Origin of the sequence: Tessaracoccus lapidicaptus (assembly GCF_001693815.1) — a bacterium.
GTDB lineage: Bacteria > Actinomycetota > Actinomycetes > Propionibacteriales > Propionibacteriaceae > Arachnia > Arachnia lapidicapta.
The window spans coordinates 113164-170834 of sequence record NZ_MBQD01000023.1; the positions used below are offsets into that span (position 1 = coordinate 113164).

General features: G+C 70.9%; 51 protein-coding genes and 1 pseudogene (2 of these 52 only partly in view). 9 read left to right on the forward strand and 43 right to left on the reverse strand.

Going from position 1 to position 57671, the window contains the following annotated elements:
- The 11 genes from dnaG to BCR15_RS10350 form a co-directional block, all read right to left on the reverse strand.
- Positions 1–1170: the 5' portion of a DNA primase gene (gene dnaG / locus BCR15_RS10300; RefSeq protein WP_068752109.1), read on the reverse strand. It extends 654 nt beyond the left edge of the window; only the first 1170 of its 1824 coding nucleotides appear in the window; its start codon is at positions 1168–1170; its stop codon lies beyond the left edge, outside the window.
- Between the two features lie 20 nt (positions 1171–1190).
- Complete coding sequence (locus BCR15_RS10305) at positions 1191–2255, reverse strand: HD domain-containing protein (protein WP_141680111.1); 1065 nt, start codon at positions 2253–2255, stop codon at positions 1191–1193.
- 63 nt (positions 2256–2318) lie between these two features.
- Complete coding sequence (locus BCR15_RS10310) at positions 2319–3605, reverse strand: citrate synthase (RefSeq protein WP_068752111.1); 1287 nt, start codon at positions 3603–3605, stop codon at positions 2319–2321.
- A gap of 85 nt (positions 3606–3690) precedes the next feature.
- Positions 3691–3903, reverse strand: coding sequence for a hypothetical protein (locus tag BCR15_RS10315; protein ID WP_068752112.1), 213 nt, complete (start codon positions 3901–3903; stop codon positions 3691–3693).
- A gap of 2 nt (positions 3904–3905) precedes the next feature.
- Positions 3906–5057, reverse strand: a complete 1152-nt coding sequence (dusB, locus tag BCR15_RS10320) for a tRNA dihydrouridine synthase DusB (RefSeq protein WP_068752113.1) — start codon at positions 5055–5057, stop codon at positions 3906–3908.
- 38 nt (positions 5058–5095) lie between these two features.
- Complete coding sequence (locus BCR15_RS10325) at positions 5096–6172, reverse strand: ROK family transcriptional regulator (RefSeq protein WP_068752114.1); 1077 nt, start codon at positions 6170–6172, stop codon at positions 5096–5098.
- A 1-nt stretch (position 6173) separates the two neighbouring features.
- Positions 6174–8318 carry an alpha-galactosidase gene (locus tag BCR15_RS10330; protein ID WP_068752115.1) on the reverse strand — a complete coding sequence of 715 codons (2145 nt, stop codon included), beginning with the start codon at positions 8316–8318 and terminating at the stop codon, positions 6174–6176.
- Between the two features lie 13 nt (positions 8319–8331).
- Positions 8332–8634 carry an antibiotic biosynthesis monooxygenase gene (locus BCR15_RS10335; protein WP_068752116.1) on the reverse strand — a complete coding sequence of 101 codons (303 nt, stop codon included), beginning with the start codon at positions 8632–8634 and terminating at the stop codon, positions 8332–8334.
- Between the two features lie 56 nt (positions 8635–8690).
- The gene (locus BCR15_RS10340) at positions 8691–9596 is read right to left on the reverse strand and encodes a carbohydrate ABC transporter permease (RefSeq protein ID WP_078920298.1); all 906 of its coding nucleotides are present in this window, start codon (positions 9594–9596) and stop codon (positions 8691–8693) included.
- Complete coding sequence (locus BCR15_RS10345; RefSeq protein WP_068752117.1) at positions 9593–10585, reverse strand: carbohydrate ABC transporter permease; 993 nt, start codon at positions 10583–10585, stop codon at positions 9593–9595. Before BCR15_RS10345 ends, BCR15_RS10340 begins: the two co-directional genes overlap by 4 nt.
- A gap of 72 nt (positions 10586–10657) precedes the next feature.
- Complete coding sequence (locus tag BCR15_RS10350) at positions 10658–11974, reverse strand: ABC transporter substrate-binding protein (RefSeq protein WP_068752118.1); 1317 nt, start codon at positions 11972–11974, stop codon at positions 10658–10660.
- 180 nt (positions 11975–12154) lie between these two features.
- On the opposite strand from BCR15_RS10350, the gene BCR15_RS10355 reads away from it, so the two are divergent.
- Genes BCR15_RS10355 through BCR15_RS10370 form a run of 4 tightly spaced genes read left to right on the forward strand, consistent with a single transcriptional unit; the run spans position 12155 to position 15245 of the window.
- On the forward strand, positions 12155–13129 hold the full coding sequence (locus tag BCR15_RS10355) for a metal ABC transporter substrate-binding protein (protein ID WP_228383396.1): 975 nt from the start codon (positions 12155–12157) through the stop codon (positions 13127–13129).
- The gene (locus BCR15_RS10360) at positions 13116–13868 is read left to right on the forward strand and encodes a metal ABC transporter ATP-binding protein (protein ID WP_068752120.1); all 753 of its coding nucleotides are present in this window, start codon (positions 13116–13118) and stop codon (positions 13866–13868) included. The genes BCR15_RS10355 and BCR15_RS10360 overlap by 14 nt, the downstream gene beginning before the upstream one ends.
- A 23-nt stretch (positions 13869–13891) precedes the next feature.
- Positions 13892–14851, forward strand: a complete 960-nt coding sequence (locus tag BCR15_RS10365; protein ID WP_068752238.1) for a metal ABC transporter permease — start codon at positions 13892–13894, stop codon at positions 14849–14851.
- Complete coding sequence (locus BCR15_RS10370; RefSeq protein WP_068752121.1) at positions 14838–15245, forward strand: Fur family transcriptional regulator; 408 nt, start codon at positions 14838–14840, stop codon at positions 15243–15245. The genes BCR15_RS10365 and BCR15_RS10370 overlap by 14 nt, the downstream gene beginning before the upstream one ends.
- Here the strand turns inward: BCR15_RS10370 and recO are convergent.
- Entirely contained in the window at positions 15242–15964 is a 723-nt protein-coding gene (gene recO / locus BCR15_RS10375) for a DNA repair protein RecO (protein WP_068752122.1), read from the reverse strand. The two genes, BCR15_RS10370 and recO, sit on opposite strands and share 4 nt — an antisense overlap.
- Positions 15965–15990: 26 nt before the next feature.
- On the opposite strand from recO, the gene BCR15_RS10380 reads away from it, so the two are divergent.
- Positions 15991–16761 carry an isoprenyl transferase gene (locus BCR15_RS10380; RefSeq protein ID WP_078920297.1) on the forward strand — a complete coding sequence of 257 codons (771 nt, stop codon included), beginning with the start codon at positions 15991–15993 and terminating at the stop codon, positions 16759–16761.
- Here BCR15_RS10380 and BCR15_RS10385 read toward each other — a convergent pair whose 3' ends face one another.
- The 12 genes from BCR15_RS10385 to BCR15_RS10440 all read right to left on the reverse strand — a co-directional run bounded on the left by BCR15_RS10385 (position 16762) and on the right by BCR15_RS10440 (position 30974).
- Positions 16762–17721 (reverse strand): acyl-CoA thioesterase, encoded by a 960-nt coding sequence (locus BCR15_RS10385; RefSeq protein ID WP_197971763.1) that lies wholly within the window; start codon positions 17719–17721, stop codon positions 16762–16764.
- A gap of 16 nt (positions 17722–17737) precedes the next feature.
- Positions 17738–20287: a DEAD/DEAH box helicase gene (locus BCR15_RS14680; RefSeq protein ID WP_068752124.1), complete on the reverse strand. Its 2550-nt coding sequence runs from the start codon at positions 20285–20287 to the stop codon at positions 17738–17740.
- A gap of 3 nt (positions 20288–20290) precedes the next feature.
- Positions 20291–21994, reverse strand: coding sequence for a 2-isopropylmalate synthase (gene leuA, locus BCR15_RS14685; RefSeq protein WP_197971832.1), 1704 nt, complete (start codon positions 21992–21994; stop codon positions 20291–20293).
- Between the two features lie 206 nt (positions 21995–22200).
- Positions 22201–23058: a carbohydrate ABC transporter permease gene (locus tag BCR15_RS10400; RefSeq protein ID WP_078920296.1), complete on the reverse strand. Its 858-nt coding sequence runs from the start codon at positions 23056–23058 to the stop codon at positions 22201–22203.
- A 3-nt stretch (positions 23059–23061) separates the two neighbouring features.
- On the reverse strand, positions 23062–24015 hold the full coding sequence (locus BCR15_RS10405) for a carbohydrate ABC transporter permease (RefSeq protein ID WP_197971762.1): 954 nt from the start codon (positions 24013–24015) through the stop codon (positions 23062–23064).
- Positions 24016–24090: 75 nt separating this feature from the next.
- Complete coding sequence (locus BCR15_RS10410; RefSeq protein ID WP_068752126.1) at positions 24091–25356, reverse strand: extracellular solute-binding protein; 1266 nt, start codon at positions 25354–25356, stop codon at positions 24091–24093.
- A 152-nt stretch (positions 25357–25508) separates the two neighbouring features.
- Positions 25509–26456, reverse strand: a complete 948-nt coding sequence (era, locus tag BCR15_RS10415; RefSeq protein WP_078920294.1) for a GTPase Era — start codon at positions 26454–26456, stop codon at positions 25509–25511.
- A complete protein-coding gene (locus BCR15_RS10420) occupies positions 26428–27738 on the reverse strand; it encodes a hemolysin family protein (RefSeq protein ID WP_068752127.1) in 1311 nt (436 codons plus the stop codon). Before BCR15_RS10420 ends, era begins: the two co-directional genes overlap by 29 nt.
- Positions 27739–27785: 47 nt before the next feature.
- Positions 27786–29027 (reverse strand): APC family permease, encoded by a 1242-nt coding sequence (locus BCR15_RS10425; protein ID WP_068752128.1) that lies wholly within the window; start codon positions 29025–29027, stop codon positions 27786–27788.
- The gene (gene ybeY, locus BCR15_RS10430; protein WP_068752129.1) at positions 29012–29470 is read right to left on the reverse strand and encodes an rRNA maturation RNase YbeY; all 459 of its coding nucleotides are present in this window, start codon (positions 29468–29470) and stop codon (positions 29012–29014) included. The genes BCR15_RS10425 and ybeY overlap by 16 nt, the downstream gene beginning before the upstream one ends.
- Positions 29467–30402, reverse strand: coding sequence for a PhoH family protein (locus BCR15_RS10435; protein WP_078920510.1), 936 nt, complete (start codon positions 30400–30402; stop codon positions 29467–29469). The genes ybeY and BCR15_RS10435 overlap by 4 nt, the downstream gene beginning before the upstream one ends.
- Positions 30403–30536: 134 nt before the next feature.
- On the reverse strand, positions 30537–30974 hold the full coding sequence (locus BCR15_RS10440; protein WP_068752131.1) for a DUF5709 domain-containing protein: 438 nt from the start codon (positions 30972–30974) through the stop codon (positions 30537–30539).
- 117 nt (positions 30975–31091) lie between these two features.
- Here BCR15_RS10440 and BCR15_RS10445 point away from each other — a divergent pair, with 117 nt between their 5' ends.
- A complete protein-coding gene (locus tag BCR15_RS10445) occupies positions 31092–31820 on the forward strand; it encodes a queuosine precursor transporter (RefSeq protein ID WP_228383395.1) in 729 nt (242 codons plus the stop codon).
- Here BCR15_RS10445 and tgt read toward each other — a convergent pair.
- From tgt to hrcA, 4 genes are read right to left on the reverse strand one after another with little or no spacing between them, the layout of a single operon-like run.
- Complete coding sequence (gene tgt / locus BCR15_RS10450; RefSeq protein WP_068752132.1) at positions 31796–33031, reverse strand: tRNA guanosine(34) transglycosylase Tgt; 1236 nt, start codon at positions 33029–33031, stop codon at positions 31796–31798. The two genes, BCR15_RS10445 and tgt, sit on opposite strands and share 25 nt — an antisense overlap.
- Positions 33028–33771, reverse strand: a complete 744-nt coding sequence (locus tag BCR15_RS10455; RefSeq protein ID WP_228383394.1) for a 16S rRNA (uracil(1498)-N(3))-methyltransferase — start codon at positions 33769–33771, stop codon at positions 33028–33030. The genes tgt and BCR15_RS10455 overlap by 4 nt, the downstream gene beginning before the upstream one ends.
- Complete coding sequence (gene dnaJ, locus BCR15_RS10460; protein ID WP_068752134.1) at positions 33759–34922, reverse strand: molecular chaperone DnaJ; 1164 nt, start codon at positions 34920–34922, stop codon at positions 33759–33761. The genes BCR15_RS10455 and dnaJ overlap by 13 nt, the downstream gene beginning before the upstream one ends.
- A gap of 16 nt (positions 34923–34938) precedes the next feature.
- Positions 34939–35943: a heat-inducible transcriptional repressor HrcA gene (gene hrcA / locus BCR15_RS10465; protein ID WP_068752135.1), complete on the reverse strand. Its 1005-nt coding sequence runs from the start codon at positions 35941–35943 to the stop codon at positions 34939–34941.
- 64 nt (positions 35944–36007) lie between these two features.
- Between hrcA and BCR15_RS10470 the strand changes: the two genes are divergently transcribed.
- Entirely contained in the window at positions 36008–36778 is a 771-nt protein-coding gene (locus BCR15_RS10470) for an MBL fold metallo-hydrolase (RefSeq protein ID WP_176715227.1), read from the forward strand.
- A gap of 3 nt (positions 36779–36781) precedes the next feature.
- On the opposite strand, the gene BCR15_RS10475 is transcribed toward BCR15_RS10470, so the two are convergent.
- The 5 genes and pseudogenes from BCR15_RS10475 to lepA form a co-directional block, all read right to left on the reverse strand.
- Entirely contained in the window at positions 36782–37555 is a 774-nt protein-coding gene (locus BCR15_RS10475; RefSeq protein ID WP_068752137.1) for an inositol monophosphatase family protein, read from the reverse strand.
- Positions 37556–37578: 23 nt separating this feature from the next.
- Complete coding sequence (locus BCR15_RS10480; RefSeq protein ID WP_068752138.1) at positions 37579–38457, reverse strand: DUF3097 domain-containing protein; 879 nt, start codon at positions 38455–38457, stop codon at positions 37579–37581.
- A gap of 183 nt (positions 38458–38640) precedes the next feature.
- Positions 38641–39870 (reverse strand): radical SAM family heme chaperone HemW, encoded by a 1230-nt coding sequence (gene hemW / locus BCR15_RS10485; RefSeq protein ID WP_068752139.1) that lies wholly within the window; start codon positions 39868–39870, stop codon positions 38641–38643.
- Between the two features lie 191 nt (positions 39871–40061).
- Positions 40062–40319, reverse strand: a pseudogene (locus tag BCR15_RS15315) (hypothetical protein); the annotation flags it as partial.
- 293 nt (positions 40320–40612) lie between these two features.
- The gene (gene lepA / locus BCR15_RS10490) at positions 40613–42445 is read right to left on the reverse strand and encodes a translation elongation factor 4 (protein WP_068752140.1); all 1833 of its coding nucleotides are present in this window, start codon (positions 42443–42445) and stop codon (positions 40613–40615) included.
- 194 nt (positions 42446–42639) lie between these two features.
- Between lepA and rpsT the strand changes: the two genes are divergently transcribed.
- Positions 42640–42900, forward strand: a complete 261-nt coding sequence (gene rpsT, locus BCR15_RS10495; protein ID WP_068752141.1) for a 30S ribosomal protein S20 — start codon at positions 42640–42642, stop codon at positions 42898–42900.
- A 77-nt stretch (positions 42901–42977) separates the two neighbouring features.
- Here the strand turns inward: rpsT and holA are convergent, their stop codons facing one another.
- From holA to BCR15_RS10525, 6 genes are all read right to left on the reverse strand, one after another.
- On the reverse strand, positions 42978–43946 hold the full coding sequence (holA, locus tag BCR15_RS10500) for a DNA polymerase III subunit delta (RefSeq protein ID WP_078920290.1): 969 nt from the start codon (positions 43944–43946) through the stop codon (positions 42978–42980).
- A gap of 35 nt (positions 43947–43981) precedes the next feature.
- Positions 43982–46294 carry a ComEC/Rec2 family competence protein gene (locus BCR15_RS10505; protein WP_078920289.1) on the reverse strand — a complete coding sequence of 771 codons (2313 nt, stop codon included), beginning with the start codon at positions 46292–46294 and terminating at the stop codon, positions 43982–43984.
- On the reverse strand, positions 46294–47058 hold the full coding sequence (locus BCR15_RS10510) for a helix-hairpin-helix domain-containing protein (RefSeq protein ID WP_068752143.1): 765 nt from the start codon (positions 47056–47058) through the stop codon (positions 46294–46296). Before BCR15_RS10510 ends, BCR15_RS10505 begins: the two co-directional genes overlap by 1 nt.
- A gap of 61 nt (positions 47059–47119) precedes the next feature.
- Entirely contained in the window at positions 47120–49591 is a 2472-nt protein-coding gene (leuS, locus tag BCR15_RS10515; RefSeq protein WP_068752144.1) for a leucine--tRNA ligase, read from the reverse strand.
- 80 nt (positions 49592–49671) lie between these two features.
- Positions 49672–50592 carry a carbohydrate kinase family protein gene (locus tag BCR15_RS10520; protein WP_068752145.1) on the reverse strand — a complete coding sequence of 307 codons (921 nt, stop codon included), beginning with the start codon at positions 50590–50592 and terminating at the stop codon, positions 49672–49674.
- 45 nt (positions 50593–50637) lie between these two features.
- Entirely contained in the window at positions 50638–51531 is an 894-nt protein-coding gene (locus BCR15_RS10525) for a DUF4192 family protein (RefSeq protein WP_078920288.1), read from the reverse strand.
- A gap of 86 nt (positions 51532–51617) precedes the next feature.
- Between BCR15_RS10525 and BCR15_RS10530 the strand changes: the two genes are divergently transcribed.
- Positions 51618–52253 carry a hypothetical protein gene (locus tag BCR15_RS10530; RefSeq protein ID WP_078920287.1) on the forward strand — a complete coding sequence of 212 codons (636 nt, stop codon included), beginning with the start codon at positions 51618–51620 and terminating at the stop codon, positions 52251–52253.
- Here BCR15_RS10530 and BCR15_RS10535 read toward each other — a convergent pair.
- The 4 genes in view from BCR15_RS10535 to BCR15_RS10550 are tightly spaced (each overlapping or abutting the next) and all read right to left on the reverse strand, a layout consistent with a single transcriptional unit that may run on beyond the window.
- Positions 52250–52915, reverse strand: a complete 666-nt coding sequence (locus BCR15_RS10535; RefSeq protein WP_068752148.1) for an ABC transporter ATP-binding protein — start codon at positions 52913–52915, stop codon at positions 52250–52252. The two genes, BCR15_RS10530 and BCR15_RS10535, sit on opposite strands and share 4 nt — an antisense overlap.
- Positions 52912–53832 carry an ABC transporter ATP-binding protein gene (locus tag BCR15_RS10540; protein WP_068752149.1) on the reverse strand — a complete coding sequence of 307 codons (921 nt, stop codon included), beginning with the start codon at positions 53830–53832 and terminating at the stop codon, positions 52912–52914. The genes BCR15_RS10535 and BCR15_RS10540 overlap by 4 nt, the downstream gene beginning before the upstream one ends.
- Positions 53829–56243, reverse strand: a complete 2415-nt coding sequence (locus BCR15_RS10545) for an ABC transporter permease (RefSeq protein ID WP_068752150.1) — start codon at positions 56241–56243, stop codon at positions 53829–53831. The genes BCR15_RS10540 and BCR15_RS10545 overlap by 4 nt, the downstream gene beginning before the upstream one ends.
- Positions 56240–57671 carry the final stretch of an ABC transporter permease gene (locus tag BCR15_RS10550; protein WP_068752151.1) on the reverse strand. The gene runs 1724 nt beyond the window's last position, so the window shows 1432 of its 3156 coding nt (coding positions 1725–3156); its start codon lies off the right edge, out of view — the gene reads right to left on this strand; the stop codon is at positions 56240–56242. The genes BCR15_RS10545 and BCR15_RS10550 overlap by 4 nt, the downstream gene beginning before the upstream one ends.

The window sequence follows — 57671 nt, forward strand, 5'->3', positions numbered from 1 at the left end:
TCCGTCCGCCCGATCGAGGTCGTAGCTCTTGGCGATGTTGGCCATGACGAAGCGGTACAGCGGGATGCGGCGCGCCACGAGCTCCCGGACCGCCGCGTCGCCGTGCTGGAGGCGCAGGTCGCAGGGATCCAGCCCGGAGGGTTCCACCGCCACGTAGGTCTGGGCGATGAAGTTCTGGTCGCCCTTGAACACCTTGAGGGCGGCCGCCTGCCCCGCCTTGTCGCCGTCGAAGGTGAAGATGACCTCGCCGTGCAGGCCGTCGTGGGTCCCCATGAGGCGCTGGAGCAGGCGGGCGTGATCGTCTCCGAACGCCGTGCCGCACGAGGCGACGGCGGTCTCCACGCCCGCCAGGTGCGCGGCCATGACGTCGGTGTAGCCCTCCACGATCACGGCCTGCGCCTTGCGGCCGATCTCGCGGCGGGCCAGGTCCAGACCGTAGAGCACCTGCGACTTCTTGTAGACCGGGGTCTCGGGGGTGTTGAGGTACTTGGCCGGCATGCGGTCGTCGTCGTAGAGGCGCCGCGCCCCGAAACCGAGGACGGCCTGCGCCGAATCGCGGATGGGCCACAGGACGCGTCCGACGAAGAAGTCCCGCCCGCCCTGACGGGTCAGCCCGGCGGTCTGGAGGACCTCATCGGAGAAGCCCTGGGCGCGCAGCGTCTGCCGCAGCGCACCCCCGTGCCGGGGCGCGTACCCGATGCCGAAGCGCAGCGAGATCTCGCGGTCGAAACCGCGGCCGTGGAGGAAGCGCCTCGCCTCGACCGCCTCCGCCGACTCCAGCTGCGCGGCGAAGAACGCCTGCGCCGCCTCGTTGGCCTCCATGACGCGGCGGCGCATCCCGGGTGCCTGCGTCGGTCCTCCGTCGTCCTCGACGCGCAACACGATCCCGCTGCGGTCGGCCAGCACCTGCACCGCCTCGGTGAAGGACAGGTTCTGCTGCTTCTGCAGGAAGGTGATGACGTCCCCGCCCTCGCCGCAGCCGAAGCAGTAGAAGAACCCGCGCGCGGGCGTCACCGTGAAGGAGGGGGTCTTCTCGTCGTGGAAGGGGCACAACCCCTTCAGCGATCCGCCGCCGGCGTTGCGCAGCGCCACATAGCTGCCGACCACGTCGTCGATCCGGCTGCGTTCCCTGACCGCCGCGATGTCCTCGTCGTTGATCCGGCCCGCCACGGTGCCACTCTACCCGCTGCTCAGGCGCCGCGGCCGATGCCCTTCGGGAGTCGCTTCGGGTCCCAGCCCAGGAGGTGTCGGGCCTGATCGAACGCGAACCGGTCGGTCATGCCGCCGACGTACGTGACGGCGCCCCGGACGAGGTCGTCGCCCCGGTACTCGGCGGGCAGCGCCGCGGGCGACGCCAGGTAGAACTCGACCAGATCGGTGAGCACCCGCACCACCGTGTGCGACTGCGCGACGGATTCGGCGCGGGTATAGATGCGCTCGTAGTTGAACCGGCGCAGCTCGCCGAGTGCCTCGGCGGTCACGGGGTCCATGCCGACGACGCCGGTGGCCGAGGTGGTGTTGATGACGGCGTTGATGAACGTCGCCAGCTGCTGCCGGCGGGTCACGCCCGCCACCTCTCGCACGACGACGGGCACGTCGGCCGTGGCGACGATGCCGGCGGACACCGCGTCCTCCAGGTCGTGGGCGCAGTAGGCGATCCGGTCCGCCCACGAGACGATCTCGCCCTCGAGGGTCGCCGGCGCGGGGCGCGACCAGGAGTGGTTGCGGATCCCGTCGAGCGTCTCCGACGTCAGGTTGAGGTCGCGCAACACCACGTCGGCCCCCCACGGCCCGTGGTCGTAGCCGCCGGCAATGAACCGGTCGAACGCGTCCTCCGACGCGTGCCCCCCGGGCCCGTGGCCGCAGTCGTGGCCGAGCGCGATCGCGTCGGCCAGCGTGACGTTGGCGCCAACCCCGCGGGCGATCGCGACCGCCGCCTGGGCGACCTCGACGGCGTGCGTCAACCGGGTCCGCTGATGGTCCGTCGGATACACGACGACCTGGGTCTTCCCGGCCAATCGCCGGAAGGCCGCCGAGTGGACGATGCGGTCACGGTCGCGTTCGAAGCAGGTGCGGAACGGGTCCGGTTCCTCGGGTCGTTCCCGGGTACCGGCACCGACGGCGAAGCTCGCCTCCGGCGCGAGCGTCAGCCGCTCGATCTCCTCGCGCTGCTCCCTGCGCCGCGGCTCCCGGGCGCCGACCCGCGCGGTCGACGAGGCGTGCGCGGTGACGACGTCGTCGCCATGTCCGTGCATGGTCGACGCCCAGAGCCGGGTGCGCGGGAGCGGTGTGTCCATCGCCCCCAACCGTAGCCGAGGTCAGCGCTCCGACCGCGGCACCCACTGCGACAAGGGGTTGCCGACATAGACCTGGCGCGGCCGGTAGATGCGCTGGCGAGGGTTGTCGGTGACCTCCTTCCAGTGCGCGATCCAGCCGGGGGTGCGCCCGATCGCAAACATCACGGTGAACATGTCCAGCGGGATTCCGATCGCGCGCAGGATGATGCCGGAGTAGAAGTCGACGTTCGGGTAGAGGCGTCGCGACGCGAAGTAGTCGTCGGCCAGCGCCGCCTGCTCGACCTCGCGTGCGATGTCAAGCAGGGGGTCCGTGACGTGCATGGCGTCGAGCAGCTTGTCCGCCGCGTCCTTGAGGATGCGGGCACGGGGATCGAAGTTGCGGTAGACGCGGTGCCCGAACCCCATGAGCTTGACACCCGACGAGCGGTCCTTGACGCGGGCCAGGTAGGCCTCGGGCGTGATGCCGGTGGTACGGATGTGCTCGAGCATCTCGATGACCGCCATGTTCGCGCCGCCGTGCAGCCGGCCCCACAGGGCGTTGACGCCCGCGGAGACCGACGAGTACATGTTCGCGCCCGACGAGGCGACCATCCGCACCGTCGACGTCGAGCAGTTCTGCTCGTGGTCGGCGTGCAGGACCAGGAACATGTTGAGCGCGTGCGCCACCTCGGGTGTGGGCTCGTAGTCCCGGTACGGCACGGAGAACATCATGTGCAGGAAGTTCTCGGCGTAGTTGAGGTCGTAGCGCGGATACGCGATGGGCTGGCCGATGTGCGACTTGTAGGACGCCGCCGCGATCGTGCGGGTCTTGGCGATGAGGCCCGCGGCCGCGTACTTGAAGTGCGCCGCGTCGGTGGTCTCGATGTCGTGCAGCTCGTGCGTCTGCAGCGCGTTGATCATGGCCGACAGGATGGCCATGGGATGGGCGTCGGCGGGGAAGCCGTCGAAGTGCTTGCGCATGTCGCGGTGCAGGGCGGCGTTCTCGCTGAGCAGGTGGCGGAACTCGGTCCGCTCCTCCTCGTCGGGCAGCTCACCGAAGATGAGCAGCTCCGCGGTCTCGATGAAGCTGGACCGCTCCGCGAGATCCTCGATCGGAATGCCGCGATAGCGGAGGATGCCCTTCTCGCCGTCGATGAACGTGATCGCCGACTGGCAGGACCCCGTGTTGCCGTAGCCGTCGTCGAGTGTGATGAGCCCGGTGGTCGAGCGCAACGACGAGATGTCGATGGCGCGCTCCCCCTCGGTGCCGGTGACGACGGGCAGTTCGTAGCTGGTGCCGTCGATGATGATGGTTGCCGTCTCGCCCATGGAACCTCCTGGGACAGGGCCGGCCCCGGCCGGGCCGGCGCTGCGCTCAGAATAACGACGGCACGCCGCCGCCCCCGGGCGGCCCCTACTTACGCGTCTGGGCGCGGCCCATGAACAGCAGGGCGACCCCCATCACCGCGATGCCGAAGGCGCTGCTGCCGATCCGCTCCCAGGTGAGGACCTCCTGGGGTGTCCCGGTCGAGACGAAGTAGGCACTCACGAACAGGACGAGCACCGCAAGGAGCGCGACCGCGCGCCCCGCCTGGGCCCAGATCGGCAACTTCTTGCGTTCCGCCATCGTCATCCTCCGCTCACGCCAATCTCGGCGTCCGACAGGTCAAGTTCACACCCGGAGGTGTCGTCGTACCAACCGTAGGGCAGGACCACGCGCCCGCGGGGCGACCCCTGCCGACCGCGCGGCGTGCCGAGTTCCGCCACGGGGAACTGCGCCTCCGTGTCGAGAAGAGACACCAGCTCGCGCAGCTCAGCCAGGGACGAGACCATGGCGAAGCGGCGCCGCAGCTCGCCCACCGGATAGCCCTTGAAGTACCACGCCATGTGTTTGCGCAGATCCGTCAGCCCGTGCCGCTCCCCCATGAGGTCGGTGAGCAGTTCGGCGTGCCTGATCAGCATGCGACCGACCTCCCCCAGCGCAGGCCGGTGCCGGAGCTCCTCGCCCGCGAACGCGGCCGCGAGGTCCCCGAAGAGCCACGGGCGGCCGAGGCAGCCGCGACCGATCACGACACCGGCGCAGCCCGTCTCGTCCATCATCCGCAGCGCGTCCTCCGCCTCCCAGATGTCGCCGTTGCCCAGGACGGGGATGTCGACGGCGGCGACCAGCTCGGCGATCCGGGACCAGTCGGCCTCACCCGAGTAGGCCTGCTGGACGGTGCGGCCGTGCAACGCGACGGCGGCGGCGCCCTCCTCCTGCGCGATGCGACCGGCGTCGAGGAAGGTCTCGTGCTCGTCGTCGATCCCGATGCGGGTCTTGATGGTGACGGGAACGCCGAACTCGTCGGCAGCCTGCACGGTGGCCCGGACGATGGCCCGGAGCCGGTCTCGCTTGTAGGGCAGCACCCCGCCCCCGCCCTTGCGGGTGACCTTCGGCACCGGGCAGCCGAAGTTCAGATCGATGTGGTCGACGTCGAAATCGCGGATGAGGATGCGCGCCGCGTCGGCCATCACATCGGCGTCGACGCCGTAGAGCTGCACCGAACGAACGGTCTCGCCCGGGTCGAACCGGAGCATGTCGCGCGTCTTCGGGTCGCCGACGACGAGGCCCCGCGACGTGATCATCTCGCACACGTAGAGTCCGGCGCCCTGCTCCCTGCACAGCTGCCGGTAGGCCGCGTTCGTGACCCCAGCCATCGGCGCCAGCACCACGGGCAGGTCGACGACGACGGCGTCGGGACGGCTGGGGGCGTGCAGGCGCAGCGGCTGGACGGTGGGCATCGGGCTCCTGGGGGTGATGGGCGGCCCCCCAGCCTACGTCACGCCCCCGACGTCAGCCGAAGCCTGATCGCGGCGACGGCCGCTCCCCTGGCGAAGTCGCGGAAGTCCAGCGGCTGCAGCGCCAGGTCGGGCAGGTTCAGGTCCTCGCGCCAGTCCTCCGCCATCACCTCGCGGACGGCGTCCAGGGAGCCGCCGAGCAGGTCGATGCCCTCGCCGGTCAGGAGGATCCGGGCGGGGGCGAAGGCGATGGCGGCGGCCGCGGCCAGGTGGCCCATGGCCCGCACCGCGTCGTCGACAGCCCCGGCCGCCCGCGGCTCCGCCAGCGCCTCGCGGAATCCGAGCCGTCGCCCGACCGCCTCCGATGCCGCCGCGGCGACTGCGGACTCCGACAACACGTCGCCGAAGATGCGGCCGTCGGGCAGCCACAACCGGCCGAGGATCGCCGCCGCCCCCTGGCAGCCGAGCAGGAGGTTGTCGTCAACGACGGCGCCGCACCCGACGCCCAGCCCGAACGTCACCACGACGAAGTCGGTCAGCCCCCTGCCCGCCCCGAACCAGTGGTGGTACAGCGTCAGGCCGTCGATGTCGTTCGCGGTGGCGCACGGCAGCCCGGTGAGGGCGCTGATCCGGCCGGCGAGGTTGCCACCGCCGGGCCAGCCAAGCATGCGGGTGGCGTGCAGCACCCCGTCGGGCTCGACCGACGCGGGGAGACACACCCCCACCCCCGCGGGGGTCGGGAACCGGGCGATCACCTCGACGAGTCCCTGCGCCGTGGACTCCAGCGTGTCGGTGTCCAGGCCGATCTCCTCGGAGTGCCGCACCTGGCCGGCGAGGCCGGTCTGCACCACCCACGCGTGGCCAGGCACGATCTTGACGCCCAGGAACTGCGCGGCCTCGTCGACGATCCGCAGCGGCACCGGTGGCCGGCCGATCTCCAGCGCCGACGGCGGCCCCTGCTCCAGCAGGCCCTGCTCGATGAGCGGCTTGGTGATGCGGGTCAGCGACCCCGAGGAGAGCCCGAGCATGCGGGCCACCTCGGCGCGGGAGATTGGCCCGTAGCGGAGCACGGCCAGGGCCACGCTCCTGGTGGTGGGGTCCATCGGGATCGGGTGCATCTCAGATCCGGTCGAGTTCGAAGATCACCGCGGTGTCGGGCAGCATCTGGGGGGCCCTGAGGCCGGTGTGCATCAGGACGTGGCCCGGCAACTCGAGCGGTCCGGGGGCCGCCTCCCACGGAACCAGGTGGATCGCCGGGATCCTCTGGTGGTCGATCACGGTGACCCGGTAGGTGGCGTCGGGGTCGAGGCCGGGGAAGCGCAGCATCCCGAGGCTGACCGCCGGGGACACACTCAGCATGGAGAGGGAGAAGATGGCCTTGTCATCGGCGACGACGCCCTTGAAGTAGCACTGCGGTTCGCGCATGTCGACGCGGACCTGACGGCCGCCGAGCAACACCCGACGGTTGGCCTTGTACCACTGGATCCACCAGGTGAGCCGGGCCAGTTCCTCCTCCGTGGCCTGAGCCAGGTCCCATTCGATGCCCAGGTGCCCGAAGACGGCGGTGGCCGCCCGGAACTCGATGTCGTGCCAGCGCGCCGTGCTGTGCGAGCGGCCGGAGGCGATGTGGCTGCCCATGAACTCGGGCGGGAGGAGCTGGCCCGTCCACGGCAGCAGGCGCTGCCGCTCGGCGGGATCGATTACGTCGGACACCCAGACGCGTTCCACCCGGTTCATCACCTCAAGGTCGATCCGGGCCCCGCCGGACGAGCAGGACTCGAACTCGACGTCCGGGTGACGGTGCCGGAGGGCGTCGAGGAGCCGGTAGTACGCCCGGGTCTGAGCGTGGACGGCGGGCTCGCCGTGCGGCGCGGTGCCGGCGTCGATGAGGTCGCGGTTGTGGTCCCACTTGACGTAGTCGATCCGGTACTCCGACAAGATGGCGTCCATCTGGTCGAAGACGTGGCGCCACGCACCCTCAACGGACAGGTTGAGCACGTGCTGGTAGCGCGCCTCCACGGGCAGGCGTCCCGCCGGCTGCATGATCCACTCCGGGTGCGCCCGGGCGACGTCGGAATCGAGGTTGACCATCTCGGGCTCGAACCAGAGGCCGAACTCCATCCCGAGGTTCTGCACGCGGTCAACCAGAGGGTGCAGGCCGTCGGGCCACACGTCCCGCGCGACGACCCAGTCGCCGAGGCCGGCATGGTCGTCGCGGCGGGCGCCGAACCATCCGTCGTCGAGCACGTAGCGTTCCACGCCCAGCGCCGCGGCCCGCTCGGCCAGGTCAATCAGCCGCGTCGCGTCGTGGTCGAAGTAGACGGCCTCCCAGACGTTGAGCGTCACGGGGCGGTCCGCGGCCGGCGCGTGCGGCAGCGCGCGCAGCCAGCCATGGAAGCGGTCTGCTTGGGCGTCCAACCCGTCTGCGTAGTTGAAGTACACCCACGGGGTGGCGTAGCTGTCGTCGCGGCCCAGGCGCACCTCTCCGGCGAGCAGGAGTTCGCCGCCGCTGAGGACCTGGTGTCCGATGAAGTCGCGTTCCGCCACGTGGAGGTGGTTACCGCTCCAGGCGGTGTGCACCGACCAGACCTCCCCGGAGCGGAAGCCGAAGCCGGGTGTGCCGGCGTGGAGGACGTAGGAGGAGTCCGCCCCGGTGCGGCCGTGGCGCCCCTCGCGCCGATGCTGGCCGACGAGGAACTCGCGCCGCTGCGCGAAGCGCTCCACACCCCACCGGCCGGCGAAATCGAGCAGCTCCGACGCGGCGCTGGGCACCGGCAGGCCAACGGTGAACTCGTCGACCGCGAACGGCGCGTCATCCAGGTTCGTCAGCCTGCCGCGGACCCGGATGAGACCCTGGTGCGTCAGCTGGAGCGTGAGCAGGAGCTCGAGCCGCGACTCCACGGAGCTGGCCCGGAACTCGACGGTGGCGGCCCCCGCGACGACCAGCTCCCCGGCCGGTCGTCCGTCGACGGTGACCGACGTGACCGCCCAGTCCGGTGTCCAGTCGCGGCCCGCACGTGAGCCGATGAGTCCCGGCCGGCCCGTCCAGCCGTAGCGTCCCTCGAGGAGCAGCCCGAAGCGGGGAGGCTCGTCGGGATTGTTCGGCCCGGCCTGGTACCGGTGGGCCAGGACCAGCGCATCGAACTGGTCCGACGTCAAGGGCGACAGCTCGTGACCCCAGTGGACGACCTCTGGCAGTCGCGTGCCGTCGACGACGAGCGCGACGGACACGCCCGCGGTGGTGAGGAGCAGTCTGGTGGTCATGGTGTCCTCTCGTTCAGTCGGTGTCGCGGGGAACGTTGACACTCATCTCCTCGACAGGCAGGTAGGCGCTGGGCTCGTCGACAGCGCGCGACAGCAGAGGAGTGAGGATCATCTTCGCCTCGTAGCCGTTGAAGGAGCGCCGATACTCCCCCACCGAGGCCCATCGACCCACCAGGGCGAAAAGGTCCGGGTCGTCGAGGTTCTGCACCAGATCGATGCCGAGGCAGCCGGGACGGGCCGCCCACCAGTCGACGACGGCGCGCGCCTCCGCCAGGAAGCCGGGGCCGGGGGACGCGAATCGGGTGATGACGAGCATGGGATGGAAGGCTACTCCCGGGCCCGAGGTGGTCACGGACCCGGGAGCACCGAGCGTCAGCCCTTCACGGCGCCCGCGGTGAGTCCGCGGACGAAGTACCGCTGCAGGGCGAAGAACACGACGAGCGGCAGGATCATGGACACGAAGGCGCCCGCCGTCAACAGGTGCCAGTTCTCGCCGCGGGTGCCCAGGACGCCGGTCAGCGCGATGGTCAGCACCGCGTTGTCGCCCTGGCCCAGGAAGATCAGCGCGACCAGCAGGTCGTTCCAGACCCACAGGAACTGGAAGATGGCGAACGAGGCCAGCGCCGGCGTGGACATCGGGATGATGAGCCGCCAGAAGGTCTGCCAGTGGGATGCGCCGTCGATCTCGGCCGACTCGACGACCGATTTCGGCAGTGACGCCATGTAGTTGCGCAGAATGTAGACCGCCAGGGGCATGCCGAATCCCGTGTGGGCCAGCCACACGGTGGCGAACTGCCCGTTGATGCCCATCTGCTGGAAGATGATCGACAGCGGCACGAAGGCCACCTGGTTGGGCACCACCAGCAGCCCGACGATGATGATGAACAGCACGTCGCGGCCGGGGAAGTGCATGAACGTGAACACGTACGCGGCGAACGCGGCGATGAGGATCGGGATGATCGTCGCCGGGATGGCCACCGTCATGGAGTTGACGAACGCGTCCGCGAACGGGATGGCGCCGGTGGTGAGCACGTCGCGGTAGTTGTCGATCGTGATCTGCGTCGGGTTGGCGAAGACGTTCCACCAGCCGTTCGAGTTGGACTCGGTGCGGGGGCGCAACGAGGTGATGAGCAGGCCGATGGTCGGAATGAGCCAGAGGAGGCACAGGATGACGACGGCCGCCTCGATCAGCCACAGCATCTTGCTGGAGCCGACCGAGCGGGCCTTGTCCTCGCCGCGCTTGGCCTTGATCGTCTTGGTGGGGGCTGCGACGGTCATGCGTTCGCCTCCTGGAGCCGGAACTGACGGACCTGGTAGACCAGGACCGGGATGATCGCGATGATGAGGATCACAACGATCGCGGACGCGACGCCCGGGTCACCCGCGCGGAACAGCGACGCATAGAACGCGTTGCCCAGCACGTTGGTGTTGTAGTTGCCGTTGGTCATCGCGTAGACGATGTCGAAGACCTTCATGACGCCGATGAGGACCGTGATGAAGACCGTGACCACCGTCGGCCACGCCTGCGGCAGGATGATCCGCCAGAAGATCCTGCCCTCTGAGGCGCCGTCGATGCGGCCCGCCTCGATGGTGTCCTCGGGCACGCCCTTGAGCGCCGCCGAGAGCAGCACCATGGCGTAGCCCACCTGGGTCCAGATGTAGACCACCATGAGCAGGAAGGTGTTGAACCGCAGCATGTCGATCTGCAGCCAGGTCTGGGGAGAGCCGCCGAGTGAGACGATGATCTGGTTGAGCAGGCCGATCTGCGAGGAGCCCTCGGGCTTCCAGGCGTAGACCAGATTCCAGATCGTGGAGGCGCCGACCATCGAGATGGCCATGGGCAGGAAGATGATCGACTTGGCCACCTTCTCGGCCGTGGGGCGGAGTTTGTCGACGAGCACGGCCACGAGGAGGCCGAACGCGACGATGGCCGCCGGGGCCACGATGATCCAGAGAACGTTGTTGATCAGGGTGTTGAGGAAGTTGGGGTCGCCGAAGAGGCGCGTGTAGTTGTCGAAGCCGACGAACTCCAGCAGCCGGCCACGGCGGCCGCGGCGGAAGCTGGCGATGACGGTCTCGGCGGCGGGGTACAACAGGAAGACGGTGATCGCGGCCATGGCGGGCAGGAGCAGCGCGTAAGGCTTGAGCCGGAGTTCCCACTTCTTCGGGAGAAGCTCGACGGCTTTGTTGAGTAGCCAGAACAGCGCGACTGCGCCCAGGACACCGACCACGACCGCGCCGAGTGCGAGGCCGAGTTTCTCAATCATGAGGTGCTCCTAGGGATGGGGCTGGCGGTGGCCCGGGATCCGGTCCACCGCCAGCCGTTCACGGGGTCGGGACTAGCTCGCCGGCCAGCTGGCGTCGATCGCCTGGAGCGTCGCATCGAGGTCGGTGCGGCCGCTGGTGTAGTCGACCATGCCGGTCCAGAAGCTGCCGGAGCCGACGGCGCCGGGCATCTGGTCGGACCCGTCGAAGCGGAACACCGAGGCGTCAGCGACAGCGGCCGCGACGTCCTTGAGCACCTGGTTCGGGTACTTCTCCACGTCGAAGGTGGTCAGCGGCGACAGCCACGCGCCGGTCTGGACCTGGTTGTCACCGAACTCGGGGTCGGTGGTCATGAAGGCCATGACCTTCTTGACGTTGGCGTCGTTCTTCGTGAAGGCCGCGGCCAGATCGCCACCGCCGAGGACCGGGCTCTCACCCTTGACGCTCGGGGTCACGAACATGCCGACGGTGGTGTCGAGCTGCGCGAAGATGTCGTCAGGGAAGAACCCCTTCTGCGTGATGAAGTTGCCCTGCTTGCCGAGGAAGCACTTCGGCTCGGCGTCGAACATCGGGTTGAGCGCCGTGGCGAAGGCGTTGGACGATGCATTCTCGATGCCGCCGTAGACATTGCCCTCGGTCATCAGCAGCTCTTCGTAGATCGCGAAGGCCTCGCGCACTTCGGGGCTGTCGAACTTGATCTCGCCGGAGACCCACTTGTCGTACACCTCGGTGCCGCCGGTCTGTAGTACGTAGTCCTCGATCCAGTCGGTGCCGGGCCACCCGGTGGCCGAGCCGGACTCCATGCCGTAGCAGATGGGGGCGACCCCGTCGGCCTTGATCTCCTCGACGAGGGCCAGAAGCTCCTCGTGCGAGGTGGGTACGGTGTAGCCCGCGGCCTCGAAGGCCGGCTTGTTGTACCAGTAGAACGACTTGCCGTTCATGGCCATCGGCGCGCCGTAGACGGTGCCGTCGACGGTGGCGGCGTCGAGGAAGCCGGGGATGATGTCGGCCTCGAGCTGGTCGAGATCGACCTGCGTGCCGAGTTCGGCGAGTTCTCCCTCTTCGGCCAGGGCCCGGAGGATGCCCGGCTGCGGGAAGATGGCGATGTCGGGCGCGTTGCCGGACTGGACCTTGGAGTTGATCTGGACCTCGAACTCGTTCGACTGGATCCAGTCGAACGTGATGCCGTTCTCCTCACCCCACGTGTCCATGTCCTTCTGGAAGGCCGTCGACTGGTCGCCGGAGAAGGCGTACATGATCTGGATGGTTTCCTTGGCCGTCTCCTCGCCTCCGCCGTCCGTCGCCTCCGGCGTCGAGTCTCCGCCGAGACATCCGGTGGCCAGCAGGCTGACGGCCGCGATACCGGCGAGCCATGAGTACTTCTTGCGCATGAAGGTTCGCTCCTTTGCACTGGAGATGACTGACGCCTGACGGTCGTTGTCAGGCTGCTCCTTCGGTGATCCTGCCACTGGGGCGCAGCGTCGCGCCTTAGTTTTGCCCCAAAGTTATCAAACTGTGACTTTGTGCGCCCGGACTTGCGCCCTGACCGACGCTAATTGATAATGGTTCTCATGTCACGTTTGCTTCGCCTGCTTCCTGCGGGACTCACCGCGCTCGCCCTCGCCGCCTGTGGCGCCCCCGCCTCGGAGGAGGACGGCGCAGCGCCGCGCGTCGTCGCCGCCTTCTACCCGCTCGAGTGGGCGGCCGGCCAGGTGCTGGGCGGGCACGGTTCCCTGAGCGGGCTCACGACGCCGGGGACCGAGGCGCACGATCTCGAACTCACCGCGCAGCAGATCGCGTCGCTCAGCGACGCCGATCTCGTGCTGCACCTGGCAGAGTTCCAGCCGGCGGTCGACGACGCCATCGCACAGAGCGGGCCCGCCTCGGTGATGGACGTTTCGGAGGTGGTCGGGCTGATCCCCGCTGCGGCGGCACACGTCGACGACCACGCCGACGAGGCCGGCGACGGTGGCGAGCACGCCGACGAGACCGATGAGCATGCCGACGAGGCTGACGACCACGGGGACCTGGACCCGCACTTCTGGCAGGACCCGGCGCGCATGGCCACCCTCGTCGAGGAACTAGGGGCACGGCTCGCCGAGCTGGACCCGGACAACGCCGCGGACTACACCGCCAACGCGGCCGCGACCGCGGAGGAGCTGCAGGCCCTCGACGAGGAATTCACGACCGGCCTCGCCACCTGCGAGCGTCGGGAGTTCGTCACGACCCACGCCGCGTTCGGTTACCTGGCCGACCGCTACGACCTCACCGAGATCGGCATCTCCGGCGTCAACCCTGACGCCGAGCCCTCCCCCGCCCGCATCGCGGAGATCCACGAGGAGGCCGCGCGCCACGGCATCACGACGATCTTCTTCGAGACCCTCACCTCGGACGCCGTCGCCACCTCGATCGCGGGCGACCTCGGCCTGGAGACCGCCGTCCTCGACCCGCTCGAGGGCGTCACCGACAACTCCCCGGGAACGGATTACCCTTCGATCATGCGCGCTAACCTCACCGCACTGCGCTCCGCCAATGACTGCGCCTGACCCGCTGCACGCGGAAGGGCTGTTCGTCTCCCTGGGTGGCCTGCCGATTCTCCGCGACGTATCCATCTCCGTCAGCGCGGGCGAGGCGGTGGCCCTCCTCGGCGGCAACGGCTCCGGTAAGTCCACGCTCGTCCGCACACTCATGGGACTGGTCCCCCATCAGGAGGGCAGCATCTCTCTGTTCGGCGAGCCGCTGGCCACCTTCCGCGACTGGTCGCGCATCGGGTACGTTCCGCAGCACTCCGCCGTCGCCGTGGCCAACGCGACCGTCCGTGAGATCGTCTCGTCCGGCCGGCTGGCGCACCGTCGACCCTTCCAGTGGCTCCGCGCCGTGGACCACGCCGCCATCGACCACGCCCTCGACCTGGTGGGGCTCGCCGGGCGCGCCGGGTGGCCCTTCGCTGCGTTGTCGGGCGGGCAGAAGCAGCGCACGCTCATCGCCCGCGCGCTGGCCAGCCAGCCGGAGCTCCTCGTCATGGACGAGCCGTTGGCCGGCGTGGACCTGCACAGTCAGGGCGGCCTCGCCGACCTGCTGGGCCGGCTGGCCGACGAGGGGCTCGCTCTGCTGGTGGTCCTACACGAACTCGGCCCCATGGCGGCGGTGCTGCACCGCGCCGTGACGCTGTGCGACGGGCGGGTCGTCGACCGGGAGACCACCGGGGCGCACGAATGCCAACCGGGCCCGCCGCTTCCGTCGCTCACGGGCCTCGCGGATCCGATCTCGGGGGTGCGGTCGTGATCGAGCCGCTCACACTGCCGTTCATGCAACGCGCCCTGCTGGCGGCCGTCCTCAGCGGCCTGATCGCGCCCGCGATCGGCACCTTCATCGTGCAGCGCCGGATGAGCCTGCTCGGCGACGGCCTCGGCCACGTCGCGATCATGGGGGTCGGGTTGGCCCTCATGACCGGGTGGGCTCCGCTGCCGGTGGCCGTGGTCACCTGCGTCGCGGGCGCCGTCGTGGTCGAGCTGCTCCGGCAGCACGGCAAGGCGTCGGGCGACCTGGGCCTGGCCATCCTCTTCTACGGCGGCCTCGCGTCGGGCGTCCTCATGGCCGGCGTCGCCGGGCAGGGCGCCGGCGGCCTGTCGGCCTACCTCTTCGGATCCCTCACGTCCGTCAGCACGCAGGATCTCTGGATCATCGCCGGCCTGGCCGTCGTGATCCTCGCGCTCACCGTGGGGCTGGCGCCGCGGCTGTTCGCCGTGTCGGTCGACGAGGACTACTCGCATGTCCTCGGCATCCGGGTGCGGTTGCTCAACCTGCTGGTCGTCGTGCTCGCCGCCGTCACCGTCACCATCTCGATGCGCACCGTCGGCCTGCTGCTCATCAGCGCCCTCATGGTCATTCCCGTCGCGACGGCACAGCAGTCGTTCATCGGGTTCACGGCCTCCTTCTTCGGCGCCATGGGTATCGGCGCGGCGGCCGCCGTCACCGGCACCGTCGGCTCGTTCTACCTCGACACCGCCACCGGCGCGACCATCGTCGTGACCGCCATCCTCCTGCTCGGGCTCAGTTGGCTCGTGGGCCGGCGGTTGCGCGGGGCGGAGCGCTTCATCCCCTACGTCGAGGACCACGGCACCCACACGCACGTCCCCGCCGAGGGACACGACGACGCCTTCGCCCACCGGCCCGGGATCGCCGTCATCCAACACGGCGACCACGTCGACTACGTCCACGACGGGCACCGCCACGCCCGGCACGGCGACCACTATGACGAGCACTAGGACCGGGGCCCGCAACACGTGGCAGCGGGCCGCCATCCGCGACCTGCTCGAGGGCTGCGAGGAGTTCCGCACGGCGCAACAGCTCCACGACCAGCTGCGGGAATCGGGCGCGAAGGTGGGGTTGGCGACGGTGTACCGCGCGCTGCAGGCCATGACGGAGGCCGGCGAGGTCGACATGCTACGCAGCGCCGACGGCGAGGCTACCTACCGGCGCTGCTCGTCGTCGCACCACCACCACCTGGTGTGCCGGGAGTGCGGCTACTCCGTGGAGATCGTCGCCCGGCCGGTCGAGGAGTGGGCCGCGGAGGTCGCCGCCTCCAACGGCTTCACCGAGGTCGGCCACGAGGTCGAGGTGTTCGGCCTGTGCCGCGCCTGCTCGGGGCGGGACGACTAGCGCTCGAAGAACGGGAGCGACCGCAGCGCGTGGTCCAGATGCCACGTGGCGTAGGCCACCACCATGCCGTCGACGCGCCTGGCCGTGGCGACATCGGTCGCGGTCACCGTGTCCCACTCACCGCTGAGCAGGGCGCCGAGGTGCGCGGCCTCCGCGGGGCCGAGCTGCCCCGAGCCCGAGGACCGGCAGCCGGTGCACACGGCCCCGCCGCCCATGGGCGAGAACCAGCGGATGTCCGCGCTGCCGCAGCCCGCACACCGAGCCGTGGCCACCGCGTAGCCCGCGACAGCCAACGCCCGCAGGAGGTACGAGTCGACGACGAGGGGCGCCGGCCTCTCCCCCGCCTCCAGCGCGCGCAGCGCCCCCAGCAGCAGGCGGTACTGCTGCAGCGAGGGGCTGTGCTCCTCCGCCACCAGCCGGTCGGCGGTCTCCACCAGTACCTCGGCGGCCGTGAACCGGGTGTAGTCCTCGGCGAGGCGGCTGACGTGCAGCGCCTCCGCCTGCGTCACGACCTCCAAGGATCCGCGGCCCTCCGCGAACTGGATGTCGATGTGCTGGAAGGGCTCCAGCCTGCCCCCGAACTTGCTCGACGTCTTGCGCACGCCCTTCGCGACCGCCCGGATCTTGCCGTGCGTGCGCGTCAGCAGCGTGATGATGCGGTCCGCCTCACCGAGCTGGTGGGTCCGCAGCACCACGGCCTGGTCGCGGTAGGTGGGCACGCCCCCGAGTGTAGGCCGGTACGCTCATAGCCGTGCCCACGCCCCGCCGCCACCCCACACCGCACCCCAGCGGAGCCGTCCCCCCACAGCTGCCGGCCAAGGCCAAGCCCCGGCACGTCGCAATCGTCATGGACGGCAACGGCCGCTGGGCCAAGGAGCGGGGACTCAAGCGCACCGAGGGACACGCGCGCGGCGAGGCGTCGCTGCTGGACGTGATCCACGGGGCCATCGAGATCGGCATCCCGTATCTGTCCGCCTACGCCTTCTCCACGGAGAACTGGAAGCGGTCACCCGACGAGGTGCGCTGGCTCATGGGCTTCAACCGCGACGTCATCCACCGTCGCCGGGACGAGCTCAACGAGCTGGGCGTCCGAATCCGGTGGGCCGGACGGCGGCCGCGCCTCTGGGGCTCTGTCATCCGCGAGCTGGAGACGGCCGAGGAGATGAGCGCCGCCAACGACACCCTCACGCTGCAGTTCTGCGTCAACTACGGGGGACGTGCCGAGATCGTGGACGCGGCACGGGAGATCGCCAGGCTGGCCCGAGCCGGCAAGCTCGATCCCGACCGGCTGACCGAGGAGCGCTTCGCGCGGTTCCTCGACGAGCCAGACATCCCCGACGTCGACCTCTTCGTGCGCTCGTCGGGCGAACAGCGCACCTCGAACTTCCTCCTGTGGCAGTCCGCCTACGCCGAACTGATCTTCCTCGACCGGCTGTGGCCCGATTTCGACCGCCGCGACCTGTGGGCCGCCGTCAGCCAGTACGCGACGCGCGTGCGCCGCTTCGGCTCTGCCTGATCAGAGGTCGGGCGGCAGCTCACGCGGCATCGGGCGCAGGAGACGCTCCCGAATGTCGATCATGGCCCGGGCATGCTCCGCCAGTGCCACGTCGCCGGGCAGGACCGGCCGCCACGGCGGCACCGGGCGCTTCCGGCCGAGCTCGTCGACGCCGCAGTAGACGATCGTGCAGTGCGTCGTCTCACGCAGGTCCCGGGTCCGCGGGTCGCCCGAGCGCACATGCACCGAGATGTGCATGCTCGTGGTGCCGGTGTACAGCAGGCGCGCGTCGACCTCGACGAGGTCACCGATGAACATGGGGCGGTAGAAGCGCACCCCGCCGGCGAACACCGACGCCACCGGGCCGGCATGCCAACGTTCGGCCACCACCTGCGCGGCCTGGTCGATCCAGCTCATGACGTACCCGCCGTGCACCTTCCCGCCCCAGTTGACGTCGGTGGGCGCGGCGAGGAAGCGCAGCGTCTCCCGGCACGCGCCGGTGTCGCCGGCGTAGTCCTGGTGCTGCATCTCCTCCTCGATGGCGCGCCGGGCCACGTTGATCTCGAGCGCCCGCTCGTGCTGGCCGAGCTCCCAGTCGTCACGCGGCACGAACGACGGCACCGGCACCGGCCTGCCGTCCTCCATGGCGACGAACTGCAGCACGCATTGCGTGTTGAGGACGCGCGACGACGACCGCGGGTCGCCGCTGGAGACCGTGCACACCACCTGCAGGGAGGTGCGCCCCGTCAGGACGACCCTGGCCTGGATGACGACCAGGTCGCCCACGTTGATCGGGCGGGTGAAGTGGATGTTGCCGACGTACCCGGTGACGGCGTACGTGCCCGCCCATCCCACGGCGGCGGCGTAGCCCGCCTTGTCGATCCACTCGAGGACCTTCCCCGCGCTCATGACGCCACGGACGTTGGCGTCCATCGGCTCCGCCAGGAAGCGCAGGGTCACGCCGCGTTGAGTCCCAGGCACCGGTGTCTCCCCTCGATCAGTCCATCCGCGCGAACGCCGCGGCTCGCACGACGGCCGTGCCGGCGGCGTCGCTCGCCGCCAGGTCAGCGTCCGCCCGGATCATCCAGTCGTGGTTGCCCTCCGGGTCGTGGACGACCTGGAGGATCGTCCACCGGTCCCGGCCCTTCTCGATGCGGAACAGGCCCGGCCCGCGGGCGTCACCGTCGGTGAGCAGGTCGTCGTGCTCGTCCCAGTATTCGCCCAGCGCCTCGTCCCAGGCGTCGACGTCCATGAGCACGGGCAGCGGCGGGTCGGCGAGCGCGGCTGACGCCGCCTCGAGCGCGGCCAGCGCGTCGACGTCGTCTCGGGCCGCCAGCTCGACCCGGCGGAACATCGCGGTGCGGATCATGGCGGTGAAGGCGCGTTCGTTGCCGGTCACCGGTCGCGGTGGCGGCGGCGGGGCGCCCTGGGCAGCGGCCTCCGCGGCGGCGGCCACCTTCTCCGGGTCGGTCAGCGCCTCCCACTCGTCGAGCAGCGACGAGTCGGTCTGGCGCACCGTCTCCCCCAGCCATTCGACCAGGTCGTCGAACTCCTCGCTGCGATGCTCGTCGGGGACGGTGTGCCGCAGCGCGCGGTACGCGTCGGACAGGTAGCGCAGCAGGCCTCCCTCGGTGCGCTGCAGCTTGTAGAACGACACGTACTGCGTGAAGCTCATGGCCCGCTCCCACATGTCGCGGACCACCGCCTTCGGCGACAGCGCCGCCGCCTCGACCCACGGATGGGACTGTGCGTAGATGCCCATGGCGTGGTGGAGCAGCTCGTCGAGCGGCTTGGGCCAGGAGACCTCCTCGAGCAGTTCCATGCGCTCGTCGTACTCGACGCCGTCGGCCTTCATCTGCGCCACGGCCTCGCCGCGCGCGAGGAACTGCTGGGCGAGGAGGACCTGGAACGGGTCCTCGAGCACGGCTTCGATGACCGACACCACGTCCAGGTGGTAGGTGGGCGAGTCCGGATCGAGCAGCGCCAGGGAGGCCACCGCGAAGGGGGCGAGGGGCTGGTTGAGGGCGAAGTCGTCGCGCACGCCCTCGGCCATGGCGCACCAGCGGCCCTCCGGGTCCGGCGCGGCCAGCTTGACCAGCACCCCAGAGCGCAGCAGCGCACGGGTGAGGGCCAGCGCCCGGCGGGTGAGGGCGCGCTTGCGGTCGCGGGACTCGTGCGAGGACTCGATGAGGCCGCGCATCGACTCGGCGCCACTGCCGGGGCGCTGCGCGATGTTGAGGACCGTGGCGTGCGTGACCTGCATGCGGGAGATCAGCTGCTCGGGCTGCGCCACCACAATGCGCTCGAACGTCTCTTCGTTCCAGCCGACGAAACCCTCCGGCGGCTTGCGGCGGACGACCTTGCGGCGCGCCTTGGGGTCGTCGCCGGCCTTGGCCAACGCGCGCTCGTTCTCGATGACGTGCTCGGGCGCCTGGACCACGACGAAGCCGACGGTGTCGAAGCCCGCGCGGCCCGCCCGGCCGGCGATCTGGTGGAACTCCCGCGACTTCAGCCGCCGCACCCGCGTCCCGTCGTACTTCGTCAGGCCCGTGAACAGCACTGTGCGGATCGGGACGTTGATGCCCACGCCCAGCGTGTCGGTGCCGCAGATCACCTTGAGCAGACCCGTCTGCGCCAGCTGCTCGACCAGGCGGCGGTATTTGGGCAGCATGCCGGCGTGGTGGACCCCGATCCCCCTGCGCACCAGGCCGGAGAGGATCTTGCCGAAGCCGGGACCGAACCGGAACGCCCCGATCTCCTCGGCGATGCGACCGGCGTCGATCTTGGTGATGAGGTTGAGCGACAGGAGCGCCTGTGCCCGCTCCAGCGCCTCGGCCTGCGTGAAGTGCACCATGTAGACGGGTGCCTTCTGCTCCTGGATCAGGTCGACCACGCGCTCCTGCAGCGGCGTCATCGACCACTCGAACAGCAGCGGCACGGGCCGCTCCGCGTCGCTGATCAGGCTGGTGGGGCGCCCCGTCCGGCGGGTGAGGTCGTCGGCCAGCGCCGAGACGTCACCCAGCGTCGCGCTCATGAGCAGGAACTGGGCCTGCGGGAGTTCGAGCAGCGGCACCTGCCACGCCCACCCACGGTCGGGCTCCGAGTAGAAGTGGAACTCGTCGGCGATGACCAGCCCGACGTCGGCGTGGCGCCCCTCGCGCAGTGCGATGTTGGCCAGCACCTCGGCCGTGCAGCAGATGATGGGCGCCGAGGCGTTCACGGACGCGTCGCCGGTGATCATACCGACGTTGTCGGCGCCGAACACCTGGCACAACGCGAAGAACTTCTCACTGACCAGGGCCTTGATGGGGGCGGTGTAGAAACTCACCCGGTCCGTGGCCAGCGCCGCGAAGTGCCCCGCCAGCGCCACCATCGACTTCCCCGAACCCGTCGGTGTCGACAGGATGAGGTTGTTGCCCGTGAACAGTTCGATCGCGGACTCGTCCTGGTGCGGGTAGAGGGAGATGTTCTCCCCCGCCGCCCAGGACGAGAACCGCTCGTACAGCGCGTCCGGGTCGGTGCCGACCGGGTCGGTGAGTCTCGGCACCGGTCAGGCCGGCGCCATGGTCCAGGACGCGGCCCGGTTCAGCGCGCTCAGGATCGCCTTCATCGAGGCGCTGGTGATGCTCGTGTCGACGCCCACGCCCCACAGGACGGTCGTGTCGTCGCCCTCGCCGACCTCGCACTCGACGTAGGCCGCGGCCTTGGCGTCGCCGCCGGCCTCGAGGGCGTGCTCGGCGTAGTCCAGCACGCGCACATGCGCACCGGCCTGCACCAGGGCGTCCACGAACGCCGAGACGGGTCCGTTGCCCTCGCCGTCGACTTCGACCCCCTGGCGGGTGGGGCCGTCGACGACCGCCGTGACGTGGAACTGCCCGTTGCTCGACGTGGAGCCGGCCGACGTCAGGCGCCACGGCCCCTGGCCCAGGTACTCGCGCTCGAAGATGGAGTACATCTGCGACGGGGTGACCTCGGTGCCCGACTCGTCGGTGTGGGCCTGGACGACGCGGGAGAACTCGATCTGCAGACGCCGCGGCAGGTCCATCTTGTACTCGGACTTCATGATGTACGCCATGCCGCCCTTGCCGGACTGCGAGTTGACGCGGATGACCGCCTCGTAGGTGCGGCCCACGTCGTGCGGGTCGATCGGCAGGTACGGGGCCTCCCAGTCCACCTCGTCCAGCAGCTTGCCCTGCCGGGCGGCCTCGGCCTCCAGGTACTCCAAGCCCTTCTTGATGGCGTCCTGGTGCGAGCCCGAGAAGGCCGTGTAGACCAGGTCCCCCGCGTACGGGTGCCGCGGGTGCACGGGCAGGCCGGTGCAGTACTCGACGGTGCGCCGCACGTGGTCGATGTCCGAGAAGTCGACCTCGGGGTCGACGCCCTGCGTGTACAGGTTCAGCGCCAGCGTGACCAGGTCCACGTTGCCGGTGCGCTCGCCGTGGCCGAACAGACAGCCCTCGACGCGGTCCGCGCCGGCCATCTGCCCCAGCTCGGCGGCGGCGACGGCGGTGCCGCGGTCGTTGTGGGGGTGCAGCGACACCGCCACGTGCTCGCGGTGGCGCACGTTGCGGATGAAGTACTCGATCTGGTCCGCGTACGTGTTGGGGGTCGAGCGCTCGACGGTGGCGGGCAGGTTGAAGATGATCTCGCGGCCCTCGCCCGGCTGCCACACGTCGGCCACCGCGTTGCAGACCTCGACCGCGAAGTCGGTGGGCGTCTGCGTGAAGATCTCGGGCGAGTACTGGTAGCCGAATTCGACGTCGCGCAGGTGCATGTCGGCGTACTTCATCACCAGCTCGGTGCCGCGGGTGGCCAGCTGCACGCACTCGTCCTCCGAGATGCGGAAGACGACTTTACGGAACAGTTCCGCCGTCGCGTTGTACATGTGGATCGTGGCGCGGTTGGCGCCGATCAGCGACTCGGCGGTCCGGCTGATCAGGTCCTCACGGGCCTGGGTCAGGACCGAGATCGTGACGTCGTCGGGGACCTTGTCGCCCTCGATCAGCTGCCGGACGAAGTCGAAATCCGTCTGCGAGGCCGACGGGAACCCGACCTCGATCTCCTTGTATCCGATGTCGACCAGCAGCTCGAACATCCGCATCTTGCGCGACGGCGTCATGGGATCGATCAGGGCCTGGTTGCCGTCGCGCAGGTCGGTCGACAGCCACCGCGGCGCCTTCTCGATCCGCCGGGCGGGCCAGGTGCGGTCCGGGACGTCGACGGGGACGAAGGGGGTGTAGCGGTGCACCGGCATCGGCGTCGGCTGCTGAACGGGAACGGGCTGCGGGCGGGTGGTGAAGGTGGTCATCTGAGTCTCCTGGGCTGTGTTGGTGCGCCAGACGCGACGAAGCACCGCAGCGAGGTTTCTGGCTCAGAGATACTGGGCCTCGCTGCGGCAGCCAAGAAGGAGGGTATGCCGTGCCACGTCGGCCACTGTAGCACCGGCGCCGAAGGATTCCACTACTTGACCGAACCGGCTGTGAGGCCGCCGATGAGCCGCCTCTCGATGAAGCTGAACAGGATGACCACGGGCACGATCGCGATCATCGCGACGGTGAACAGGTACTGCCAGTCCTTGATGTAGAGGCCCAGGAAGCGCGGCATCGACACGGTGAGGGGCTGCAGGTTCGTCTGCTGCACCAGGATGAACGCGGCGGAGAATTCGTTCCACGAATTGACGAACACGAAGACGATCGCGGTGACGATCCCGGGCCACACCAGCGGCAGCGAGATCCTGAACATCGTCTGGAGTCGGCCCAGCCCGTCGATGAGGGCCGCCTCGTCGATCTCCTTGGGCACCGAGGCGAAGAAGGCCTGCATGATCCAGATGGCGAACGACAGGTTGAAGGCGGCGTTGATGAGGATGAGGGCCGCCCACACCGCGTATCCCTGCCAGCCCTTGAACTCCTGGAACAGGCCGACGGCCAGGACGGTCGGCTGCAGCATCTGCGTGCACAGCACGAGGAGGAGGAACACCATGCGGCCGGGGAAGCGGAACCTCGCCACGTAGTAGGCGGCGGGAGTGGCCACGAGCAGCACCAGCAGTGTGGCGCCGAGCGCGATGACCGCGGTGGCCAGCAGCGACGAGGCCGGGTCGACCTCCGACGCCCACACGGTGAGGTAGTTGTCGAAGCGCGGCGTGGCCGGGAAGTAGTCCGGCGGGATGTTGGTGATCTCGAGCCGCGTCTTCAGCGAGGAGATGAACATCAGCGCGTAGGGGAAGCCGAAGAACACGACGATGGCGATGGAGCCGAGGGCGATCACCCACGGGCTGGGCGGCTTGTTGATGCCGCCGCGGACGGACCGGGTGCGTGCCATGGCTCAGGCCACCTCCTTCGTCGGCTGCACGATCGCTAGGTAGATGGCGATGATCACGAGGCAGAAGATGAAGTTCAGCACCGACAGCGCCGACGACACCCCGGGGCCCAGTGCCCGCTGGTACTCGAACATCAGCGTCGTGGTGATGTGACCGGTGTGGTAGCCGGGGGTCTCCTGCAGCAGGCGCAGGATGGGCAGCGAGTTGAACACGTTGATGATGTTGATCAGCGCCGCCACAGCGATCGCGGGGCGCAGCAGTGGCAGGACGATGAACCAGTAGCGGCGCAGCCCGTCGGCGCCGTCGACGTGGGCGGCCTCGCGCACGTCGTCGGGCACGGCCTGCAGCCCGGCCAGGATCGTGTAGGTCGTGAAGGGCAGCGAGACGTAGATCGCCACGAACACCGCCACCCAGAAGGCGCTGGTGGGGTCCTTGGTCCACGCCTGGGCGCGCTGGAGGATGCCGGTGTCGACGAGGAGACGGTTGAACAGGCCCACGTTCTCCTGCAGCCCGTAGCGGAAGACGGTCGCGGTCATGACGACCGAACAGGCCCACGGGAGGATCACGAACAGGCGCAGCGCCTTGCGGCCCCGGAACTCGAGGTTGAGGAACTGGGCCAGCGCCAGTGAGAGCACGACCGTGATGAGGACCACGACGGCGACCCACAGCACCGTGTTGAGCAGGATCCGCCCCACGGGCACGCCGGGGAACGTCAGGGCCCCCGCGGTGCCGATGTAGTTGTCCAGGCCGACGGGGGCGTCGCCGCGCTGGATGCCCCGGTTGTTGTACTTGAAGAACGAGGTGTAGATCATCAGCGCCGCCGGGTAGAGCACGACGCCGAGGATCAGGACGAGGGTGGGCACCAGCCAGGGCAGTGCGGTGAGGACGGCGTGGGTGCCGGAGCGCTTGCGGCGCCGCGTGCTGTCCCGGACCATCGACGGGGTGGCGGTCAGTGACACGGTGGCTGTGTCCTCCTCGGATCGTCATGGAGCGGGGTGGCACCGGATCCTACCGGCGCCACCCCGCGACGGGTGTCAGCTCTGAGCGTCGACCTGGGCCTGGATCTCGGCCAGGACCTCGGCCGGGTCACCACTGCCGACCTTGTAGGCCGAGCCCTGGAGCGCGGTCTGCAGGACGTCCCACGCCGGGTTGCCCACGGGCAGGAACTTGACGATGGACAGCGCCTCGAGGAACGCGGCGCCGTTCTCGTCCGACTCCGCCTTGCCCTTGTCGATCATCGACGTGGTCACGGGAAGCAGCCCGGTGCCCTTGTACCAGCCCTCGTACATCTCGTCGGAGTACATGAGGTCGAGGAACGCGGACGTGGCGGCCTTGCGGTCGGCGTCCCCGTTGTCGAACGCGACGATGAAGTCGGTGACGCCCAGCGCCACGCCGTCGCCGCCGTCCTTGGCGGGGATCGGCGCCAGCGCCACGTTGACGCCCTTCGCCTCGGCGTCGGCGACGATCGCCGAGTGGGCCATCATCATGCCGAGCTTGCCGGCCTGGAAGAGATCGGCGATGTCGACGCGGTTGTCCTCGAGGTTGGCCTGCGTGTAGCCGGCCTCGTACATCTTCTTCATCTGCGCGAACGCCTCGGTGGCCTCAGGCGTGTCGGCCTTGAGCCCCTCGCCGTCGGCCCAGTCGCCGCCGGCGCCCCACAGCCAGAGCGACGACTCGACCTGAGCCTCTTCGCGCCCGAGCGGCATGCCGTAGCCGCGCACGTCGTCGCCCAGTGCGACGAGCTTCTCCGCGGCGGTCTCGAGCTCGGCCCACGTCTTCGGCGGCTCGGCGATCCCGGCTGCCTCGAACAGGTCGACGTTGTAGGCCATCATGCGCGCCGACGCGATGTCGGGGGCGGCCCACTGCGTGCCGTCGGTGCCGACGCCGTTGGCGAGCAGCGACGGCTCGATCGCGGCGAGGGTGTCGGCGGAGAGGACCTCGTCCATCGGGTACAGGATCCCGGCGTCGGCCGAGGCGGCGAAGGCGTTGTCGTTGAGGATGTCGGGGTAGTCACCGGCCTGGATGCGCGCCGACACCTTGTCCGTGAACCCGTCCCAGCCCTCGATCTGCAGCTCGACGTCGACGTCGGGGTAGGTCTCGTTGAACTTGTCGATGATGGCCTGCCAGTCAGCCTGCGACGAGTCCGAGTACGACGGGGCGAGGATTTTGATGGTCGTTTCGAGCGAACCGGGATCAGCCGGCTCGCTGTTCGTGGCGGCGGGCTCGCTGCCGCCGCAGGCGGACAGGGCGAACGCGCCGGCGAGGGCGACCGCGCCGAACTTCAGGACACGCTTGTTCACGTGCACTTCCTTCCTAGGTGTCCTCCGCCGGGCGGAGGGGGTGTGATGCCTGCGATCCTAGGAGTGTGCTCGCTGCGCGCATCGGGCGCGCGCTGGTCGTGACCAAATAGTTACCGGCGAGACATATTCGCGCAGCCAGAGTGCGCGACTCGTCAGAATCCGAGCCGGTTGAGGTGCTTGGCGTCGCGCTGCCACTCCTTGAGGACCTTGACGTGCAGGTCCAGGTGCACGCGGGTGCCCAGCAGCCGGTTGATCTGCTCGCGCGCCTGCGTCCCGATCTCGCGGAGGCGGGCGCCGCGGTGGCCGATGATGATGCCCTTCTGCGAATCCCGCTCCACGACGATGGACGCGAAGATGTCGGTGAGCGGCTTGTCCTCGGGCCGGTCCGCCCGCGGCATGATCTCGTCGATGACGACGGCGATGGAGTGCGGCAGCTCGTCGCGCACGCCCTCGAGCGCCGCCTCGCGGATCAGCTCGGCGATGAGGGTCTCCTCCGGCTCGTCGGTGATCTCCCCGTCGGGGTAGTACATCGGCCCCTCGGGCAGCAGCGACAGCAGCACGTCGCGCACGGTGTCGACCTGGTCGCCGGCGGTCGCCGAACACGGCACCACCTCGGCCCACTCGATACCCAGCTCCTCGGCGACGTTGCCGATGTCGACGAGGTGCGACAGCTGCCGATCCCGGCTCACCAGGTCCGTCTTCGTGGCCAGCGCCACCAGCGTGGGGCGGTGGCCGAGCTTCGCGATCTCGCCGATGATGAACTTGTCGCCGGGGCCGATGCGCTGGTCGCAGGGCAGGCAGACGCCCACGACGTCGACCTCGGACCACGTCTCGAACACCAGGTCGTTCAGGCGCTGCCCCAGCAGGGTCCGCGGCCGGTGCAGCCCAGGGGTGTCGATGAGGACGAGCTGGCCGTCGTCGCGCGTGATGATGCCGCGCACCGCGTGCCGCGTCGTCTGCGGCTTGCTCGACGCGATCGCGATCTTCTGCCCCACGAGCGCGTTGGTGAGGGTGGACTTTCCCGCGTTCGGGCGGCCCACGAAGCAGGCGAATCCGGAGCGGTAGGGGGTGTCAGTCATCGTCGCCTCCAGTGGCGTCATCGGTGGGCAGTTCGTCCTGGGTCAGGCGCCGGGCGAGCACGGTCCCGATCTGGTGGCGGCGACCGACCGCGCGGTCGGCCACCAGTTCGATGTCGCCGACAGTGGTCCGCGCCCCGGGGATGGGCACCACGTTGAGCTGCTTGGCCATGAGCCCGCCGACGGTCTCGACGTCGTCGTCGTCCAGGTCGACGTCGAACAGCGCGCCCAGCTCGTCGACCGGCAGCCGCGACGAGATCCGGTAGCGCCCCTCCCCCAGGTCCACGACGGCGGGCTGATCCTGGTCGTACTCGTCGACGATCTCGCCGACGATCTCCTCCAGGATGTCCTCGATGGTCGCGAGGCCGGCGGTGCCGCCGAACTCGTCGACGACCAGCACGAGGTGGGAGTGGCTGAGCTGCATGTCGCGCAGCAGGTCGCTCACCGGCTTCGAGTCGGGGCAGAACACGGCGGGCCTCATGAGGTCTGCCACGGTCTCCTGGCGCTCGGCGTCGGGGAAGTCGTAGACCCGCTTGGAGACGTCCTTGAGGTAGACGACGCCGAGGATGTCGTCGAGGTCGGTGCCCACCACGGGGATGCGGGAGAATCCGGAGCGCAGCGCCAGCGAGAGGAGCTGACGCAGCGTGCGGTCACCGGTCACGTAGACCACGTCCGTGCGTGGGACCATGACCTCTTTGACCAGGGTGTCGCCGAGCTCGAACACCGAATGGATCATCTTGGACTCCCCGGCCTCGATGAGCTCCTGCTTCTCGGCGATGTCGACCAGGTCACGCAGCTCGGCCTCGGTGGCGAACGGGCCGTCCGCGTAACCCCGGCCGGGGGTGAGGGCGTTGCCGAGCAGGATCATCAGCTGGGCGATGGGCCCGAAGATCGTGGTGAGCCCCGACACGAGCGGGCCGAACGCCCGCATCGTGCGCTCCGGGTGCTGGCGCCCGAGGGTGCGCGGCGCGACACCCCAGAGGATGAAGGACACCACCAGCATGGTCACGATCGTGACGGCCGCGCGCTGCCAGTCCAGGGGGAACTGCGTGAACACGACGAGGCCGGCCAGCACGATGGCGGTGATCTCCAGTGCCATGCGAGCGAACATGACGGCGTTGATCGAGGGCGCCGGGTCCTCGGCGATGAGCTTGATGCGTTCCGCGCCGCGGACACCCTGGTCCACCATGCGCTCGGCCCTGGCCCTCGTGGTGACGCCGAGGGCGGTCTCGACGGCGGCGAGGAGAGAGGCGGCGAGCGCGCACGCCAGGGCGATGCTGAGTTCGATCCACTCGGACTGGGTCACTGGGGGTGTTCAACTCGCTCAAGTCGGGGACGCTGTGGCGGCCGAGTCTATCGCAGCGGGGCCGCCGCGAGGCGCCGCCAGAGCACGCCCGCGGCCAGCACGGCGACGCCTCCGAGGATCGACTGCCACGGCAGCGTGACGATGAGCAGCAGGCAGAGGGCCAGTCCGATCACCTGCCAGGCCCTGGGGTAGCGACGCTCGGGCGGTTCCTGCGTGAGGGCCGCCGCGTTGGCCACCGCGTAGTAGAGCAGGACCCCGAAGGACGAGAACCCGATGGCGCCGCGCAGGTCGGCCACGAGCAGGATGACGGTGAGGGCGGCGGCGAGGGTGAGATCGATGCGGTGCGGCACCCGGGTCCGCGGGTGGGTGTGGTCGAAGAACCGCGGCAGGTCGCCGTTGCGCGCCATGGCCAGCCACGTCCGCCCGATGCCGGACAGCAGGCCCAGCAGCGCACCACCGACGGCGGCGCCCGCCCCGATGACCAGGACGACGCGGGCGCCGGGCCGGTCACCGACCAGCAGGGCCAGTGGCGCGCTGGTCGTGGCCAGCCGATCGCTGCCCACGAGCAGCAGCAGGCTCACCGCCACCACGGCGTAGACGACGAGCACGACGCTCAACGCCACGACGATGGCGCGGCCGATGGTCCGCCGAGGATCGCGGACCTCCTCCCCCATGGTCGCGACGCGCGCGTAGCCCGCGAACGCGAAGAACAGCAGGCCTGCCGACTGCAGCACCCCGTACCACCCCGCCGATCCCGCCGGAAGGACCAGCAGCGTCCCCCCGCCCGTGGGCCCCGCCTGCCACCCGACGATCAGGGCCACCGCGAGCGACAGCAACGCCACCGATCCCAGCACCATCGCCGCTCTGGCGGTGCGGGTGACGCCGAGCAGGTTGATGGCCACCATCGCCCAGACCGAGGCGATCGCCACGGGCACCCGCCACGCGTCGGGCGCGAGGTAGGCGGCCAGCGTCATGGCCATGGCGGCCACGGACGCCGTCTTGCCGATGACGAAACTCCACCCGGCGAGGAAGCCGGGCCAGTCCCCCAGCCGCTCGCGTCCGTACAGGTAGGTCCCACCCGCCGAGGGATACTGCGCGGCGAGCTGGGCCGACGACGTGGCGTTGCACCAGGCCACGAGCGCCGCGAGCGCCAGTCCGATGAGGAGCGCGCCTCCCGCCGCGGCGGCGGCGGGGGCCCACACGGCGAACACGCCGGCGCCCACCATGGAGGCGACACCGATGGCGACGGCGTCAGCCAGGCCGAGGCTGCGGCTCAGCTGCGACCGCACACCTGATCCCAGGCCGCGATGATGCGGTCGTTGAGGCCGAACATGACGGCCTTCTCGTCCGGCTCGGCGTGATCGTGGCCGAGGAGGTGCAGCAGGCCGTGGATGAGGAGATACTCGGCCTCGCCGTCGGCGCTGCGGCCGTTGTCGGCCGCCTGGCGGGCGGTGACCTGGGGGCAGAGCACGATGTCGCCCAGCAGCCCCAGCGGCGGCTCCTCGTCCTCCGCGGGTTCGCGGAGCTCGTCCATGGGGAAGCTCATCACGTCGGTCGGGCCCGGGAGGTCCATGAACCGTTCGTGGTACTCGGCCATCGTCTCCTCGTCGACCAGCACGATCGACAGGTCCGCCTGGGGATGGATGCGCAGCTTGTCCAGAGCGAACCTCGCGAGTTCGACGAGGCCCAGCTCGTCGGCCTCCATGCCTGACTCGTTGTTGATGTCGATCACTGGCGGCGTCCCTTGCGCTCTGAGGTGAGGCTCTCGAACTGATCGTAGGCCGCGACGATGCGCCCCACCAGGCGGTGCCGGACGACGTCGCGGCTCGTCAGCGTGCAGAACTCGATGTCGTCGATGCCGTCGAGGATGTCCATGACGCCCCTGAGCCCGCTCTTGACGCCACCGGGCAGGTCGACCTGCGTGATGTCGCCGGTCACGACGACCTTCGACCCGAAGCCCAGGCGGGTGAGGAACATCTTCATCTGCTCCATCGAGGTGTTCTGCGCCTCGTCGAGGATGATGAACGCGTCGTTGAGGGTGCGGCCGCGCATGTACGCCAGCGGGGCCACCTCGACGGTCCCGGAGGTGAGCAGCTTCGGCACCGAGTCCGCGTCGACCATGTCGTGCAGGGCGTCGTACAGCGGCCTGAGATACGGGTCGATCTTGTCGTTGAGGGTGCCCGGCAGGTAGCCCAGCCGTTCCCCGGCCTCGATGGCCGGCCGGGTGAGGATGATGCGGCTGACCTCCTTGGCCTGGAGCGCCTGGACGGCCTTGGCCATCGCGAGATAGGTCTTGCCCGTGCCCGCCGGGCCGATGCCGAACACGATGGTGTGCCGGTCGATGGCGTCGACGTAGCGCTTCTGGTTGAGCGTCTTGGGCCGGACGGTCTTGCCGCGCGACGACACGATGTTTTGGGTGAGGATCTCCGACGGCGTGGCGTGCGGGTCGTCGGCGAGCTGGATGACGCGCTCCACGGTCTCTCCGGTCAGGCCCTGGCCGGTGCGCAGGATGGTGATGAGCTCGGTGAGGACCTCCGTGGCTTTCGCCACCTCTGCGGAGGGGCCAGAGAGCGTGACCTGACCGCCGCGGACATGCAAGTCGGCGTCGAGCTTGTCTTCAAGGATGCGGAGGAAGTCGTCGCGGGGGCCCAGCAGGTTGACCATGTCGATCGAGGCCGGCACCGAGACGGTGCGCGTCGCGTGCTGCTCCGGGTGGTTCGTGTTCAGGGTGTGATCCTTCTGTGGTGCGGCGGCGCCCTCCGCCGCCGGCCGCCCAGTCTAGGCGCGTCGCGGGAGCGTCAGCTCTCCAGGACGGCCAGGTCCTCCTCGTCGTCCTCGGAGATGATGTGCATCGCGGCCTCTTCCGCGCTCGCAGCACCCCCGCCGTAGCCGACGTCCACCCCGAGGGTGTGCTCCACGCCGCCGCTGCCCTGCACCGCCATCAGTCGGCCGGCGCGGGCGGCGCCCACCTGGCGAGGCTCATGGCCGGGGTTCCACTCGACGTCGTCGGCCGCCGGTTCGGCTTCCTCCTGGGCGATGCGCATCTCCAGCGTCTCGCCCTGGCGCATCTCGGCGACCGTGTTGCCGAAGCCCTGCGCCGGCGACCACTTCTCGGGGGTCACGTACCCCTCGTCGAGCACGTCGTCGACGCCACGGTCGATCAGTGAATCGCCGGGTTGCAACTGGTCGAGCTGCTCCGACTCGTCCGGCACATACTCAACTGCGCTGTCGTCCATGCATGAATCTTGCCACCGTCCCGGCCTTGTCGCGTGCTTACTCGCAGGCTCCCGCGGAACTGCCCAGCGCTGAGCGAGCCGTCCATGGACCCCGGATTGGCGGCGTACAATGCCGCGGTGCACCCCACCAGCTCCGGCCCCGTGACCACACCGCGTCCGTCCTTCGCCGACCGTCCGCAGGGCGTGTTCGACGTCGTCGTCGCCCTGTTCTGCGCTCTCCTGCTCATCAGCAACGTGTCGGCGGTCAAGCTGATCCAGTTCGGGCCCGACTGGACCCCCCTGGGGATCCCGGTGCTGCCGATCATCACCGACGGCGGCGCGTTCCTGTTCCCGCTGACCTATGTGCTGGGCGACGTGCTGGCGGAGGTCTACGGGTTGAAGGGTGCGCGGCGCGCCATCCTCCTCGGATTCGCCGTGTCGATCCTCGCGTCGGTGACCTTCCTCGCCGTGGGCGCGGCGCCCGCCGCCGCCGACTGGCCGAACCAGGGCGCCTTCGACGCCATCCTGGGCTTCGTGCCGCGGATCGTGATCGCCAGCCTGCTCGGCTACGTCGCGGGCCAGTTCCTCAACGCCTGGGTCCTGGTCAAGCTCAAGGCCCGCAGCAGTGAGGGCTCCCTGTGGGCACGCCTCCTGGGCTCCACCGTCGTGGGTGAGGCGGCGGACACCACCATCTTCTGCGTGGTGGCCTTCGCCGGCGTCATCACGGGCGGCACGCTGCTCAACTACATCGTGGTGGGCTATGTGTACAAGGTGCTGGTCGAGGCGCTCTTCCTGCCCGTCACGTACCGCATCATCGCACTGGTGAAGCGCCACGAACCGAGCTACGCGCCGGCGCCCCTGCGGTAGAACCTGCCCAGGAACTCGTCGCGGAAGGCGTAGAAGTCCCCCGACTTCAGGGACGCGCGGATCTGGTCGACGAGGCGCACCGTGAACCGCTCGTTGTGGATGGTCGCCAGCGTCGACGACAGCATCTCCTTCGCCTTGAACAGGTGGTGGAGGTAGGCGCGGGTGTAGTGCGTGCAGGTGTAGCAGTCGCACCCCTCCTCCAGGGGGATGAAGGAGCGCCGGTGCCGCGCGGTGTTGACGTTGTAGCGGCCGTCCGCGGTGTAGATCGCGGCGTTGCGGGCGACCCGCGACGGGTTGACGCAGTCGAAGGTGTCGGCGCCCGCCTCGACCGCGGCGAAGAGGTCGTCGGGCTCGGAGATGCCGAGCAGGTGTCGCGGCTTGCGCTCGGGCAGTTCGTCGACCATCCAGGAGATGATCGTGCCGAGGTTCTCCTTCTCCAGCGCCCCGCCCAGCCCGAAGCCGTCGAAGGTCCGGCCGTCGACCTCGAGCTCGGCCAGGCCCCGGGCGGCCCCGCGGCGCAGGTCCTCGTACTGGGCGCCCTGGATGACCCCGAACAGGGCCTGATAGGGCCGGCCGCCGCGCTCACGCGTGAGGCACTGGTGCTCGGCCAGGCATCGCTCGGCCCACCGGTGGGTGCGTTCGACGGACGCCTCCTGGTAGGCGCGGGTGTTCATGAGCGTGGTGAGTTCGTCGAAGGCGAAGATGATGTCGGCGCCCAGCTCATGCTGGATCCGCATGGAGACCTCGGGCGTGAAGCGGTGCGACGTCCCGTCCAGGTGGGAGCGGAACGTGACGCCGTCGTCGTCGACGTGGGCCATGCGGGTCTTGCCGTCGGCGATGACGTCGTCGTCGGCCAGGCCGGCGGTGTCCATCGCGAGGACCTTCTTGAACCCGGCGCCGAGGCTCATGACCTGGAAGCCGCCGGAATCGGTCACCGTGGGGCCGGGCCAGTTCATGAAACGGCCGAGGCCACCCGCCTGGTCGACGAGGTCCGAGCCCGGCTGGAGGTAGAGGTGGTAGGCGTTGGCGAGCACCGCCTGCGCCCCGAGGTCGGCGACGGCCTCCGGCAGCACCGCCTTCACGGTCGCCTTGGTGCCGACCACGATGAAGGCCGGGGTCTCGATGTCGCCGTGCGGGGTGTGGATGACGCCGACCCGGCCCCGGGCGTCGTCGAGACGGTGCGTGACGTCGAAGGAGAAGCCGGCGGTCACGGGCGTCTTGCCAGCACGTCCAGCTGGCCGAGCGCGACGGCCGCGGCGGTGGACGTGCGCAGCACGCCGTCGCTGATGGCCACCGGGACGGCGCCGGCCTCGACGAACCGGTCCAGTTCCTCGGGCGCGATGCCGCCCTCCGGTCCGACGATCACCAGGCCCGTGCCCTCCTCGGGGAGGTCGATGTCGGCGATGTGCTGGGGCGCGTCCTCGTGCAGCACCAGGGCGACGTCGACCGCCGCGATCGCGTCGGCCACGTCGGCGGTGCTGACCGCCACGACGTCCGGGACGAGGAACCGGCGAGACTGCTTGGCCGCCTCCCGCGCCGTCGCCCGCCACTTATCCAGGGCCTTGTCGCCCCGCTCCCCCTGCCAGCGCACGATGGACCGTGCGGCCTGCCAGGCCAGGATCTCCCGGGCACCGAGCTCGGTGGCCATCTGGACCGCCAGCTCGCTCCGGTCGCCCTTGGCCAGCGCCTGCACGACGCCCCATCCGATCGACGGGGTGGCGGCGGGGATGACGTCGAGGACGCGGGCGGCGAGTTCGCGCCGTTCGGCGGAGATCACCTCGGCGCGCACGCCGACGCCGTCTCCGTTGGCCAGCAGGACCGTCTCGCCGGGCACGATGCGCTTGACCGAGACCGCGTGGTGGGCCTCCTCGCCGGTGACCGTCACCAGATCACCGGGGCCGACGGCGGCGTCGAAGCGTGCGAAGAACAGCGGGTCAGTCACGAGAACCACTCGGAGAGCTTGCCGAATACGCCCTTGTGGCCCTGGGCGGCGACGCCCTCCGGCGCGGACTCATCCCGGGCCTCGGCGAGTTCCCGCAACAGCTCGCGCTGCCGGTCGTCGAGCTTGGTGGGCGTCTGGACCAGCAGCGTCACGCCGAGGTCGCCCCGGCCGCCGCCGCGGAGGCGGGGCACGCCGCGGCCCTTGAGCGGGATGCGGGTGCCCGACTGCGTGCCGGCCGGGACCTCGACGGCGACCTTGCGATCCTCCAGGTCGGATCCCTCCCACTCGGCCTCGAGCGTGGCAACGTCGATGCTGGTGCCCAGTGCCGCCGCGGTCATCGGGACCTTGACCACCACCTCGAGGTTGTCCCCCTCGCGGCGGAAGGTCTCGTGGGCCTCGACGGCGAGCTCGACGTACAGGTCGCCCGCCGGACCGCCGCCCGGGCCGACCTCCCCCTGGCCCTCCAGATGGATCCGGATGCCGGTGCTGACGCCCGCCGGGATGCGCACCTGCAGCGTGCGGGTGGTGCGGACCCGCCCCTCACCCGAGCACTCGCCACATGGCCGCGGGATGATCGTGCCGTAGCCGCGGCAGGTGGGGCAGGCCTGGGACGTGCGGATGTCGCCGAGGAAGCTGCGCTGGATCTGCGTCACCTCGCCGGAGCCCTGACAGGTGGTGCAGGTCACCGGTTCGGAGCCGGGCTCCCCGCCGTGGCCGGAGCACTTGGGGCACACCACCGCGGTGTCGACCTTCACCGGCTTGGTGGTGCCGAAGACCGCCTCGTGGAGCTTGAGGGAGACCCGCACGAGGGCGTCCTGGCCCTGACGGACGCGCGAACGGGGCCCGCGGGTGCCCGCGGCCCCGAACATGGCGTCGACGAGGTTGGAGAAGTCGAACCCGCCCGCGAAACCGCCGCCGAAACCCGAGAAGCCGGCACCCGCCGAGGACATGGGGTCCCCGCCGCGGTCGAAGACGGCGCGCTTGTTGGGGTCGCTGAGGACCTCGTACGCCTCGTTGAGTTCCTTGAACTTCTCCGCGGCGTCGGCCTCCTGGGCGACGTCGGGGTGCACCTTCATGGCCCGCCGGCGGTACGCCTTCTTGATGGCCTCCGGGGAGGCGTCGCGGTCGACGCCGAGGATTGCGTAGTAGTCCTTGCTCATGGGTTCTTTCTGTCGATCAGCCTTGGCTCAGGAATCTGCTGACGTAACGGGCCACGGCGCGCACCGCGGCGATGTGGGAGGGGTAATCCATGCGGGTGGGGCCCAGCACGCCGAGGCTGGCCGACAGGTCCGCCCCGTATCCCGCGGCGATGACGCTCGCGCTGCGGAAGCCCTCGGTGGTGTTCTCCTCGCCGATGCGCACGGTGACGTCGTCACCGGCCGCCTCGCCGAGCAACCGCATGAGGACCACCTGTTCCTCGAGCGCCTCGAGGAGCGGCCGCAGGTTGGTCTCGAACGTCTGGCTGGCCGCCAGGTTGGGCAGCCCCGCGACCACGACGTGCGCCGCGGGCTCCGCCGCGATCGCCTCGAGGACGGCGGCCACCACCGGCGCGGCGTACGGCCGCTCGTCCGGCGCCAAGGCGTCGACGAAGGTGCCCAGCGCGGCCGCGGCGTCGGCCGTCGCGCGGCCCACGATGGCCTCCGCCACGCGGTTCCGCAGCGCCTGGAGCCTGCCCTCGTCGGACGACGGGGACTCCAGGACGGTCTGGTCCACCCGCCCGGAGGACTGCACGACGATGACCATGAGCCGCTCCGGGGTGAGCAGGAGCAGGTCAACGTGGCGCACCACCGTGCGCTGCGCGATCGGGTACTGGACGATCGCGACCTGCCGCGTGAGTTGCGCGAGCAGCCGCACTGTCCGGGTCACCAGGTCGTCGACGTCGGCCGTGCCGTTGAGGTAGGTGGTGATGGCGCTGCGCTCCGCCGGCGACAGGGGCTTGATCTGCGCCAGACGGTCCACGAACAGCCGGTACCCCTTGTCGGTGGGGATCCGGCCGGCGCTGGTGTGGGGCTGCGCGATGTAGCCCTCCTCCTCCAGCACCGCCATGTCGTTGCGGACGGTCGCGGCCGACACGTCGAGCCTGTGGCGCTCGACGAGGGCCTTGGAGCCGACCGGCTCGCGGCTGGCCACATAGTCGGTGACGATGGCCTTGAGGACGTCGAGCTTGCGGTCGTCGAGCATGTCACCTCCTGGCTGGCACTCGTGGCGGTCGAGTGCCAGTGTACCGGCATCTATGCTGGCTGCCATGACGCTCGCCTGGACCCCGGTCACCGACCGCGTGTACGTGACCGCGCTCGAACCGCACCGAGTCAACGTGGGGCTGGTCGTCGGGCGGGACGCAGCCCTGCTGGTCGACGCCGGCAACACCCCCGCGCAGGGGGCCGACCTCGTGCGCTCCGCGGCGGACCTGGCCGGCGTCCCGGTCACGCACGTGGTGCTGACCCACGGTCACGAGGACCACCTCGGGGGGCTCCCGGGCATGGCCGGGCTGACGTCCATCGGGCACGAGGATCTCACTGGGGCGGAGCCGACGGAGGTCTTCTCGATGGCCCGCGCGGTCGACCTCGGCGGCCAGCGGGTCGAGCTGCTGCACTTCGGCCGCGCGCACACGCAGGCGGACGTCGTCGTGTTCGTGCCCGGCGAGAACGTGGTGTTCGCCGGCGACCTGCTGGAGGAGGGCGCGGATCCTCAGGTGGACGAGTCCACCTCCCTGGCGAACTGGCCGACCGTGCTCGACGGCGTGCTGGGGGCCAGCAACGCCGGCACCCGGTTCGTCCCGGGCCACGGTGCGGTGGTGGACCGCGACTTCGCGTTCGTGCAGCGGGCCGAGGTCGCGATGCTCTACAGCTCGAGCGAGATGCTGATCCAGCAGGGCGTGACCGCCGAGCAGGCGGCGACCGCGGTCGAGTGGCCGTTCAGCGCCGAGACGCTCGCCGTCGCGCTCCCGAAGGCGTACGCGGAGCTGGCCGAGAAGGGCGTCGTGCCGAAGCGGCAACTGCCGATCTTCGGCATCTGACCCTCAGCGCGCTGGCCAGGCCTCCTGCGCCGCCGCCCACGTCTCCTGGTCCGAGGCGATGAGCAGGCCCCTGGCGCGCGACGCGACCGTGTAGTCCTCGCCGGCGAGGGTCCGGCTGACGCCGCCGGACTCCGTCACCATGAGCGACCCGGCGAGATGGTCCCACGGGTGGACGGTCGTGTAGACGAGGAAGTCGACGTCGCCGTGCAGGACCTTGGGGTAGTCGAAGGCGCAGCACCAGGCGCTCTCGACGACGGGACTGAGCCGGCCCTCGGCCGTGAACCCGTGGATGGACCGCTTGGAGGTCGCGCCGAGCGGTGCACGGTCCGCGCGGGTCCGGTCGATGGGCGCTCCGTTGAGGGTGACTCCGCCGCCCAGCTCGGCGATGTACATGCGCTGCGCCTGGGGCTGCAGGATCCAGCCGCGCGTCGTCACGCCGTCGCGCACCTCGGCCAGCATCACGCCGAACTCGTCGCGGCCGGCGACGAAGTTGCGGGTCCCGTCGATCGGGTCGATGACGAACGCGTGCTCGGCCGTGGCCAGGCCGTCGAGCAGGCTCGCGTCGGCGAACACGCCTTCCTCCCCGACGATGACGGCCCCGGGGTGGGCCTCACGGAGCAGGCCCGTCAGGTAGTCCTCGGCCTCGCGGTCGGCGATGGTGACGAGGTCGCCGGGCTTCTTCTCGATGACGTCGCCGTGGGCGAGCTGTTGGAAGCGCGGAAGGATGATCTCGGCGGCGGTCTGTTCGAGCAGGCGCGCGATGCCCTCGGTGTCCATGGCCCCACCCTATCGGCGCCGCCTCAGGCGTCGTCGAGATGGTCCTGCGTGACGAAGTCGATGAGGGTCTCGACCACGGTGTTGAGCTGCGGTTCGAGGTCGCGCCAACTCGTGACGCGCGCGAGGATCGCCTGCCAGCCGCGGGCGACGTCGGCCTGATCGGCGTGGGGCAGCCCGAGGACTGCGAGGGTGCCCTTCTTGAAGTCGATGTCGCGGGGCACGTCTGGCCACGCCTTGCGCCCGATCCGGTCCGGGCGGACGGCCTGCCAGATGTCGATGAAGCGGTGACCGGCGACCAGGACGGTGCCGCGGTATCCGGCGCGGTACACCTCCTCGGCGATCCGGCTCTCCTTGCTGCCCGGCACCAGGTGGTCGACCAGGACGCCGAGGCGGCGGCCGGGCTCGGGTCTGAAGTCGGCAACGATCGCGGGCAGGTCGTCGATGCCGCCGAGGAACTCGACGACGACACCGACGTGGCGCAGGTCCTCGCCCCAGACCTTCTCGATCAGCTCGGCGTCGTGGCGGCCCTCGACGTAGATCCGGCTGGGCAGGGCCACGCGGGCCTTCGCCGGCTCCGCGGACACCCGCGATCCCGATGCCGTGTAGGCGGGTCCCGCGGGCGTGCCTCGCAGCGGCGGCCGGAGCGCGACGGGCTGCCCCTCGAGGAGGAAGCCGGGGCCGAAGGGCGCGGCCCGCCGCTTGCCGCGTCGGTCCTCCAGGAGGACGAGGCCGTTCTCCCAGCCGACGACGGCGCCGCAGAAGTCTCCGAACTCGACGACGACGTCGAGTTCGACGGGCACGTCGCGGGTCTTCTTGAGGTGCGACTTCTGCCACCCGGGGGCGAGGACGTCTCGTGCGTAGCGATCCACGATCGGCGACGCTATCAGCGCCGCGCCGCCCATCGGGCCAGCGACACCGCCTCCTTCCGCAGCCGGAGTTGAGCCTGATTCCCGACTCGTTCGGCCTGCAACCGATTTCAGAGGCCATACGCGCTGTCGAGGCCGGGCGCAGGCTCAACCTCCGCTGGCGACCCGCGTGTCAGGCTCAACCGGCCTCGGCGAGCCGCGTGTCAGGCTCAACCGCGGTCAGTCGAGGAGGTCGCGGATGACGCCGTCGGCGAGCAGCCGGCCCTCCCGCGTGAGGCGCAGCCTCGGCCCCGGCTCCAACACACCACCGCGCTCTCCCCCGAGGCCGGGGACGACGGCGGCGAGCCCCCGCTCGACGATGCCGTCGATCCGCGACCCCTCCGACGGCGTCAGCACCGACAGCGGAACACCCCCCGCCAGCCGCAGTTCCAGCAGGACGCGCTCGACCCGGCGATCCTCCTCCCCCAGCACCTCGCGGGCCAACGCCGGAGACTCCCCCGCCGCCAGCGACGCCGCGTAGCTGCGCGGGTGCTTGCGGTTCCAGAACCGCACCCCGCCGATGTGCGAGTGTGCCCCCGGCCCGATCCCCCACCAGTCGGCGCCGTGCCAGTAGGCCAGGTTGTGCCGGCACTCCCCGCCCGGCATGGCCCAGTTGCTCACCTCGTAGTTCATCATCCCCAGCGACGTCAACAGGGCGTCCGCCAACTCGTATTTGTCGGCCAGGTCGTCGTCGTCCGGCATCGGCAGCTCCCCGCGACGGACCCGGGCCGCCAGCCGCGTGCCCTCCTCCACGATCAGCGAGTACGCGCTGACGTGGTCGACGGGCGCGCCGGCGACGGCATCAAGGCTCGCCCGCCAGTCGTCGAGGGACTCCCCCGGCGTGCCGTAGATGAGGTCCAGGCTGATGTGCTCGAAGCCCGCGTCGCGCGCCCAGCCGGCGGCGTCGAGTCCACGCCGGGGCGTGTGCTGCCGGTCCAGCACCGCTAGCACGTGGGGCACCACCGACTGCAGCCCGAGCGACAGGCGCGTGAATCCCGCGGCGCGCAGGGTGACCAGGTAGTCCGCGGTGAGCGTCTCCGGGTTCGCCTCGGTCGTCACCTCCGCGTCGAGCGCGAGATCGAACCGCTCCCCGACCGCCCCCAGCAGCCCGGCCAGTGCGTCGGCCGGCAGCATGGTGGGTGTCCCGCCGCCGAAGAACACCGTCGACACGCGGCGCCGGCCCAGGACGCGCGCAGCCAGGTCCAGCTCGGCGACGGCCGCGCTGAGATAGGTGCCCGGTGCCAGGTCGCCCAGCTCCGACGGGGCGTAGGTGTTGAAGTCACAGTACCCGCACCGCACCCGGCAGAACGGCACGTGCACGTAGAGCGAGAGCGGGCGCGCCGCATTCAGCGCCGACGCCGGCAGGGCGCCGTCGGGCGGGGCGGGGTCGCCGTCGGGGAGCTGGGCCACCGCCCCAGCCTACGCAGCCCCGCGCGGATCAGCCCAGACGCCGCAGCAGCAGGACCAGGTCCTCGCGGCTGGGACGGACCGGGTTCGTGGCGGTGCAGCCGTCGTCCAGGGCGGTCCCGGCCATGGCGTCGACGAGTCACGAGCCGCCCCAGGCGCGCGTAGCGGTCCGCGGCGGCGGGGCTGCGCTCGGCGTTGAACGCGATGACGTGGGGAAGCAACATAGCGTTGAGCCAGCCGTGCGCGATCGGGAAGTGGCCGCCCACCGCGTGCGCCAGGGAGTGGGTGATGCCCACGACGAGCGGGCGCGGCTCGAGGGGGTCATCCTCACCGCCGAGCGCCGCCCGGTGGTCGAGTGGATGGGCAAGCCTGCCTCCGCGATCCTGGAGACGATCGGCGTCGAGCCGCCGCCGGGCGTGCGGCTCCTGGTGTGCGAGGCGACCGCTGATCATCCGTTCGTCGTGCACGAACTGATGATGCCGGTGCTCGGCCTGGTCCGCTACCCCGACGTCGTCCGCGCGATCGATCTCTCCGGCGAACTCGGGCACGGCAACCGGCACACCGCGATCATGCACTCGCAGGACGTCAGCAACCTCAGGCGCATGGGCAGGCTGATCCAGACCACCGTCTTCGTCAAGAACGGGCCCTCGTTCGCGGGGATCGGGATCTGCGGCGAGGGGTTCTGCACCTGCACGATCGCCGGGCCGAGGTGGCGGCGGTGCGCCGGCTCGGTCTGGCCTGAAGCTCAGACCTTCTTGGTGGGCTCGGACGTGGACAGCGCCGCCACGAAGGCCTCCTGGGGGACCTCGACGCGGCCGACCATCTTCATCCGCTTCTTGCCCTCCTTCTGCTTCTCGAGCAGCTTGCGCTTGCGGGTGATGTCGCCGCCGTAGCACTTCGCGAGGACGTCCTTGCGGATGGCGCGGATGGTCTCGCGGGCGATGACCCGCGAGCCGATGGCGGCCTGGATGGGCACCTCGAACTGCTGACGCGGGATGAGCTCCTTGAGCTTCGACGCCATGAGCAGCCCGTAGGAGTAGGCCTTGTCCTTGTGCACGATCGCCGAGAACGCGTCGACGGGGTCGCCGTGGAGGAGGATGTCGACCTTGACCAGCTCGGCCGCCTGTTCGCCGTCGGGTTCGTAGTCCAGCGAGGCGTAGCCCTTGGTGCGCGACTTGAGGGCGTCGAAGAAGTCGAAGACGATCTCCGCCAGCGGCAGCGTGTAGCGGATCTCGACGCGGTCCTCGCTCAGGTAGTCGAGGCCCCGCTGCACGCCGCGCCGCGTCTGGCACAGCTCGAGGATGGTGCCGATGTACTCCGACGGGGCCAGGATCGTTCCGCGCACCACCGGTTCGTAGACCTCGGCGATCTTGCCCTCCGGGTACTCCGACGGGTTGGTGACCGTGTGCTCGGAACCGTCCTCCATCACGACGCGGTACACGACGTTGGGGGCGGTGGAGATGAGGTCGAGGTTGAACTCGCGCTCCAGGCGCTCGCGCACGATCTCCATGTGGAGCAGGCCGAGGAACCCGATGCGGAAGCCGAACCCGAGGGCGCCGGACGTCTCGGGTTCGTAGGTGAGGGCAGCGTCGTTGAGCTGCAGCTTCTCGAGCGCCTCGCGCAGCTCGTTGAAGTCGTCACCGTCGATCGGGTACAGACCGGCGTAGACCATGGGGTTGGGATGGCGGTAGCCGCCCAGGTCGGTGGTCGCGGGCCGGGCGTCGAGGGTGACGGTGTCGCCCACGCGGGACTGGCGGACGTCCTTGACGCCCGTGATGAGGTAGCCCACCTCGCCGACGCCGATCGCGCCGGCCTTGACCGGTTCGGGTGAGATGACGCCGACCTCGAGCAGGTCGTGGGTGGCCTTGGTCGACATCATGAGGATGCGCTCGCGGTGCCGCAGCTCGCCGTCGACCACACGGACGTAGGTGACCACGCCGCGGTAGGTGTCGTAGACAGAGTCGAAGATCAGGGCCCGGGCCGGGGCGGTGGGATCGCCCTGCGGCGCGGGGATCTGCTCCACGACGGCGTCGAGGAGTTCCGCCACGCCCGCACCCGTCTTGCCGGAGACCCGCATGACGTCGCTGGGATCGCACCCGATGATGCCCGCGAGTTCGGCCGCGAACTTGTTTGGGTTGGCGCTCGGCAGGTCGATCTTGTTGAGCACCGGGATGATGTGGAGGTTGGCCTCGAGCGCCAGGTAGAGGTTGGCGAGCGTCTGCGCCTCGATGCCCTGCGCGGCGTCGACCAGCAGGATCGCCCCCTCGCACGCCTGGAGCGACCGCGAGACCTCGTAGGTGAAGTCGACGTGGCCCGGCGTGTCGATCATGTTGAGGACGTGCACGACACCGTCCTTGGTCCACGGCATGCGCACGGCCTGCGACTTGATGGTGATGCCGCGTTCCCGCTCGATGTCCATCCGGTCGAGGTACTGGGCCCGCATCTGCCGGGCGTCGACGACCTCGGTCAGCTGCAGCATGCGGTCGGCCAGGGTGGACTTGCCGTGGTCGATGTGCGCGATGATGCTGAAGTTACGGATGATCGCCGGGTCGGTCTTGCCGGGGCGCGGAGCGGGCATGCGTCTCCTCGTCGATGAACATGTAGACAGGCCATCTTCTCATGGCCGGTTCACTTGTCGAAACGCCGGCGCGGGCCGGGCCGGGAGGGGGATTTTGCGGCTTCGGACGCGCTCGGGTAACCTAGAGCGTCGCGTGTTCACACGCACGCATGACCGAATCTTTTCAAGTTTCCACCCGTAAAGAGGCTTGCCCAGTGGCGAACATCAAGTCCCAGAAGAAGCGCATCAAGACCAACGAGATCGCGCGGCAGCGCAACAAGGCCGTGAAGTCGGCCCTGCGCACGCACGTCCGCAACGTCCGCACCGCGGTCGCGGCCGGCGAGTCCGACAAGGCCGCCGAGCTCGCGAAGGCCGCGAACCGCGCCCTCGACAAGGCTGTGAGCAAGGGCGTCATCCACAAGAACCAGGCCGCGAACCGCAAGTCGGCCATCTCCACGGCCGTCGCGGCTCTCTGAGCCACCAGCCGTAGCGCTCGCAGACAGCGCCTTGACCCTCGGTCGTCAAGGCGCTGTTTCGCGTCCCCGGCGACGGGTCAGCGGCGCCGCAGCCGCAGGACGCCCAACACCATGTGCTCGAGGGCGTAGTCCGCGTCCGTCGCGGCCCCCTTCACGGCGGCGTCGGCCGTGGCGATGAGCTGCATGGCCTCGGCCACCGCACCCGTCTGCCAGATGCGCGACGACTTCGCGTAGTCCTTGATCTTCCACGGCGGGATGCCCAGCTGCCTCGCCAGGTCCGCGTCGCTCATCCGCAGGCCCTGCGCCTCCAGATACCTGCCCATGCCGCGGAACGCCGACGCCATGGCGCTGGTCACGAGTACCGGAGCCGCGCCCGTCCCGAGCGCCCAGCGCAGCCGCTCGAGGGCGAGGCTGGGATTGCCGCCCATGACCGCGTCGGCGACGGCGAAGCTCGTGACCTCGGCCCGGCCGGCGAAGTAGCGTTTCACCATCGCGGCGTCGATCTCGCCTGACTCGGCGTCGGAGGCGAGCTGGCTCACGGCCGACGCGAGGCTCCGCAGATCATGGCCCACCGCGGAGACGAGCTCGCCGGTGGCATCCTGGCCGATGCGCACGTGGTGGCGCCTGGCCTCCTCCGCGACGAACTTCGGCAGTTCCCACGCCTTCGGTGCCGTGACGGTCTCGGTGCGGACTTTGCCCTTCTTCAGCTTGTCGATCAGCCCCTTGCCCTTCATGCCGCCGGGGTGCACGAGGATCAGGCACAGCTCGGGCGGCGGGGCGAGCGCGGCGGCCAGAAGCTGATCCACCGCCGCGGGCGGGCAGGCGCCGACGTCGTCGATGACGGCGATGATGTACTCGGTGAACAGCGAGCCCCCGATCACCTCGGCGAGCATGGCGTCCTCGAGCTGATCGGCCGAGATCTCGTTGACGTCGGCCTCCGGGTGCGCCGCCAGCGCCGCGGCCTTGGTCTGCGCCACGATGCGCTGGGCGAGGAGGGCCTCCGGCCCGGTGATGAGGAGCGAGGTTCCGAAGGGCGATGACGTCACGGACCCAAGCTTGCCAGGCTCTGCCGACTGTCTCCTCACTCCTGTCCGCGCCGCTGCGTCGTCACGACGACGGCGCCCTCCCGACGGTGGACCGCCACCGCCCCCTGGGTGTCGGTTCTCGCCGTCGCCATGCCGTGGTCCGCCGCCAACCGCAGGGCCGCGGCGGACGGGTGCCCGTAGTCGTTGTCGACGCCCGCGCTCGCCACCGCGACCACCGCGTCGGTCGCGTCGAACAGCCGCGGCTCCTGCCGGGACGATCCGTGGTGCGGCAGCTTGAGCACATGCGCGCGCAGGTCCACGCCCGCCCGGGCGGCCGCACGCAGAGCCACGGCCTGCCCGGCCGGCTCCGCGTCCCCGGCCAGCATCAGCCGCAGCCCGTCCCCCGTCTGGGCCACCGCCACGACGGAGGCGTCGTTCTCGGCTGATCCCTCCCCCTCCGTCTCGACGGAGGGATCCCCTGGCGGCTGCCAGGCGGAGACCACGGTCCAGACGAGGTCCCCCACACGGACGACGTCACCGGTCTGCGCCGCCCTCACCTGGCTCCCGGCGGCGCCGGCCGCATGCCGCAGCCACTCGGGTGCCGGCCCCGAACGGGTGAGGATCAGCTCCGGCCGGTATCGCTCGACGACCGCGGCCGCGCCCCCGGTGTGGTCGGCGTGCCAGTGGGTGAGGACCAGGAGCGGCACGCGGCGGACCCTCAGGTCCTCGAGGCAGGCCAGCGTGGGGCCCGGCTCCGGACCGGTGTCGACGAGGGCGGCTCCGCCCCCGCCCGTGGTGAGCACCGTCGCGTCGCCCTGCCCGACGTCGCAGAAGACCGCCGACCACGGGCCGGGCCACCCGGGGGTCACCGGGCGCACGAGGGTGACGGTCACCAGGACCGCGGCCATGCCGAGCGCTGCCAGCCGCTTCGCCAGCAGCACCGGAAGCACGACGGCGAGCGCACCGGCGGCGATCGCGACGCCCGTGACGCCGAGTGCGGTGGGAGGCCAGCGCAGCGAGGCGCCGGGAAGCGCCGCACCGCCTTCCGCGAGCCAGATGATCGGCTGGGCACACCACCCCGCGAGCCACCCCGGCCCCGCCGCGAGCCACGGCGCCCACCACAGGAGCGCCGCGGCGAATCCCAGGACCGTCGTCGGGCCGACGAACGGTCCGGCGAGGGCGTTGGTGACGATGCCCACGAGGGAGACCTCACCGCTGAGTCCCGTCACGATCGGCTGGGTGGCGAGCTGAGCGGCCAGGGGGATCGCCACGGCCTCGGACACCCACTTCGGCGCCCAGGACGTGAGTGCGGTCACCAGGGCGGGGCCCAGCAGGACGATCCCGCTGCAGGCCGCCACTGACAGCCCGAACCCCGCGGACCTCGCCAGCCAGGGGTCGAGCCACAGCAGGCCGAGCGCGGCCACGCTGAGCGCCCTGAGGCTGCGCCGGCCCGAGGCCGCCCCGACGGCGGCCAGCCCCACCAGCCCCATCGCAGCTGCGCGCAGCACGGACGGCTCCTGGCCGCACACCACCACGAAGCCCAGCACGCCCGCCACGGCCGCGGCCCGCACCCACCACCCGCGCACCCCGAGGCCGCGGACCGCCGCCAGGATGACGCTCAGCATCAGCGTCAGGTTGGCGCCGGAGACGGCCATGAGATGGGTGAGGGCCGTCACCTGGAACTGCGCCCGCATGTCGTCATCGACCCCCGACGTATCGCCCACCACGAGAGAGGGTACGAGCGCGGCCTGGCGGGGCGGCGAGTGGGCCACCGCGCCCCGGAGCCCCGATCGCATCGCGGTGGCCGTCGCGTCGAACACCCCCGGACCGGTCACCAGCTCGGGCTCCGAGCGCAGCCTGAGCACGGCCACGTCGGCGTCCCCCGGCGTGGGCGGGGCGAGTCTGACCACCATGCGGTACCGGGCACCGGGGACGGCGGAACGCAAGCCGGTGGCTGCGTCCCCTGTCGCCAGCACAGTCACCGGCATCGCCGTCCGGAGCCCGCGGCCCCGGGCGTCGAGGCGGAGCAGCGTCCCGTCCGCCACGACGGTCTGGTCCCACCTGCGCGCCTCGGCGCGGATCGACACCTCGGCGGTGGCCGTGGCGCGGGCGGCGGCAAGGTGCGAGACCGGCGAGTCGTGCCGCTGCGCCGCCCGCGTCCCCGTCAAGAGACCCGTCACGGTGAAGACGACGACCGCCACGCAGGTCCATGTCCGGCGGAGGCGGGCCGCGGCGAGCGCGATGAGGCCCAGCCCCACGGTGAGGGCCGTCAGGGTGGCCGCGTCGGGGCGCCAGCCCGTGGTCCCGAGCCACGCCGCACCCCAGGCGGCTGCCGCCACCGGCACCAGCCGCCAGTCCTGGTCGCGCATCACCCCACCCGCACCAGTGGCTGAAGCTTCTCGAAGGTCTTGGGCCCGATGCCGCTGACCTCCTGCAGTTCCTCCACGACGGTGAAGGGGCCGTTCTCCTCACGCCAGGCGATGATCGCCTCCGCGGTGACGGGGCCGATCCCGGGCAGCTGTTCGAGGTCGTCGGCCGTGGCGCGGTTCAGGTCCACTCCTGGACCCGCAGCGTCCCCCGCCTCGGAGCCCGTCCCGGGGGCGCGGACGTCGCCGCGTGGCTGGTCCTCCGAGCCGATGAGGATCTGCATGCCGTCCGACACCGGGGCGGCCAGGTTCAGCTGGTCCGGGTCAGCCGATGGCGCCAGTCCCCCGGCGGCCTCGATGGCGTCCAGCACGATGGACCCCGGGGGCAGCGTCACGACCCCGGGCGTCGCCACGTGCCCCGCGACGTGGATCCGCATCTGAGGCGGCGGCGACGGGGTCGCCGCCGCGACCGACACCGCGGGTGTGGCGGAGGGGACGGGGATCTCGGTCGCCTCTGACCTGCTGAGCGCGGCGACAGCGACCCCCACTGCGCAGAGCAGGAGCACCGCCACGACGAGGACGTGCTGGCGCGTGAGGCGCCGCGGAGGCCCCAGAGCGTCGGGCGGGGGCGTCGGGGCGCGCGGCGGCGCCTGGGAGTCTGGCGGCGGCTCCGCGGCGGCCCGGCGGGGCGCGCCCAGCGGCGGCCGCCCCGCGCTCACGTAGGCGAGCCGGGCGCGGGCCACCTCGTCGGCCTGCTGGGGGTCCATGCCACCGTGTTAGGCGGTGACCGCGCCCGTTTGCCGGGCGATCAGCGAGCTGTGGAGAACCTCAGCGGGGCACGAGGCTCAGCATCTTGGGCAGCCGCGCGATGACCTTGGCCACCTCGCGCCCGTCCAGGGACCGCTGGACGCCCGCGTCCGCCAGGGCCAGCGCCAGGGCCTCGTCCTCGGCGATGGCGGCCGGCACGTCGATCTTGGCGCGGATCTTGCCCTGGATCTGGACCACCATCGTCACGGTGTCGTCGGCGGTCAGCGCGGGATCGGCGACGGGCCAGGCGCTGCTGGCCACCGACGGTGCGTGGCCGAGCACCTCCCACATCTCCTCAGCCACGTAGGGCGCCACGACGCTCAACGCCTGAGCCACGAAGGTGGCGGCCTCGCGGACGGCGGGATCGGCGGGCCCCGTGGCGCCGTCGATGGCCTTGCGCGTCGCGTTGACGAGTTCCATGACGCGGGCCACGGCCACGTTGAACCGGCCGGACTCGATGAGCATCGACACGTCGGCGATGGACTTGTGCGTCACCTTCCGCAGCGCGGCGTCACCGGCGGTCACATCGGCGTTCACCGGAGAGGCGACGTCCGAGGCGATGCGGTAGGCGCGCTGCAGGAACTTCAGGCTCGACGCCGGCGACAGGTCCGCCCAGTCGATGTCGTCCTCCGGGGGTCCGGCGAACACCATGGTGAGCCGGACGGCGTCGACACCGTACTCGTCGATCTGCTTGCCGAGGTCCACGCCGTTGCCGAGCGACTTGCTCATCGCCTTGCCCTGGTTGATCACCTGGCCCTGGTTGAGGAGCCGCAGCATGGGCTCGTCGAAGTCGACCAGGCCCATGTCGCGGAGCACCTTGGAGAAGAAGCGCATGTAGAGCAGGTGCAGGATCGCGTGCTCGACGCCGCCGACGTACTGCGCCACCGGCATCCAGCGCCGGACATCCTCGGGGTCGAAGGGGCCCTTGTCGTAGCCCGGCGAGCAGTAGCGGAAGAAGTACCACGACGAGTCGACGAACGTGTCCATCGTGTCGGTGTCGCGCTTGGCCGGTCCGTGGCAGGTCGGACAGGTCGTCGCGACCCAGTCGGTGGCGGCGGCCAGCGGAGAGGTCCCCTTCGGCGCGAGGGCCGCCCCGCGCAGGTCGGGGAGGCGCACGGGCAGCTGGTCGTCCGGGACCGGGACCTCGCCGCACGTGTCGCAGTGCACGACAGGGATGGGGCAGCCCCAGAACCGCTGGCGCGACAGCAGCCAGTCCCGCAGCCGGTACTGGATGGTGCCGGTGCCCAGACCATCCGCTTCGAGCTGGGCGATGATGCGGGCGACCCCGGAGGCCTTGTCGGCCAGTCCGGTGAGCGGACCGGAGTTGACGTAGGCGCCGTCACCGCTGGTGGCGATGCCGGTGTCGGCCGGATCGGTCCCGTCCACGTCGATGACGGTCCGGACGGGCAGCCCGTACTGCCGGGCGAAGTCGAGGTCGCGCTGATCGTGCGCGGGGACCGCCATGATCGCGCCGGTGCCGTAGTCGGCGAGCACGTAGTCGGCGGCCCAGATCGGGATCTCCTCCCCGTTGACCGGGTTGATCGCGCTGCGGCCCAGCCACACGCCGGTCTTCACCCGCTCGGTGGACTGGCGCTCGATCTCGGTCTCCTTCTTGACCTGCTCGAGGTAGGTCTCGAAGGCCGGCCGCTGCTCGTCGGTGACGAGCTCCGCCGCCAACGGCGCGTCCGGGGCCACGACCATGAAGGTCGCACCGAACAGGGTGTCGGGGCGGGTGGTGAAGACCGTGATGGGCTCCCCTCGCCCCTCCACCCGGAAATCGACGTGGGCGCCCTCGGAGCGGCCGATCCAGTTGCGCTGCATCGCGAGGACGTGGTCGGGCCAGCCTCCCTCGAGCTGGGTCATGTCGTCGAGGAGCTGCTCGGCGTACTCGGTGATCTTGAAGTACCACTGGTTGAGCTTGCGCTTGGTCACCTCGGTCTTGCACCGCTCGCACCGGCCGTCGACGACCTGCTCGTTCGCCAGCACCGTCTGGTCCTTGGGGCACCAGTTGACGAAGGAGTCCTTGCGGTAGGCCAGTCCGCGCTCGTAGAACCGCGTGAACAGCCACTGGGTCCACTTGTAGTAGTCCTCGTCGGAGGTGTGCAGCCGACGGCTCCAGTCGAAGCTCAGGCCGTAGCGCTTGAAGGAGCGCGCCTGCGTCTCGATGTTGTTGTAGGTCCACGTCGCGGGGTGGGTGTCCGCCTTGATAGCCGCGTTCTCGGCGGGGAGCCCGAAGGAGTCCCACCCGATGGGATGCATGACGTCGTAGCCCTTGAGCCGCCAGTAGCGCGCGATGACGTCCGCCATGGCGTACGCCTCGGCATGCCCCATGTGTAGGTCACCGGATGGGTACGGGAACATGTCGAGCACGTAGCGGCGCTCGCGACTGCCGTCGTCGCGGGGGCGGAAGGTCTCGTCCTCCTCCCAGAAGGCCTGCCACTTCTCCTGGGCCTGGACCTTGTCGTACTGACCAGCCTCTTGGCTCACGACCATCTCCTGCTTTCGGGCGTCACACGTGCGCCAGCGGCGCGGTGCCTCAATATACCGGCCCGCGGACGGCGTCTCGCACGCGCTCAGACGAGCAGGGCGTCGACCTCCGCGGCGGTGGGCGGCTGGGCTCCCTTGCGGGTGCAGACGATGGCGGCGGCGGCGACACCACGGGCGAGCGCCGCCTCGACGTCCGTGGGGTCCTCGGCGTAGGCCGACAGGAACCCGGCCATGAACGTGTCACCCGCGCCGACCGTGTCGACGACGTCGACCCGGCGCCCCGGGACCTGGATCCGGCGGCCGTCGGGCTTCACCGCGACGACGCCGTCGGGGCCCAGCGTGACGATGAACATGCTGAGTCCGTACTCGGCCGCCCAGCCCTCCGCGTAGCCGAGCGGGTCGCTGTCGTCGTCCACCAGCCAGGCGATGTCCTCGTCGGATGCCTTGGCGATCCCGCCGTTCTTCCCGACCGCCGTCAGCAGGTCCGAGATGAGGCCGAAGTACTCCGCCCGGTCCGGCAGCGTCGACGGCCGGACGTTGAGGTCGAAGCTGACCCCGGCGTCCGTGCGTCGCACGAAGTCCAGGACCTGCCGGGCGCCGGGGGCAATGATCGCCCCGATGGACCCGAAGTGCAGCCAGTCGTCGGCGTCGAGGTCCGGCAGCTCACCCGGCGCCCAGTTGAACGCGGAGGTCCCGGCGAAGTGGAAGTGGTAGCTCGCCCGCCCCTGGGTGTCGAGGGAGACGACGGCCAGCGACGTCGGATCCTCCGTGGGGACGGCGATCGAGAGGTCGACGCCGGCGCCCTCCAGGTGGCTGCGGAGCTGCCGGCCGAAGGTGTCGGTGCTGAGGCGCCCGAGGAACCGCGTGTCGAGGCCGAGCTTGGCCAGCGCGGTGGCTGTGTTGAAGGGGCCGCCGCCGGATCTGGCGATCCAGCGGCTCTCGGCCGGGGAGATCATCTCCTCCGGCATCAGATCGATCAGGGCTTCCCCGCACACGACGAAACGCATGGCAGCACCCTAGGGCACACCCCCCGACGCTGCGCACTCGCCCGGTCATTCGTCCCACCGGCGCGGAGGAATGCCGTCGCGGTGGACCATCTCGACCAGGGAGCCGACGGCGTGACCCGGGGCGATGCGCTGTAGCTGCTCCAGGCACGACGTGTGGGCCGCCCCGTGCCCGCTCAGCCACGAGGCCATCCCGAGCAGCGCCAGCACGTTGGCCTCCGACTCGGGGGGCGCCACGCGTCGGGCCGCCGCGAGGTTGATCCAGGCCACCTCGGACGTGGCCCGGGTGAGCTGGGTCAGCACCGCGGCCATCCGGTCCTCGTCCTCGACGAGCACCGCGAGCAGCAGCGCCCGCGCCGCGGGAAGCGCCTCTGCGGACGACACGAGGTCCGCCAGCAGCTCCATCGTCTCCTGGTCGCTCATCGAGGCCACCACGGCGCGAGAGCTGGTGACCAGCTCCTCGGGGGCGGGATCGGAGGTCTCGACCGGCGCGACCGCCCCGGCCCGGTCCGCCGAGATGCACACCCCTTCGTACACCGCCTGTGCGGCGACCGAACTGGTGTCGAACGTGAACTCCTGGGGTTCGAGGCCGTCCACCAGCGACCAGTACGTCCGACCGTCGGTGACGAGGAGGTCGACGGTCCGCGACTCCCCCACCACGCCGGCCATCTCCACCACCGACAGGCTGGCGAGATCGGGGTCCCCGAAGCCGATGAGCGCGAACCGGCACCCCGGCACCTGGCTGGAGGCGCTGACGATCTGGTCGGCGACCTGGTCGAAGTGCGTGACGAACCAGTCGAGGTCCAGGCGGGCGCAGAAGGCCACCATGGACCCCTCGAAGCCCAGGACGACGCACGAGTCGGTCGGATGGAAGCCCAGGAGGACGGCGGGCATGGCGAGAAGGTCGGCTCGGCTCGAGCCGCGGATCACTGGAGTGCTCATGGCCCCGTGGTGGGGCACTCGATCGGGCGTTATGCCACACGGATGCCGAGGATGTGGACAACTCGCGCGGCTAGGCTGGCGGGACTATGAACTCGCAGCAGTGGCCGCCCCCCGGCGGCGGGCAGGATTCGCCCTGGGCCCACCAGGACCCTGGGCATCGGGCGCCACAGTTCCACGACGCGCAGGGCCGCGATCCGCGGCGGCCGTTCGGCGAGGCTCCCCCACCCCCGCCCCCGCCCGAACAACTCCGCCCGCCCCGCCCCACCGGTCCGGTGGTGTGGGCGGTCGTCGGCATCATCGTCGTGATCGCCGCACTCGTCCTCGGCATGCAGTTCGTGGGCGGTGGATCACAGGAGCCTCAGCCGTCGGGCTCGGCGGCCCCCACCTCCGGAGCCTCGCCGTCGCGGACCGGTAACTACATCCCGTTCGAGGGCAACGGCGACGGCATCTTCGAGATCGTGCGCCACGAGTGGACCTCCGAGGGCCTGCTGATCCGCGTCCGGGTCGAGATCGAACGCGGCGAGTACCAGTTCGGGCTCTTCGCCTTCACCAACGAGACGCGCGAGGCCTTCGATGCGCTGAACCCCGCCCCCTTCACGGTCCGCGCCGGGACGCCGTACGAGGCCGACGTCGTCTTCCCCATGCCGCAGGCCGACTCCACGATCGTGCTGTCGACGCCGTCGGGAGCGGTGGCGCTCAACGCGCTGCCCGTCCCGGGTTAGTGGTGCAGGTGGATCACCTGGTCTGCCCGTGCGACCACCAGCGGGTCGTGGGTCGTCACCAGCGTCGCCAACCCCCGTTCCCGGGTGAGGTCGACGAGAAGGTCGAGCACTGAGGCGGCCGTCTCCTGGTCGAGTTGCGCGGTCGGCTCGTCCGCCAGGACCACGGTGGGAGCCGCGGCCAGCGCACGGGCGATGCCGACGCGCTGCTGCTGGCCCCCCGACAGTTGGGACGGCAGGTGGCGCGCGTGCCGGGAGAGACCCATCCGTTCGAGCAGTTCGGCGACCCGGGCGTCGCGACGCCGCGGCTCCTCACGGGCCAGGCGCAGCGGCACCTCGATGTTCTCCGCGGCGGTCAGCACCGGGATGAGACCGAAGTCCTGGAACACCATCCCGATCCGGGTCCGCCGGAGTTCCAACAGACGCTCGCGCGGCGCTTCGCTGAGGACCTCGTCGCCCAGCAGGACGCGGCCGGAATCTGGCCGGTCCAGGCCCCCGAGGATGTTGACGAGTGTCGTCTTGCCGGCCCCGGAGCGCCCAGTGACGACGGTGAGGGCGCCCGGCTCGACGGCGATGTCCAGCCCGGTCAGCACGTCGACCCGGCCGACTCCCGTCCCGAAGCTGCGGCGCAGCGACACACCCCGCAGCGACCCGCCGTCGGTCATGACCCCTCCTCCGCACCATGTCGCGGATCCCGGGTGGCCGGCCAGACCTCGACGTGCCCGTCTCCGTGGCGGAGGCGGACGCGGTCGCGCAGGCCGAGCTCCTCGACGTGCGCCTTGGGGAGCTGGATCCGGCCTGCGCGGTCGATGACCGTGTACTCCTCCCACGCCTCCGTACGTCCGGCGGCGTCGAATCTCCGGACGACCTCCGTGGACGTTCGGCCGTCGCGGATCTGGACGGTCCGCTCGACGTGATCGCTGACAGTCGGGTCGTGTGTGACGATCAGCACCGTCGTGCCGGTCAGCTGGGCGACGCCCCGCAGCGCCTCCAGGACCGCGGCGGAGTTCTCGTCGTCGAGTTCGCCGGTCGGCTCGTCGGCCAGGAGCACGTCGGGCGCGTTGGCGAGGGCCGTCGCGATCGCCACCCGCTGCTGTTGGCCGCCCGACAGCTCCGGCGGCAGCCGGCGGGACTGGTCCGCGAGGCCCAGCATGTCCAACAGATCGTGCGCACGCGCGGCCCGGTCGCGTCGGCCCGCGATCATCATGGGCAGCATCACGTTGTCCGCCGCGGACAGGTGTGGGACGAGGTTCTGGCTCGTCTGCTGCCAGATGAACCCCACGCTGTGCCTCCGGAACGAGATCCGCTGACGGGGACGCATCGCCGTCAGGTCATGGCCCGCGACGCGGGCACGGCCCCCCGTGGGCCGATCCAGTCCCGACAGGATGCCCAGCAGCGTCGACTTGCCGGATCCGGAGGCGCCGACCAGGGCCACCACCTCCCCCGGTTCGACCACCAGGTTGAGTCCCTGCAGCGCCTGGACCTCGGCGCCCTCGGTGGTGAAGATGCGCACCAGGTCCTCGCACCAGATGTCGGGCCCCGCGTGGTCCCGGCTCGGCGGGCGGGTGGACGTGGGGGTCATGGCGCCTCCCCTTCTCGGGCCGCCCGTCGGGCGGCGGTGGTGATGACGGCCGCGAGCGCGACCAGGACGAGACCCAGCACGGCCGCGAGCCATGCCGGGTCCAGGGCGAGCCGGGCGCGCCGGGCTCCGGTGATGAATCCGTAGTCGAGCCATCCCAGCAGGAGCGCCGCGGCGCCGATGCCGAGCCCGATGCCGCTCGCGACCGCGAGGAGGAGGCCCGGAGCCGTCTCCCAGACGACGCTGAGCCGGATGTCGCGGTCGGGCGCCCCCAGTGCGCGTAGCCGGGCGGTCGCGTCCCGTCTCGTCGCCGCACCGACCGCGTCGGCCGCGAGGATTGCGCCCGTCATGAGCACAAGTGTCGCCAGCCCGGTGGCCGTGGCCAGGCGCGCGAACGCGAGGGACGCGGGGACGTGTCGCCCGCGCAGCTGTTCCTCGGCCGTGCTCACCACCGCAGTGTCCAGCTGGACCCGCAGAGCGGACGCCACCTCGTCGGCCCGGGCGCCGTCCGCCACCGCCACCAGAGCGATGGTCGCCGTGGGCGCCTCGCCGCCTGCCGATGCCCACGCCTCCGAGGACACCAGGGCCCAGGCGTCCGGGGTGGCGATCCCGGGCAGCAGGTCGCGGTGCCCGAGCAGACGCACCTGTCCGACGGAGCCGAGCCTCCCGCCGGTCGCCCCCTCCGGTACCAGGCCGCCGACCACGGCCGCGACGCCGTCCGCGGAGCCGAACAGCGCCGGCGGGAGACCCGGGTCCACGGGACTCCCCCGGTAGGCGTCGAGTAGATGGTCGTCCGCCGCCCACACGCCGACGTGGATCGTCTGCTCCGGCAGCTGGAGGGGCACGGCGTCGGCGACCCGGGCCACCCGCGCGACGGATGCCACGCCGTCGACCGACTCGATGCGGGCGACGACGTCGTCGGTCATCCGGGGTCCCGCGATCCGCACCGGCGCCCCGTTGAGGCCCCAGGCGGCGTCGCGCGCCGTCGCGTCGAGGCTCGCCGACACCGTGCCGCCGACGACGGCCACGGAGACGCCCAGCAGCACCGCGATCAGCGGCAGGGCTCCGCCGGAGCCCCGCAGGGCGCGCAGGACTCCGAGCAGCCCGGGCAGCGACCGGCGGGTCCGCAGCGGACCGACGAGGAGACGCAGCACCCCCTGCCGCAGCCGCCACACGAGGATGCCGCCGGCCACCGTGAGCAGGGTGGGTGCCACGGCGGCCAGCGCGTCCGTTCCCGACAGGGAGCCGACGCCGGCGCCCCGTCCGGGGCCGGGGAGGGCCGCATCGACCACCGCGTACCCCGCGAGCCCGCCGACGAGCAGCAACGCGACCCCCTCCGTCAGCGCCCAGGCCCGCAGCTGTCCGGGGGAGGCGCCGCGGGCCCGCACCAGCGCGGTCACCGTGGCCCGCCTCGCCCGGACTCCGACCGCCGCCAGCCACACCAGCAGGATGCTCAGCCCCACGGGTCCGGCGGCCATCGCGAGGACGAGCGCCGTCAGGGTCCGCTGCTGCACCGACACGGCGTCGAGCACGTCGCCGAGCTCGGAGAACAGCCGGATCGAGAGCCGCCCGTCCGTCGTGAGGTCGTGCGTGCGCGCGAGCGTGGCAGTCAGCTGCCCCGCCAGCACCTCGGCGTCCAGCCCGGCGCTCTCTGTGTCCGCACTGATCCCGTACCAGAGGGTGTGGATGATCTGGGGTCGCTTCCCCGATACTCCGACGGCCAGGGCCCGCCGGTCCACGAACACGGCCGACACCAGCTCGGTGCCGAGGTTGGGATCGACCAGCTCCGCGTAGCGCACGCCCCGCGGGACCTGTTCCCACCTGCGGTCGTGCGGATCCGTCGGGCGGAACGTCCCCGCGAGGCGGATGCCGGGGAGGGGCTCGCTGCCCAGAACCCACCCGAGGCGCTCGGCGGCGTCGTGGAGCACGACGGCCTCCGTCACGGGATCCGCGGCGTCCGGTGGGCGGGGCCATGCCCCGGACACCAGGCGGGTGTGTTCCTCCAGCGTCGCGTCCACGAGGACCGCGAAGGTGAGGCGGTGGTACCCGGAGGACGCGGGAGGCGTCACGGAGAGGGGGAATCCCAGCTCGCCCAGGAGCTGCGGCGGCACGAGAACGTCGCGCAACGGCCGCGGCTGGGCCTGTCTGAGGTCCTCCGCCGCCTCGAGGTAGGCGGCGCCGGGGTCGGTCGTTGTCGCGGTCGCCGCCGGGGCGCCCCGCCAGCGCGCCATGAGATCGCCCTCCCGCGCGCTCAGGGTGGCGAACGCCCCGGACGTGGCTCGGCCCGCCAGGTCCGCGACGACCCTGGGTAGGGCGGCGATCAGCGCCACGGTCACCGCGACGGCGACCGCGACGGCGACGACGGGCGCCAGACCGGCGCGGAGCCGACTGACGATCCAGCTCAGCGGAGTCATCCGTGCCCCCGCCCCACCCGCGCCGCCTGGCGCGAGACCGTTCGCACGACCATCGCCAGCCCGAGGCCCACCCCGGCGGCGAAGAGAGCCAGCAGCACGCCGAAGGGCCCGGTGTCGAGGCTCAGCGGCACGGGCCACGCCGGGTCAGCGCCCACCGCGGTCCGCACGAGAGGTGGTACCCCGACCCGTCCGGCCGCGGTGCCGGCCAGCACGCCGAGCAGCGCCGCCACCACCAGCACGGCGCCGTGCTCCAGCGCCCGGCTGCGCCCCTGGGCGGCCCCCGCCAGTCCCAGTCTGACGAGGATCTCCACCTCGCCGCGCCGGGCGTCGGCCTGCGCCACGAGCGTGGCCAGGATGCCCGCGATCGCCAGGATCAGACCACCGGCCGCTCCGGCCCAGAAGGTGCGGCGGGCGAGCTCCGCGACGGGAGATCCCGGCGGCGCCACGACGACGGTCTCGACGCCGGGCAGGGCGGCGATGCGGCCCGCGTTGGCGGCGACGTCGTCGGTGCGGACCCACACCTCCCGAGGCCACGGCATCGGATCCAGCGTCGCGGCCAGCGCTCTCGCCACCGCCCGGGAGTCAGCCAGGACCGCGTGCGCGTCGGTGGTGCCGGGCACCGCCGACGTCACGGCGGCGACCACGGCGGGCATGCGCCGTTGGAACGCGTCGACGTCGAACGTGTCGCCGACCTCCAGGGCCGCGGCCTCCGCCGTGGCCGGCGTGACGGCCACCGGCACCGCCACGGCGCCGGCCGGGGTCACGGCGGCGGCCGGATCGCGGCCGGTGAACGCGATCTGGGGCCCCATGCGCACCGTGGACAGCGCCCACGGCTCGCCCACCACCTGCCAGCCGCCCGCTGCGGATGTGAGGAGGGGCGGCACATCGGGTCGGTTGGTGGCGACGGCGACGCCCGCCAGCCCGCCGTCGGAGACGGTCTCGGTGAGGCCGACCTCCACCGGGGTCTCGGCCATCAGCCGCCGGTACGGCCCGGCGAAGGTCTCCGGCACCGCGACGTCCGAGGTCCACGATGCTCCTGGCCGCAGCGGCATCCCATCGGCGCTCACCGCGACCGTCAGCCTGACGGTGGCCCCCGTCGGCCCGCCACTGACCCGCAGCAGCAGGCCGTCCACGACGTGCGTCCCGCTCTCCGGGAGCGTGACGGTGCCCTCAGCGGCGACGATCCGGCCGGGCCGCGCCTCGACGGTGTCTCCCCACACGAGATCGAGGCCCCCCACGGCCAGGTCCACCGCGGGGATCCGACGGGATATCCCCGTGCTGGTGTCGCGGATGAGGACCTCGACCCTGGCGTCGGCCCCCTCGCGCAGGCGTTCGAGCTCGTCGCGCGTCAGGTCCCGGGCCGTCGCGACGGGGTCGACCACGTAGGGCGCCTCGGCCTGCCGCCGGCCCAGTTCGGGCAGCTGCCTG

Bases quoted from the DNA above. Each gene is read 5' to 3' on its own strand.
- BCR15_RS10305 (WP_141680111.1), bottom strand. From the start codon at position 2,255: ATGCACGGACATGGCGACGACGTCGTCACCGCGCACGCCTCGTCGACC.
- BCR15_RS10310 (WP_068752111.1), bottom strand. From the start codon at position 3,605: ATGGGCGAGACGGCAACCATCATCATCGACGGCACCAGCTACGAACTG.
- BCR15_RS10315 (WP_068752112.1), bottom strand. From the start codon at position 3,903: ATGGCGGAACGCAAGAAGTTGCCGATCTGGGCCCAGGCGGGGCGCGCG.
- dusB (WP_068752113.1), bottom strand. From the start codon at position 5,057: ATGCCCACCGTCCAGCCGCTGCGCCTGCACGCCCCCAGCCGTCCCGAC.
- BCR15_RS10325 (WP_068752114.1), bottom strand. From the start codon at position 6,172: ATGCACCCGATCCCGATGGACCCCACCACCAGGAGCGTGGCCCTGGCC.
- BCR15_RS10330 (WP_068752115.1), bottom strand. From the start codon at position 8,318: ATGACCACCAGACTGCTCCTCACCACCGCGGGCGTGTCCGTCGCGCTC.
- BCR15_RS10335 (WP_068752116.1), bottom strand. From the start codon at position 8,634: ATGCTCGTCATCACCCGATTCGCGTCCCCCGGCCCCGGCTTCCTGGCG.
- BCR15_RS10340 (WP_078920298.1), bottom strand. From the start codon at position 9,596: ATGACCGTCGCAGCCCCCACCAAGACGATCAAGGCCAAGCGCGGCGAG.
- BCR15_RS10345 (WP_068752117.1), bottom strand. From the start codon at position 10,585: ATGATTGAGAAACTCGGCCTCGCACTCGGCGCGGTCGTGGTCGGTGTC.
- BCR15_RS10350 (WP_068752118.1), bottom strand. From the start codon at position 11,974: ATGCGCAAGAAGTACTCATGGCTCGCCGGTATCGCGGCCGTCAGCCTG.
- BCR15_RS10355 (WP_228383396.1), top strand. From the start codon at position 12,155: ATGTCACGTTTGCTTCGCCTGCTTCCTGCGGGACTCACCGCGCTCGCC.
- BCR15_RS10360 (WP_068752120.1), top strand. From the start codon at position 13,116: ATGACTGCGCCTGACCCGCTGCACGCGGAAGGGCTGTTCGTCTCCCTG.
- BCR15_RS10365 (WP_068752238.1), top strand. From the start codon at position 13,892: ATGCAACGCGCCCTGCTGGCGGCCGTCCTCAGCGGCCTGATCGCGCCC.
- BCR15_RS10370 (WP_068752121.1), top strand. From the start codon at position 14,838: ATGACGAGCACTAGGACCGGGGCCCGCAACACGTGGCAGCGGGCCGCC.
- leuA (WP_197971832.1), bottom strand. From the start codon at position 21,994: ATGCCGGTGCACCGCTACACCCCCTTCGTCCCCGTCGACGTCCCGGAC.
- BCR15_RS10400 (WP_078920296.1), bottom strand. From the start codon at position 23,058: ATGGCACGCACCCGGTCCGTCCGCGGCGGCATCAACAAGCCGCCCAGC.
- era (WP_078920294.1), bottom strand. From the start codon at position 26,456: ATGACGCCACTGGAGGCGACGATGACTGACACCCCCTACCGCTCCGGA.
- BCR15_RS10435 (WP_078920510.1), bottom strand. From the start codon at position 30,402: ATGGTCAACCTGCTGGGCCCCCGCGACGACTTCCTCCGCATCCTTGAA.
- BCR15_RS10440 (WP_068752131.1), bottom strand. From the start codon at position 30,974: ATGGACGACAGCGCAGTTGAGTATGTGCCGGACGAGTCGGAGCAGCTC.
- dnaJ (WP_068752134.1), bottom strand. From the start codon at position 34,922: ATGAGCAAGGACTACTACGCAATCCTCGGCGTCGACCGCGACGCCTCC.
- hrcA (WP_068752135.1), bottom strand. From the start codon at position 35,943: ATGCTCGACGACCGCAAGCTCGACGTCCTCAAGGCCATCGTCACCGAC.
- BCR15_RS10470 (WP_176715227.1), top strand. From the start codon at position 36,008: ATGACGCTCGCCTGGACCCCGGTCACCGACCGCGTGTACGTGACCGCG.
- BCR15_RS10475 (WP_068752137.1), bottom strand. From the start codon at position 37,555: ATGGACACCGAGGGCATCGCGCGCCTGCTCGAACAGACCGCCGCCGAG.
- BCR15_RS10480 (WP_068752138.1), bottom strand. From the start codon at position 38,457: ATGGGCGGCGCGGCGCTGATAGCGTCGCCGATCGTGGATCGCTACGCA.
- lepA (WP_068752140.1), bottom strand. From the start codon at position 42,445: ATGCCCGCTCCGCGCCCCGGCAAGACCGACCCGGCGATCATCCGTAAC.
- BCR15_RS10505 (WP_078920289.1), bottom strand. From the start codon at position 46,294: ATGCGCGACCAGGACTGGCGGCTGGTGCCGGTGGCGGCAGCCGCCTGG.
- BCR15_RS10510 (WP_068752143.1), bottom strand. From the start codon at position 47,058: ATGGACCCCCAGCAGGCCGACGAGGTGGCCCGCGCCCGGCTCGCCTAC.
- leuS (WP_068752144.1), bottom strand. From the start codon at position 49,591: ATGGTCGTGAGCCAAGAGGCTGGTCAGTACGACAAGGTCCAGGCCCAG.
- BCR15_RS10520 (WP_068752145.1), bottom strand. From the start codon at position 50,592: ATGCGTTTCGTCGTGTGCGGGGAAGCCCTGATCGATCTGATGCCGGAG.
- BCR15_RS10525 (WP_078920288.1), bottom strand. From the start codon at position 51,531: ATGAGCACTCCAGTGATCCGCGGCTCGAGCCGAGCCGACCTTCTCGCC.
- BCR15_RS10530 (WP_078920287.1), top strand. From the start codon at position 51,618: ATGAACTCGCAGCAGTGGCCGCCCCCCGGCGGCGGGCAGGATTCGCCC.
- BCR15_RS10535 (WP_068752148.1), bottom strand. From the start codon at position 52,915: ATGACCGACGGCGGGTCGCTGCGGGGTGTGTCGCTGCGCCGCAGCTTC.
- BCR15_RS10540 (WP_068752149.1), bottom strand. From the start codon at position 53,832: ATGACCCCCACGTCCACCCGCCCGCCGAGCCGGGACCACGCGGGGCCC.
- BCR15_RS10545 (WP_068752150.1), bottom strand. From the start codon at position 56,243: ATGACTCCGCTGAGCTGGATCGTCAGTCGGCTCCGCGCCGGTCTGGCG.